This window comes from Streptomyces sp. NPDC021225, assembly GCF_044332865.1.
Lineage (GTDB): Bacteria > Actinomycetota > Actinomycetes > Streptomycetales > Streptomycetaceae > Streptomyces.
Window position 1 is genome coordinate 682,736 of record NZ_JBIRPV010000005.1, and the last position, 57,671, is coordinate 740,406.

The window sequence follows — 57,671 nt, forward strand, 5'->3', positions numbered from 1 at the left end:
CTGGGGGCTCGGCCCCCAGACCCCGATCCGGCCGGGCTGCACCCGACGAAGACGCGGCGGGGGGCGCCCCCGTGCGGATCGCCAGCGCCGCCGGGGCGCGCTCGCACAGCCCGAGGCACGGGCTGCGCTGCCACACCACGCCACCTCCGTCCGGGGCCGCCGGGCCCACCGGGCATGTGGGGGCCACCGGGCTCACCGGGCCCACTGGGCCTGCGGGGGCCACCGGGGCCTCCGGGGCCACCGGGCCCACCGCGCCCGCGGGGCCCACCGCGCCCGCGGGGCCCACCGCGCCCGCGGGGCCCACCGCGCCCGCCGCGCCCACCGGGCTTGCGGGGGCCACCGGACCCTCCGGACCCATCGGGGCCATCGGGGCCATCGGGGCCATCGGGGCCATCGGGGCCACCGGGGCCACCGGGCCCGTGGGGCCCACCGGGCCCTCCGGGGCCACCGGGCTCACCGCGCCCGCGGGGCCCACCGCGCCCACCGCGCCCACCGCGCCCGTGGGGCCCACCGGGCCCACCGGGCCCGCCAGGGCCACCGCGCCTGCCGGCCCCAGGTCGCGCTCCAGACCCGCGCACACCTCCGCCGAGCCGCGGGCCGCGCAGGCCAGGTCCGTGCAGACGTGTACGACGGTGGCCGGGCGGGGGCGGACCGAGAACATCGCGTAGAAGGTCGCCACGCCATAGCCCTCGGCGGGCGGCACGGTCAGCCGACGGCACAGGTAGTCCAGCGCGCCCTCGCTGATCCAGCCCACCCGGTCGTTGACCGCGTGCAGCCCCGGCAACAGCAGGTCGCGCCGCTCGCGCGCCGCCCGCCCGCCGCGCGCCCAGCGCAGATCGCCGTCCGTACGGTCGTCGGCGCCCTCCCAGGCGGACTCGGGCGGGCCGAGCAGCGCGTCGACGGCGGCCCGCTCCTCGTCCGTCGGCTTGCTGTCACCGAAGCGCAGATCCACGCTCAGCTCCTCACATCGGCGGGCACGGGAAGCTTCTCGATCCGGATCGCCGACGCCTTGAACTCGGCCGTCCCGGCGATCGGGCAGTTCGCCTCGATGGTCAGCGAGTTGGTGTCCACCTCGTCGGGGAAGTGCATGGTCATGAACGCGAGCCCGGGCCGCAGCCCCGGGTCGATCCACACCGGCGCCACCACCGCGCCGCGCCGCGAGGCCACGCGCACCCTCTCCTCGGCCGCCACCCCGTAGTGGTCGGCGTCCTCCGGGCACAGCTCGATGTACTCGCCGCGCCGCAGCGGGGAGGCGAAACCGCCGCTCTGCACACCGGTGTTGTACGAGTCGAGGCGCCGCCCCGTGGTCAGCCGGATGGGGTAGCGGTCGTCGGTCAGATCGACCGGCGGGTCGTGCTTGACCGGCCCGAAGGCGGCGCGCGGGCCGCGCCGCGCCGGGTCGGCCTCCCACAGCCGCCCGTGCAGATAGCTGGGCTCGAGCCGCTCCGTGCTGGGGCAGGGCCACTGGATGCCGTGGTGTTCCTCGAGCCGCTCGTACGTCATCCCGAAGTGGTCGGGGGAGACGGCGCGCAGCTCGTTCCACACCTCCTCGGCGTCCGTGAACTTCCAGTCGTGGCCGAACCGCCGCGCCAGCTCGCAGATGATGTCGATGTCCTCGCGGGCCTCGCCCGGCGGCTGGACCGCCTTGCGTACCCGCTGCACCCGCCGCTCGCTGTTGGTGGTCGTGCCGTCCGTCTCGCACCACGCGGCGGTGGCGGGCAGCACGACATCGGCCAGCTCGGCGGTCTTCGTCAGGAAGATGTCCTGGACCACCAGGTGGTCCAGGGCCTTCAGCCGCCGTACGGCCTGTTCGGAGTCGGCCTCGGACTGGGCCGGGTTCTCGCCGACGCAGTAGACGGCGCGCAGCCGGCCGTCCTCCATCGCCTCGAACATCTCGGTGAGGTTGAGCCCGTAGCGCGGCTGGATGACCACGTCCCACGCCGCCTCGAACTTCCCCCGGCTCGCCGGGTTCAGGATGTCCTGGAAGCCGGGCAGCCGGTTGGGGATGGCGCCCATGTCGCCGCCGCCCTGCACGTTGTTCTGCCCGCGCAGCGGCTGAAGTCCGGAGCCGTGGCGGCCGACGTGGCCGGTGAGCAGGGAGAGGTTGATCAGCGCCCGCACGTTGTCCGTGCCGTTGTGGTGTTCGGTGATGCCCAGCGTCCAGCACAGCTGGGCGCGTTCGGCGGTGGCGTAGGCGTGGGCGAGGTCGCGGATCGCGGCCGCCGGCACCCCGGTGACCTTTTCGGCGGCGGTGAGTGTCCACGGCTCGACCTCGGCCGCGTACTCCTCGAAACCACTGGTCGCGCGGTCGATGAAGGCGCGGTTGGCGAGCCCGGAGTGGATGATCTCGCGGCCGACGGCGTGCGCGAGCGGGATGTCCGTGCCGACGTTGAGCCCCAGCCAGCTCTCCGCCCACTCGGCGGTGGAGGTGCGGCGCGGGTCGACGGCGTACATCCGGGCGCCGTTGTGGATGCCCTTGAGCACGTGGTGGAAGAAAATGGGGTGCGCGAACCGGGCGTTGGAGCCCCACATCACGATCAGGTCGGTGTCCTCGGCCTCCGCGTACGAGGATGTGCCGCCCCCGGAGCCGAACACCGCCGACAGGCCCGCGACGCTGGGCGCGTGGCAGGTGCGGTTGCACGAGTCGACGTTGTTGGTGCCGATGACCACGCGCGTGAACTTCTGGGCCACGTAGTTCATCTCGTTGGTCGCGCGGGCGCAGGAGAACATCCCGAACGCGTCGGGCCCGTGCTCCCGGGTGGCGGCCATGAACCCGGCGGCGGCCCGCTCCAGCGCCTCCTCCCAGGTGGCGCGGCGCAGTTCGCCGCTCACGGGGTCCCGCACGAGCGGGTGGGTCAGGCGGGGGTAGCGCCTGGGCTGTCGGTTGCGGTTACGGGCCACGACGGGCTCCTTATGGCGGCTGATACATCGTCGGCAACGCCGGCATCGTCGACAGGATATTGAATACAGTATGCCTGCTGGGGCTGTTAGGGAAGGGCGCGTGACCCGCGCTCTGCGCGCATTACCCCTGACGTAATCGACCGTCCGAAATCCGCCGGGCAGAGTGGCTCTCACCAGGCCACGGGGCGGCGCACCCCGGCCCGAGGTCCTGGCAGACCATTCCCACGGGACCCCGACACCCACGGAGGCCGATCCGTTATGTCTGCTCTTCAGCTCTCCGCCCTGGCCCGCACCTCCGAGCCGCAGACCATGCTGCGCCGCTTCCTCGCCCTCGACGCCGTCGTCACCACCGGCAACGGACTCGCCTACCTCGCCGCCTCGGGCCCGCTCGGCCGGTTCCTCGGCATGGGCCAGGGGCTGCTGCTGGGCCTCGGCGCCTTCCTCACGCTCTTCGGCGCGGGCGTCGGGATCCTCGCCTCGCGCAAGAGCCCGCCGGTGCTGCCGGTCCGTGCCGTCATCGAGGCGAACGTGGTCTGGGCCGTGGTCAGCCTGATCGCGCTCGCCACCTGGCTGGCGCCGACGACGGCGGGCGCGGTGTGGATCCCGCTCCAGGCCGTCACCGTCGGCGGCTTCGCGGTCCTCCAGTACGCGGCGCTGCGCGCGACGCGGGCCTGACTCGGGTCCGGCAACGTGACGAAGAGGCCCCGGCCCGCCCTGATCGGACGGCCGGGGCCGCTGCCCATGGGTCCGCCCGGCTCAGCCGGTGAAGAGCTGGGTGGCCTTGCGGACGAGTTCGTAGACCCCGTAGCCGAACGGCAGGACCACCCAGGCCCAGACGGCGACGGTCAGAGCCGTGCGGTTCCTCATCGGTCCGTTCCCTTCTCGGCGGGGGTGGCTTCCCGGGTGTCCGTCGGCTCTCCGGCGGGCTCGTGGAAGCGCGGATCGACCGGCCGGATCAGCTCGTTGGCCACGAAGCCGACGACGAGCAGGCCGATCATGATGGACATGGAGAGCGAGTAGAGGCCGGGGCCGGTGTGTCCGGCTTCCTTCTGGTGGTCGGCGACCTTGTTGACGATGAACGGGCCGAGGACCCCGGCCAGCGACCACGCCGTCAGCAGCCGTCCGTGGATCGCGCCCACCTGGTAGGTGCCGAACAGGTCCTTGAGATACGCCGGTACGGTCGCGAACCCGCCGCCGTAGAAGGACAGGATCACCAGCGCGCAGATCACGAACAGCGGCTTGGAGGAGTCCCCGAGCTGTGCGATCGCCAGATACATCAGCGCGCCCATCCCCAGGTAGATCCGGTACATGTTCTTGCGGCCGATCAGGTCGGAGGTCGACGACCACAGCAGTCGCCCCGTCATGTTCGCGGCCGACAGCAGTGCCACGAAGCCCGCGGCGGCGGAGGTGGTGACGGAGGCCGAGGTGTCCGCGAAGTAGTCCGTGATCATCGGCGCGGCCTTCTCCAGGACGCCGATACCGGCCGTGACGTTCATGCACAGCACGACCCACAGGCACCAGAACTGCGGGGTGCGGATGGCGTTGCGGGCCGAGACGTGGGCCGTGCTGACCAGGCGGCCCGGCGTGCTCGGCGGCTGCCAGCCGGCCGGCCGCCAGCCGTCCGGCGGCACCCGCACCAGCAGTACGCCGAGCGTCATGAAGGCACCGTAGGTGAGCCCGTGCACGAGGAAGGTGGACGCGATGCCGGAGCTGTCCGTGCCGAACGCCTCCAGCAGCCGGGTCGACCAGGGTGAGGCGATGAGCGCGCCGCCGCCGAAGCCCATGATGGCGATGCCGGTGGCCATCCCTGGTCGGTCGGGGAACCACTTCATCAGCGTCGAGACCGGAGAGATGTATCCGATGCCCAGGCCGATGCCGCCGATGAAGCCGTAGCCGAGCACCACCAGCCAGTACTGGCGGGTGGCGGCGCCCAGCGCGGCGACGAGGAAGCCGGAGGAGAAGCAGACCAGCGACACGAACATTGCCCAGCGCGGGCCGTTGCGCTCGACCAGCGTGCCGCCGAAGGCCGCCGAGAGGCCCAGCATCACTATGCCCAGTTGGAAGGGGAGCGCGCTCGCGGTCCCCGACAGGTCGAGCGAGGACTCCAGCGGCGGCTTGAACACGCTCCAGGCGTACGCCTGGCCGATGGCGAGGTGGACGGAGAGCGCGGCGGGCGGAACCAGCCAGCGGCTCCAGCCCGGTGGTGCGAGGGTGCGGGAGCGGTCGAGGAAGGCGAGGCGGGGAGTGGAGGGCATGGACCGGACTTTAAGTAATTCGGCCACTGCCTGACCAGATGTCAGGCCGTCCTTGCGTGGACAGTATGGGTAAACTGTAGACAATAACCAATCGGGGAGCCTGTCTGCCGAGGGAGCCCGAGAAGCCCGGGGCGACGAATCCGGACGAATCCGAAGGGGGCCCGATGCTGTCCAGAGGACTGCCGCAGGGCGCGGTGCCGAAGCTGGAGCGGCCGGGGCCGCTCCGCGAGCGCGTCTACGAGGCGCTGCTCGAGCTGATCACCACGCGCGCCCTGCGCCCCGGCCAGCACCTGGTCGAAAGCGAACTCGCCGGCCACCTCGGGGTCTCCCGCCAGCCGGTGCGCGAGGCGCTTCAGCGGCTGAACACGGAGGGGTGGGTGGATCTGCGCCCCGCCCAGGGCGCGTTCGTCCACGAGCCCACCGAGGACGAGGCCGACCAACTGCTCACCGTCCGCACCCTCCTGGAGGCGGAGGCCGCCCGGCTGGCCGCCGCGAGCGCCGGCCCGTCCGGGGTCGAGGCCCTGGAGGAGCTGTGCGCCAAGGGCGAGCGCGCGGTGCTCGCGGACGACGTGGACGGCGCGGTCGCGGCCAACGCGGAGTTCCACGCCAAGGTGATGGAGCTCGCCGGAAACGCGGTCCTGGCCGAGCTGGCCGCCCAGGTGGACCGCAGGGTCCGCTGGTACTACACCCCGGTGGCCCGCCAGCGCGGCAAGCAGTCCTGGATCGAACACCGCGAGCTGATCGCGGCCATCTCCGGCGGCGACGAGCGCCGCGCCACGGACGTCATGCGCGCCCACACCGAACACACCCGGCGCACGTACCACGAGCGCGAACGGGGCTGACGGGGCGTCGCGGAGGCGTGCCACGGAGGCGCGTCACCCCATGCGGTCGACCGCCTCCTTGGCCTCCTTGAGGTCCGCCCCGGTGAGCTCCCGGTAGGCCTTGACGGCGTGGATCTTCTTCCCCTCCGCGAGGAGGGCCCGCACCGGTGCCAGCTCCGGCTGAGGTTCCTCGATGCCCAGGTGATCGAGGATCAGGTCGACCTTGCGGGTCAACTGCGCGGTCCTGCGGTTCAGCTTGTCGATCTTGCGCTCGACGGCCGACCCCAACACCGCGATGACCATCACGACCAGGGCTACTGCTGTCAGTGTCATGCTCCGCAACCCTAACGACCATGGTGGCGGGGGGAATCCGGCCGGTGCCGGGTGGCGTGGACGGAGCCGAGGAGGCCCAGGGCCTGGGCGCTGGGGCTGCCCGGTTCGGCGTGGTAGATGATGAGTTGCTGGCCGGGGGCGTCACGTACGTCGAAGGCCTGGTAGGTGAGGGTGAGCGGGCCGACGTCCGGGTGCAGGAAGCGCTTGGGCTCCCGTGTCTTGCCGCGCACGCTGTGCGTGTTCCAGAGGCGGGTGAACTCCGGGCTGTGCTCGGTGAGGGTGGCGACGAGCTCGCGCAGCCGCGGGTCGTCCGCGTCAAAGCCGGTCGCCTCGCGCAGATTGGCCACGGTGGCCTGGGCCGTCCAGTCCCAGTCGGGGTAGAAGCCACGGGCCACGGGGTCCAGGAAGGCCATGCGGACCAGGTTGTCCGCCGCTGCGAACGGGGCGTAAAGGGCATCGGTCAGGGCGTTGGCGGCGAGGATGTCCATCGTGCGGTTGATCACGAACGCCGGGGTGTTCGGATAGCCGTCCATCAGCTGGCGCAACGCCGGGGACACGGTGGCGGCGGTGGCGGAGGGCCGCGTGCCCGGCGCCACCCCGGCCACTCGGTGCAGGTGGGCCCGGGCGTCCGGATCGAGGCGCAGGGCGCGGCCGAGGGCGTCGAGCACCTGGGGCGAGGGATGGCGCTCACGGCCCTGTTCCAGCCGGGTGTAGTAGTCGACGTTCATCCCGGCCAGGACCGCGACCTCCTCACGGCGCAGCCCGGCGACCCTGCGTACTCCGTGGCTCGGCATGCCGACGTCCTCCGGCCGCAGGGCCGCGCGTCGCGTGCGCAGAAATTCTCCCAGGTGGTTGTCAGCCATGCGTCCAGGCTAGGCGGCGGCTCCGCGGGCCGCCTGGGTGTGCCGTACCCAGGGAGTGTCCGTCCTGGTTGAACGCCGCTGACCTGCCCAGACTCGGCGTGACGGAAGTGTTCCACCTAGCGATTTACGGAGAAAACACATGACGGACACCGCCGGGAACACCGCCAAGGTCGTCCTGATCACCGGGGCGAGCAGTGGCATCGGGGAGGCCACCGCCCGCCGCCTGGCCGCCGACGGCCATCACGTCCTGCTGGGCGCGCGGCGCGTGGACCGCCTGGAGGCGCTGGTCCAGGAGATCACCGCCGAGGGCGGCAGCGCGGCCTGCCGCTCGCTGGACGTCACGGACGCCGCCGATATGCGCGGCTTCGTCGCCGCCGCCGGTGAGCGCTGGGGACGCGTGGACGTGATGGTCAACAACGCCGGGGTGATGCCGCTCTCGCCGCTCGAGGCGCTGAAGGTCGATGAGTGGGACCGCATGATCGACGTGAACATCCGCGGTGTGCTGTACGGCATCGCGGCCGCCCTGCCGGTGATGCGGCGGCAGGGCGGCGGGCAGTTCGTGAACGTCGCCTCGGTCGGCGCGTTCGAGGTGTCGCCCACCGCCGCCGTGTACTGCGCGACCAAGTTCGCCGTACGCGCGCTCTCCGAGGGGCTGCGCCAGGAATCGGGCGGCGACATCCGGGTCAGTGTCGTGTCCCCGGGCGTCACCGAGTCCGAACTCGCCGACTCGATCTCCGACGCGGATGCCCGCCAGGCCATGAAGGTCTATCGCGCGGCGGCCATCCCCGCCTCGGCGGTCGCGGATGCCATCGCCTTCGCCATCAGCCGGCCCGCCGAGGTCGACGTGAACGAGATCGTGGTGCGCCCCGCCGCGAGCGCCCAGTAGCCCTCGTAGCTCCCGGGGAAACGCGGGACGGCGGCACGCCCCTGGTGCGGGGCGTGCCGCCGTCCCGAATCCGTCACCGTACGAGGCTCAGACCGCCTCCCGGCTGATCGGCTGCGGGTTGGGCGCGATGTCGCGGACCCGTGGCCGGCCCGGCTGGCGGAGCAGCAGGGCGACCGCGGCCGCCACCATGGAGATGCCTCCGGCCAGCGCGTACGCCCCGTCGTACCCCCAGTCGTCGACCACCATGGAGCCGAGACCGCCGCCGAACAGCCCGCTGACCAGCTTTCCGCTGTACACCAGGCCGTAGTTGGTGGCGTTGTAGTTCTCGCCGAAGTAGTCCGGGGTCAGGGCGGCGAACATCGGGTAGAAGGCGCCGCCGCCGAAGCCGGAGAGGAAGGCGAAGACGAGGAACAGCGCCTCGTTGTGCAGGTTTCCGGCCCAGATCACCCCGAACTGCGCGAGCCCCAGGACCACGATCACGAACACCAGGGTGGGCTTGCGCCCCCAGATGTCCGACAGCCAGCCCACGACCCCGCGCCCCACGCCGTTGATGACGGACATGATGCCCATCGACGAGGCCGCGACCAGCGGGCCGAAGCCCACCTCCTTGGCGTAGTCGACCTGGAAGGAGATGCCGAAGATGGACACCCCGGCCGTCATCACCAGCGACAGCCACATCAGGGGCAGCATGCCCGTCCTGATGGCCTCCTTGGGCGTGTACTGCCGCACCGCGGGCGGGTTCTTCGCCAGGCTCGCCGCGGTTTTGGCGTTGCCGCTGAAGCGGATCGGGTCGATGTGCGCGGGCCACCAGTTCTTGGGCGGGTCCTTGAAGAACCAGGCGCAGACCGCCACCACGAGCAGCACATAGACACCGATGAGGTCGAGCACCTCGTTGTAGTTTCCGGTGTCGAACCAGTAGTTGAAGATGAAGATGAACGGCAGCGCGCCGTACGCGAAGCCGCCGTTGACGAACCCGGTCTTCGCGCCGCGCCGCTCCGGGAACCACTTGCCCACCATGTTGATGCAGGTGGCGTAGACGAGCCCGGAGCCAAGCCCCCCGATGACGCCGAAGCCGCAGATCGCGGCGAAGACGTTGTCGAGGTGGGAGAGGGCGAGAAAGCCCACGAGACATAAGCCCGACCCCGTGAACATCGCCCTGCGGGCGGTGAGTATCCCCCTCTCCCGCAGCCAGCCGGCGGGGAAGGCGATCCCCGCCTGGAAGAACACCCACACGCTCAGGATCCAGAAGGTGTTGCTCTGGCTCCAGCCGTGTGCGTCGGAGAGCGTGTCCTCGGCCGAGCCGTACGCGTACTCGGACACGCTGATGGCCATCATCGCGATCCATGGCAGATAGACCATTAACTTCCGGCTGTGGCCGAGAATGTCGCGGTCCGTCTCGCCGACGCGGTAGACGCGCCCCTTGCCGTCTTGCACTTCCCGGAATGGCACGGTTCCACTCCGCTGTCCCTCTGTGCTCATGACGTCCCCTTGGCTTCGAAGGAACTGGCCAGCGCCCCCTGTCCAAACTCTTCGTGCTCGGGAGAACGGTGCGCTTTTACGTGAGCAACCCCGCCGACCGGGCCCAGCGGTACTTCGCGCCCAGGACGGCCACCGGCTTCTCGGTGGTGTACGGGTAGGCCACCACGCCGTGCTCGAAGAGGTACTGGCTCGCCTGCTCGACCTCGGTGTCGCCCGCGAGGGAGGCCACCACGGGCTTGTGGATGCCGCGCGCCCGGAACTCCTCGACGACCCGCGCGGTCAGCTCGGCGAACACCATCGGCGGGGTGACGATGGTGTGCCAGTAGCCGAGGACGAGCGCGTGGATGCGCGGGTCCTCAAGGCCCAGCCGGATGGTGGCCTCGTAGGTGGCCGGGGGCTCGCCGCCGGTGATGTCGACCGGGTTGCCGGCCGCGCCGAAGGGCGGGATGAAGCGGCGGAAGGCCGCGTCCAGATCCGCCGGGATCTCCATCAGCGACAGCCCGTTGTCGACGATGGCGTCGGACAGCAGCACCCCGGAGCCCCCGGCGCCGGTGATGATGACTACGTTGTCACCTTGTGGCGTGGGCAGCACGGGCAGCGCCCGCGCGTACTCCAGCATCTCGTTCAGGCCCGGCGCGCGGATCACCCCGGCCTGCCGCAGGATGTCGTCGTAGACCGCGTCGTCCCCGGCCAGCGCGCCGGTGTGGGAGCCCGCGGCCTTGGCGCCCGCCGCGGTACGGCCCGCCTTGAGCACCACGACCGGCTTCTTCGGCACGGTGGCGCGCGCGGCCTCGACGAAGGCGCGGCCGTCCTTGAGGTCCTCCAGGTGCATGGCGATGCACCGGGTGTTGGGGTCCTCGCCGAAGTAGGTGAGCAGGTCGTCCTCGTCCACGTCCGACTTGTTGCCGAGGCCGACGATCGCTGAGACGCCGGTGCGGGTGGTGCGGGCGAAGCCGAGGATCGCCATCCCGATGCCGCCGGACTGCGAGGTGAGCGCCACCGGGCCCTTGACGTCGTACGGGGTGCAGAACGTGGCGCACAGGTCCTGCCAGGTGGAGTAGTAGCCGTAGATGTTCGGCCCCAGCAGCCGGGTGCCGTGCTCCTCGGCGATCGCCACGATCCGTTCCTGGAGCTCGTGTTCGCCGGTCTCGGCGAAGCCTGACGGGATGAGGACGGCGTTGGGGATGCCCTTGCGGCCGACCTCCTCCAGCGCCGCGGGGACGAACTTCGCGGGGATCGCGAAGACCGCCACATCCACCTCGCCCGGCACATCCGTCACCGACTTGTACGCCTTGCGGCCCAGGATGTCGTCGGACTTGGGGTTCACCGGGTGGATCTCGCCCGGGAAGCCGCCGTCGATGAGGTTGCGCATCACCGAGTTGCCGATCTTGCCCTGCTCGTTGGAGGCGCCGATCACGGCGACCGAGCGCGGCTGCATCAGCCGCCCCATCGCGGCCAGGATCTCCTCGCGCGAGTAGCGGCGCCGCTCGGCGGGCGGTTCGTCGCTGAGCAGGATCCGTACGTCGGCGGCCAGCACCCCGCTCGCGGAGGCGAACACCGGATTCAGATCCACCTCGGCGATCTCGGGGAAGTCGGCGGCCAGCCGGGAGACCCGGACCACCAGACCGGCCAGCGCCTCCCGGTCCACCGCCGCCCCGCCGCGTACGCCCCGCAGCACCTCGGCGGCCCGGATGGAGTCCAGCATCGACAGCGCGTCGTCCCTGCTCGCCGGGGCCAGCCGGAAGGTGATGTCCTTCAACACCTCCACCAGCACCCCGCCCAGCCCGAACGCGACGACCTTCCCGAAGGTCGGGTCGGTGACCGCGCCGACGATGACCTCCTGGCCGCCGGCCGGCACCATCTGCTGTACCTGCACGCCCTTGATCCGGGCGCCCGGGTCGTACGCGCGGGCGTTGGTCACGATCGCGGTGAACGCGCCGCGCACCTCGGCCGCCGATGTCAGGCCCACCTGGACCCCGCCCGCGTCGGTCTTGTGCAGGATGTCCGGGGAGACGATCTTGAGGGCGACCGGGAAGCCGATCCGGTCGGCGAGCGCCACCGCGTCGTCCGCGCACTCCGCCAGCCCCTCGGCCGGGGTCGGAATGCCGTACGCGTCGGTGATCAGCTTGCCCTCGGGCGCCGTCAGCGCCGAACGCCCCTCGGCGCGCGCGGCGTCGAGCACGGCCCGTACGGCCGCTGTGTCATACGTTGCCTGCGCCACCGTCAGATCACTCCGTTCGCCTTGAGCTGCCGCACTTCCTCGTCGCCGAGGCCCAGCTCCCCGACGTACACCTCTTCGTTGTGCTCGCCCAGCAGCGGGGAGCGCTCGACGTCGACCGGGGAGTCGGAGAGCTTCAGCGGCGAGCCGACGGTGGTGAAGGTGCCGCGCTCGGGGTGGTCGACCTTCACCACCATCTCGTTGGCCGCGAGCGACGCGTCCTCGACGATCTCCCTGGTGGACAGGATCGGCCCGCAGGGGATGTTGTGGGCGTTCAGCGCCTCCAGCACCTCCCACTTGGGCAGGGCGGACGACCACTCCTCGATGAGCTGGAACATCTTGGCCAGCTTGGGCAGCCGCGCCTCGGGCGTCGCCCACTCGGGGTCCTCGGCCAGCTCCGGCCGGCCGATCAGCTCGGTGATCGGCTGCCAGCCGACGGGCTGCACGATGACGTACACATAGTCGTTGGGCCCGCCGGGCGCGCACCTGACCGCCCAGCCGGGCTGTCCGCCGCCGCTCGCGTTGCCCGAGCGCGGCACCTCGTCCCCGAAGCTGTCGTTCGGGTACTCCGCGAGCGCGCCGTGCGCCAGCCGCTGCTGGTCGCGCAGCTTGACCCGGCACAGATTCAGCACCGCGTGCTGCATGGCCACATTGACGCGCTGGCCGCGCCCGGTGCGGGTGCGCTGGTAGAGCGCGGCCAGGATGCCCGCCACACAGTGCACCCCGGTGCCCGAGTCGCCGATCTGCGCGCCGGTCGCCAGCGGCGGCCCGTCGTCGAAGCCGGTCGTGGACATCGACCCGCCCATGGCCTGCGCGACCACCTCGTACGCCTTGAACTTGGTGTACGGGCCGTCGCCGAAGCCCTTGATCGAGGCGTAGACGATCCGCGGGTTGATCTCCTGGATGCGCTCCCAGGTGAACCCCATGCGGTCCACGGCGCCGGGGCCGAAGTTCTCCACCATGACGTCGCTGCGCCGGATGAGCTCGGTGAGGAGCTCCTTGCCGCGCTCGGTCTTGGTGTTGAGGGTGATGCTCCGCTTGTTGCAGTTGAGCATCGTGAAGTAGAGGGAGTCGACGTCCGGGAGGTCGCGCAGCTGCTTGCGCGTGATGTCCCCGGTGACGGACTCCAGCTTGATGACGTCCGCGCCGAGCCAGGCCAGCAGCTGGGTGGCGGAGGGACCGGACTGTACGTGCGTCATGTCGAGGACGCGTACGCCCTCAAGAGCCTGGGTCATCTCTTGGCCCCTTTACTTGTACATCGTCTGGTTCATCGTTCCGGGGGCGTACGCGTCCGGGTCGACCCAGACGTTGATCAGCGACGGCTTGCCGGACTCGCGGGCGCGCCGCAGGGCCGGGGCGATGTCCGCCGGGTCGCGGACCTCCTCGCCGTAGCCGCCGAGCATCCGCGCGAACTGGTCGTACGGCACATCGCCGAGGGTGTTGCCGATCCGCTGGCGCTCCTCGCCGTACTTGGCCTTCTGGCCGTAACGGATCTGGTTCATCGAGGAGTTGTTGCCGACGATGCCGACGAAGGGCAGGTTGAAGCGGACCAGCGTCTCGAAGTCCCAGCCGGTGAGGGAGAACGCGCCGTCCCCGAAGAGCGTCACGACCTCCTTGTCGGGGCGGGCCTGCTTGGCGGCCATCACGAACGGCACGCCGACCCCGAGGGTGCCCAGCGGGCCGGGGTCCATCCAGTGGCCGGGGGACTTGGGCTGCACCACCTGACCGGAGAAGGTGACGATGTCGCCGCCGTCGCCGATGTAGATCGAGTCCTCGGTGAGGAAGTCGTTGATCTCGCTGACCAGCCGGTACGGGTGGATGGGGGAGGCGTCGGACCGCAGCTGCGGCAGCCGCTTCTCGATCGCGGTCTGCTCGGCGGCGCGCAGCTCGTCCAGCCACTCCTTGCGCTTGCCCGCGCCCCCGTTGAGGCGGCCCGAGGCGGCCTGGGTGACGGCGGACAGGACGAGGCCCGCGTCGCCGACGATGCCCAGGTCGATGTCGCGGTTCTTGCCGACGGTGCGGTAGTCGAGGTCGATCTGGACGACCGTCGCGTCGGGGGAGAGCCGCTTGCCGTAGCCCATGCGGAAGTCGAACGGGGTGCCGACGATCACGATCAGGTCCGCGTTGGAGAAGGCGTAGCGGCGGGAGAGCTGGAAGTGGTGCGGGTCGCCGGGCGGCAGGGTGCCGCGCCCCGCGCCGTTCATGTACGCGGGCACGTTCAGCGTCCGCACCAGCTCGATGGCCGCGTCCGTGGCGCGGCAGGTCCACACCTGGCTGCCGAGCAGGATCGCCGGCTTCTCGGCCCGCACCAGCAGGTCGGCCAGGGTCTCGACGGCCTCGGGGTCCCCGGCGCTCCGGGTGGAGGCCCGGTACTTCCCGGCCTCGGGGATCCGCGCCTTCGTCACCGGAACCTTGGCATCCAGCACATCGCGCGGGATTTCCAGGAAGGACGGGCCGGGCGCGCCGTGGTAGCACTCGCGGAAGGCCATGGACACCATGTCGGCGGCGCGGGCGGTGTCGGGGACGGTGGCGGCGAACTTGGTGATCGGCGCCATCATGTCGACGTGCGGGAGGTCCTGGAGGGACCCCATCTTGTGCTGGTTGTGGGCGCCCTGGCCGCCGATGAGCAGCATGGGCGACTCGGCGCGGAAGGCGTTGGCGACGCCGGTGACCGCGTCGGTGGTGCCGGGGCCGGCGGTGACGACGGCGCAGCCGGGCTTGCCGGTGATCCGGGCGTAGCCGTCGGCGGCGTGGGCGGCCACCTGTTCATGGCGTACGTCGATGACGTCGATGCCCTCGTCGACGCAGCCGTCGTAGATGTCGATGATGTGGCCGCCGCAGAGGGTGTAGATGACGTCGACGCCCTCGGCTTTGAGCGCCTTGGCGACCAGGTGCCCGCCGGAGATGAGTTCCTGGCTGTCGTCGGGCATGGCGATTCGCGTCCCTTCGTCGGGGGTGGGGGTACGGCTCGCGGTCGGTCTTGCAGATTGCATACAGTCGACGTTATGCGGTATGAACATTGTTATCCCGCATCGACTGATCGATGTCCAGGGGGCGTTCGGCAAGGGTTTGACCAAGCGCTGCGACTGGGACCAAGGAGCGGGCATGGACCTGTTCGAACATCAGGCACGGGAACTCTTCGAGCACTACGGCGTGTCGGTGCCACGGGCGGAGGTCGCCGACTCGGCGCCCGCGGCCCGCGCCGCGGCCGAGCGGCTGGGCGGCCGAGTCGTCGTCAAAGCCCAGGTGAAGACCGGGGGACGGGGCAAGGCGGGCGGGGTGAAACTCGCCGCCGACCCGGCGGCGGCTGAACTGACCGCACGTCAGATCCTCGGCATGGACATCAAGGGGCACACCGTCCACCGCGTGATGGTCGCCGAACCCGTCGACGTGGAGCGCGAGTTCTACGTCGGCTACGCCCTGGACCGGGCCGGCGGCCACTTTCTGGCGATCGCCTCCGCCGAGGGCGGCATGGAGATCGAGGAAGTGGCGGCCCGCCGCCCCGAGGCGGTGGCCCGGATCGCGGTGGACCCGGCGGAGGGCGTGACCGAGGCGAAGGCCGCCGAGATCGCCGCGGCGGGCGGGCTGCCGGGCGAGGCGGCGGGGATCCTGCGCCGCCTGTGGACCGTGCTGACCGAGCAGGACGCGCTGCTGGTCGAGGTCAACCCGCTCGTGATGACGCGCGGCGGGGCGCTCGTGGCCCTGGACGGCAAGGTGACGCTCGACGACAACGCGACCTTCCGCAGGACGTACACGTACGAGGCGGACACCGGCGGTGTCGACCTGGAGGCGCAGGCGGCGGCCAAGGGCCTGAACTACGTCAAGCTCGACGGCCGGGTCGGCGTCATCGGCAACGGCGCGGGCCTGGTCATGTCCACCCTCGACGTGGTCGCGGGCTGCGGCGCCCGCCCCGCCGACTTCCTGGACATCGGCGGCGGCGCCTCGGCCGAGGTGATGGCGGGCGGCCTCACGGTCGTCCTCGGCGACCCCGACGTACGGTCCGTTCTCGTCAACGTCTTCGGCGGCATCACCGCCTGCGACGCGGTGGCCGAGGGCATCGTCCGCGCCCTGGACACCGTCACCCTCACCAAACCGCTGGTCGTCCGGCTCGACGGCAACAGCGCGGCGCGCGGCCGGGCCATCCTCGCCGAGCGCGCCCATCCGCTCGTACACCAGGTGGACACCATGGACGGCGCCGCGGCGCGGGCCGCCGAACTCGCGGCCGTCGCGGCCTAAGGGGGCTTTGCGTCATGGCAATCTTCCTCACCGAGAACAGCAAGGTCATCGTCCAGGGCATGACCGGCGCGGAGGGCATGAAGCACACCCGCCGGATGCTCGCGGCCGGCACCGACATCGTCGGCGGGGTCAACCCGCGCAAGGCCGGGACACGAGTCGACGTCGACGGCCGTACGGTGCCGGTCTTCGGCTCCGTACGCGAGGCGATGGACGCCACCGGCGCGGATGTCACGGTCCTCTTCGTCCCGCCGCCGTTCGCCAGGGCGGCGGTCACCGAGGCCGCCGACGCCGGGATCCCGCTCGCCGTCGTGATCACCGAGGGCATCCCGGTGCACGACGCGGTCGCCTTCCAGGCCCACGCCCGGGCCCGCGCCACCCGCGTCATCGGCCCGAACTGCCCGGGGCTGATCTCCCCGGGCCGGTCGAACGCGGGCATCATCCCGTCCGACATCACCAAGCCGGGCCGGATCGGGCTGGTGTCCAAGTCCGGAACGCTGACCTACCAGCTGATGTACGAGCTGCGCGACATCGGCTTCTCGACGTGCGTGGGCATCGGCGGCGACCCGGTGATTGGTACCACCCACATCGATGCCCTGGCCGCCTTCGAGGCCGACCCCGACACCGACCTGATCGTGATGATCGGCGAGATAGGCGGCGACGCGGAGGAGCGTGCCGCTCGTTTCATCGCCGAGCGGGTGACCAAGCCGGTGATCGCCTACATAGCGGGCTTCACGGCCCCCGAGGGCAGGACCATGGGCCACGCCGGAGCCATCGTGTCCGGCTCCTCGGGCACCGCCCGCGCCAAGAAAGAGGCGCTGGAGGCGGCCGGCGTACGGGTGGGGGCCACCCCGACGGAGACCGCCGAGCTGGTGTTCGCCCTTCTGGCCGACGCGGGCGAGGCGAGCCGCGCCCGACGAGGGAAGGTGGTGTGAACGGTGACCGCGCCCGTGCCCCGAGAGCGGAGTCCACAGATGGCAGCCACCCTCACCCCGAAACCCGGCACCACCTGGGCCGACGCCTGGCAGCGCTGCCAGGACGCCGCGCCCGAGGCGTTCTGCGACGACCGCGTCCGCAACCTCTGGGACGGCCGCTGGCACACCGACGGCCACCCCCTCCCCGCCACCACCCCGGTCGACGGCACCCCCATCGCCGGCCCGCCACGTCTGGACGCGGCCACCGCCCGCCAGGCCGTACGCGCCGCCCTCGACCAGCACCGCGCCTGGCGCCACGCACCCCTCCCGGAGCGCCGCGCTCGTGTCGCCGCCGCCCTCGACGCGCTCGCCGCCCACCGCGAGTTGCTGGCCCTCCTCCTGGTCTGGGAGATCGGCAAGCCCTGGCGGCTCGCCCAGGCCGACGTGGACCGGGCCATCGACGGCGTCCGCTGGTACGCCGGCGAGATCGACCGCATGCTGGAGGGCCGCTCCCCGCTCCCGGGCCCGGTCTCCAACATCGCCAGCTGGAACTACCCGATGAGCGTCCTGGCCCACGCCATGCTGGTCCAGGCCCTCGCGGGCAACTCCGTGATCGCCAAGACCCCCACCGACGGCGGCCTCGCCTGCCTCACCCTCGCCTCCGCCCTCGCCGCGCGCGAAGGCGTCCCCCTCACCCTGGTCAGCGGCAGCGGCGGTGAGCTGTCCGAGGCCCTGGTCCGCTCGCCCGAGATCGGCTGCGTCTCCTTCGTCGGCGGCCGCGACACCGGCGCCCGCGTCGCCACCGCCGTCGCCGACCTCGGCAAACGCCACATCCTGGAGCAGGAGGGGCTGAACACCTGGGGCATCTGGAACTTCACCGGCTGGGACGAGCTCGGCCCCCACCTCCGGAAGACCTTCGACTACGCCAAGCAGCGCTGCACCGCCTACCCCCGCTTCGTCGTCCAGCGCTCCTCCTTCGACGCCTTCCTCGCCGTCTACCTCCCGGCCGTGCGCGCCATCCGCCTCGGCCACCCCCTCGCCGTCGAGCACCCGGCGGACCCCCTCCCCGAGCTGGACTTCGGCCCCCTGATCAACGCGGCCAAGGCCAAGGAGCTCGGCGACCAGGTGGCCGAGGCCATCGACCGCGGCGCCGTCCCCCTCCACCGCGGCGACCTCGACGACGGCCACTTCCTCCCCGACCAGGACCGCTCCGCCTACCTGGCCCCGGTCACCCTCCTCAACCCGCCCCCGTCCTCCCCCCTCCACCACGCCGAGCCCTTCGGCCCCGTCGACACCCTCGTCCTGGTGGACACCGAGGCCGAGCTGCTGGCCGCCATGAACGCCAGCAACGGCGCCCTCGTCGCCACCCTCTCCTGCGACGACCCCGACACCTACCAGCGCCTGGCCCCCCAGATCCGCGCCTTCAAGACCGGCCACGGCAAGCCCCGCTCCCGCGGCGACCGCGACGAGCTCTTCGGCGGCTTCGGGGCCTCCTGGCGCGGCGCCTTCGTCGGCGGCGACCTCCTCGTCCACGCCGTCACCGAAGGCCCCGACCCCGACCGCGCCCCCGGAAACTTCCCCGACTACCACCTGATGCCCGCCTGACACCGCCCGACCACCCACCGTGACCCTCAACCCGGCCCCGGGCCGCGTCACCGCAGGTCGGCGCGGCCCGGGGCCGGGTCCTTACGCAGGTGAAAGGCACTCCAAAACCTTGGTATCGTTGTCCCTGTCGCCGCGGGCAGCCGCGGAGCACACCTGGTCCGGGTGGCGGAATGGCAGACGCGCTAGCTTGAGGTGCTAGTGCCCTTTATCGGGCGTGGGGGTTCAAGTCCCCCCTCGGACACTCACTCCAAAAGCCTGGTCGGTGGCTGACCAGGCTTTTGTGTGCGTTCAATCTTCCTTTCGTCGCCGTTGTCGTGTACTCCGCACTCCAATGCCACCTCCGGCCCGCGCTCTGTGTCGTGCATCTAGGTCTCAATTGGCTCAGGTGACGGAGAAGCCCTGGAAACCGGTGATCCCGCGGGTGCCGGTCCAGCCGTTGGCAGCCGTCATGAACACCCCGATGTCCTGGGCGTCGGCAACGCCGCCCGGGGTGGCCGTGCCGACCGTGGTCCATGAGACGCCGTCACCGCTGCACTCGCCGGTATAGGCGTTGCCAGAGCGCGTCAGCCGCAGATGCACCGGGGCGGTGAAAGACCCGGCCAGTTCGATCGAGTCGAATGTTCCGTTGCCGTCGGCGTCCCAGGACAGCGCGCATCCGTTGGACGGCGTCACCGCCAGATTGACGTACCCGGCCGAGCCGTCGCCGTTCGCGGAGAGGTCGTTACGGACCATCAACCCGGCGCGGGCCCAGCCGCCGGTGTTGTCCTGCAAGGTGACCTGGACCGTCGCGACCGAGGCGGAACCGAAGGCGGCGACCCGGTGGATCGTGGCGAACTCATTGGTGCCACCCCACAGATCGGCGCCCCCGCCCTCGATGGCGAGCCCGTCCCCGGACTGGCCGAAGACGGCGTCGTTGAAGGAAGCCGTTCGGTAAGGCGCTTGTACCCCGGTGCCCGTCATCAGGCGGACCGCCGCCGAGGCCGTGCCCCGCGAGCCGCCGGTCCGGTAGGACGCGCCCACCGGCACCCGGGAGACCAGCGCGCCGGCGGCCGCGGTGAGGGTGACCCGGAAGCTCGCCGAGAATGTCTCGCCCGGGGCGACGGACGCCGCGGTGGTCGCGCCGACCGGCTCGGCGGTCATCCCCTCCGGCGCGTCGACCGACAGGCTCACGTCCGTCGCGGGGCCGAATCCGTTGCGGTTGGTGAACGACACGGTGACCGTGACCGGGCGGCCTTCGGCCACCGCTCCCCGGTCGGCGGACGCGGTCAGCGCCACCTGGTGGGGATCCGCGGTCAGGGTGTCCCGCACCTTCCGGGCCAGCTTGTGGATGTCGCCCGACGTCCGCACCGGGTAGCTGTCGTGCTGGTGCGCCCAGTGGTCCTCCAGCGCGAACCAGTCGATCTCGGCGGGCTGCCGGCCGGCCGCGAGCGCCGCGGACAACTCGTCGAAGTACGTCTTCCAGCGCAGGTGGTAGAGGCCGCCGAGCAGTCCGGACCACTCCCGGTTGGCGTAGTCGTGCAGGCCCTCGTCGCTGCTCGCCCGGCCGCCCCAGGTGGTGATGATCGACCGCGCGTCGTACTCCAGCTGGTCCTTCTCCGCCCTGGTCGCGCCCCAGGAACGGGCGTCGGCCAGCCACCGTCCGAGCAGGTGCTGGCCGCTGGTGGCCAGCACCTTGTCCATCAGCTTCATCCAGCTGAGCCAGGTCTTGGTGAGCCGGTCGAAGCGGCCGCGGTCCCCGGCCTCGTACGCCGCCTTGATCTGGGGCAGCAGCACCCGGCTGCGGTTGGACAGCACCTGACGGGCCACGTCGGCCAGGTCGTACGTGTAGGCCGAGCTGCCGCGCAGCCCCGGCGCGACTTGGAGCAGTTCGGTGAGTGCCGCGTCGAAGGCGGTGGTGTCGTAGCGGTCGGCCTCCGGGCCCCACGCGGCGGCCTTGTTGGCGCCCAGGCTCGGCCGGGCGCCGAACAGCCCGTCGGGCGCCTCGCTCCACGCGTCCGCGCGGGTCATGCTGTACGCGGTGGCACGGATCGCCTTCCACGCGGCGACGGCGTGCGGGTCCTCGCCGCCGTACCGGGACACGGCGTACGAGGCGAACCAGTCGTCGAGGCCGATGGCGCCGGGCGTCCAGGCCAAATCGGTGAACAGGGCCATGGCGGCGGGGTTGTTGTCGGAACCCTCCGGCATCATCGCGATCCCGGCGAGCGCGCTGTCCGTCTTGTCCCGCCACTTCGGGTACTGGTCCACCCAGTCGGGAGCGTTGGCACCGATCGGCGTGTGACCGCCGAAGTTCCATATGGAGCCGAAGGCGTACGGAGTGCCGTCCCAGTCGCTCTCCCGGTCGGTGACGGTGGTGTAGCGGTCGGACAGGCCGTCGACAACGAGCATCGTGCTCTTGTCGACCGCGCCGAGGATCTCCCGGCTCGGATTGGTCTGCCAGCCCAGGATCGCCCAGACCGCCCCGGCATGCGCCTTCTGGAGAGCCGCCTCGACGGCCTTGGCCGCCTCCCCGACCGGCACGTCACCGGCGTTGCCGCCCTCGTGCAGCAGGTCCATCTTGTACATGGAGCTGTCGCCGTAGCGTTCCCGTTGGTGCCGGTAGAAGGCGGCGGCGACCTGGGCGAAGAGGTCCGTGCGCGGATCGAGCCAGTCGGGGCGTTTGAAGGCGCCCCAGGTGCCTTGGGAGACCAGCGACGCGCCGGGGTTCTTGGCCAGGAAGTCGTCCGGCACGGTGCCGTAGTAGCCGGGCAGCACGGGGGTCATGCCGAGTTCCCGTACTCGGGCGATGATCTTCTTGGCGAGGGCGGCCCGCTGGTCGATGAGGTGCTTGGACACCGGACCGCCGAACCCCGACATGTTCTGCAGCAGCCACCAGGGCTGGTGGGACGGGGCGGGGATCCAGGCCCGCAGCTCGGCGTCCGAGTAGCCGAAGTCCCGGAAGGTGTCGTAGTAGACCGCGTCGGCACCGATGTACACGAGCACCTCGTTGATGCCGTGCAGCGCGAGCACGTCGATCTCGCGCTCCCAGGCCTTCCAGCCCCGGTAGGCGCCGGTGTAGCCCTCGTTGGTGTCGTTGTACGCGAACCGGTGGGCGACGTTCGCCGCTCCCGTGATCTCCGCGCCGGGCGCGGGCAGCAGCCGGGGGAGGTTCAGCTGCTCGCCGTTCCAGGAGATGTCGGCCTTCGCGGCCTCGGCGAGGTACCGGTTGAACCCGGTGAGCAGTACGGCGGGGCTGGTGCCCTCCACCGTGATGCTCCCGGCCCGGCCGGTGACCCGGAAGTGGTCGCCGTCGCCGGCCGCCACCGCGCGCAGCGTGACCTGCTGGTGGTGGGCGGGCACCAGCCGCCGCAGCGCGGCGGCGGCCGGTGCCGTGTCGAACGGCCGGGCGCTCCCGTTCGCGGCGGCCGCCCGGGCGGCCTGCGGCTGCGCCAGCAGCAGCGCGCCGCTCACAGCGGCCGCTCCGGTCAGCACTCGTCTGCGGCTGACGCCTTCGTCGCTGTTCATGAATGTCCTTTCAGGCGACCGTCATCGCGAAGATGTGCAGGGCGGGGACGCCCGACTGCAGGCCGTCGCTGACCTTCGGCAGCACGACGGCGCGCACTTCCTTGTCCTGTAGCTCGACGCCGAACACGTAGAGGCTGACCGGGGTGTCGTCCCGGCCGGTGGAGATGTGGCGGTACGGCACCACCACGGCGGCGGAGCCGCTTGCCCCGTACCAGTCCGGGACGGCGACGGAGAACGCCTGCCGCGTGCCGTCGGCGTAGAGGACGGCTCCCTCGCCCTTGCCCTCACCCCAGGTGCTGGTGCCCAAGAAGGCCAGCCGGGAGCCCGAGCCGGACAGCAGCACGGTCTGCCCGGAGGCGACGACGTTGTCCTTGTTCCCCGGCCGGGTGTCCGGCCAGGTGAAGGCCGTCCCGTCGTAGGTCACCACCGCCCCCGGCGTCAGCCCGACCGAGGCCAGCGCCTGTGCGGACAGGCTGGACCGCGACCCGTCGATGTCGGCGACCGTGAGGGCGTCGTCGGAGGCGATGCCCGCGTTGTCGAAGGCACCGGCGAGCGACAGGTTCGGCAGCCGCACCGACGAGGTGGCACGGGCGCAGTCGGAGCCGTCGCGGTCGACGTCGAAGAGCGCGTGGGCGGTGAACGACACGAGGCCCTCGGCGTCGTCGGCGAGCCGGGTCCGCCAGCTGCGGGTGGCCGTGGCACCGGGCGCCAGGCTGCCCAGAGGGGACGGCCGCCCGGTGCCGTCCACGGCGAGGTAGAGCACCGTGTCACGCAGCGCGATCGGGGCGGTGTTGGTGATGGTGGCGGTCAGCGTCACCGCCGAGCCCGCCTCCGGACTCGTCGGCGACACGGTCAGTGAGATGGGCGGGGCGAGGAAGTCCTCGTCGGGCCGGTACGCGTGGCCGTTCATGGCGCCTCCACCGAGAAGTGATCGAAGACCGCCCGGACGGTGGTGCCCGGGTAGTTGGCATTGACGGCGCTGGCGACGACTCCCGCGTCCCCGGCGCCGCTCGCCGACGGAACGGTGGCGGTGCCGACCTGCTCCCACGCCAGTCCGTTGCCGGTGGCGTAGGCGGTGTAGGTGGTGCCCGAGCGCACCAAGCGCAGCCAGGCGGGGTGGTAGGAGCCGCCACCTCCGGCCCAGGTGTCCAGGTGTCCGTCTCCGTCGCTGTCCGTCATGAATTCGAGGCCGTACCGGGCGGACATGGTCAGCACCGCGTAGCCGCCCTTGCCGGGTGCGGTCAGGTCGCCCGCGATCGCGATCCCCGACTTGGCGCTGGGGTTGTCGCTGCCGGTCAGGTCGGCCGCCCTGACCTGCACCACGCAGGACTCGGCGGCGGCGCCGGGGAGGTAGATGACCCCCTTCTCGTCGGTGCCGCCGGACAGGTCCCGGCCGCCGGCCCAGATGACCAACTGGCCGGGGGCGTACTGGCCGAACTTGGCGTCGTCGGTGGTGGCGAAGGTGGTGTACGGCTCGCGTACCCCGTTGGGCTCGTAGGGGATGCTGACGGTTTTGGCGGAGCGGGCGCAGTCGGAGCTGTTGCCGTCGACGTCGAAGACGAGGTGCGCGGCGAACGACACGTCGCCCGCCACGTCGGCGGGCATCGTGGACTGCCAGCTGCGGGTGACTTTCACGCCGCGCCGCAGGTCGCCGAGGGGGACGGTTTTGGCGGCGGTCGTCGCGCCCGGGGCGATCAGGTGGAGAACGGCGTCGCGGAGCGGGAAGGGACAGTCGTTGGTGAGGTGCGCGGTGGCCGTCACCGCGTCGCCGCCGGCCGGGTCCGCGGGCACCGTGGTCACCGTGAGGGAGGGTCCGAGGGTGTCGAACCGGGTTTCGTCGCGTCCGGTCATCGCGCTCATCCCCGGTCCCAGTCGACGGTGAAGGTGTTCGCGATGTCGCTGGGGAGAGCGGAGGGGACCGTGATGTGGATCTTGCCGTCCTTGCGGGTCCACCGCAGCGGGCCCTGGTGGCCGAGCAGCCGGATCCTGGAGGTGGCGCTGATCGGGATGTCGGCGGGCACGGACAGGGTTCCGCTGGGGGCGCCCAGCGCGATGATGTTGAATTTGCCGGGGGTGACCGTGTAACGGATGCCGAGTGGGCTGCCCTCCTCCTCGGCCCGCACCCACGGCGTCGACCCGTAGATCGCCGGGCCGTTGACGTCCAGCCAGGCGCCGATGTCGCGCAGCCGCTCCCGCATGATGGCGGGGATGGTGCCGTCGGGCTTGGGGCCGATGTTGAGCAGCAAGTTGCCGTTCTTGCTGACCACGTCGGCGAGCAGGCGGATCAGGAACTCGGAGGTCTTGTAGTCCTCGTCCAGCTCGTGCTTGTTGTAGCCCCAGGAGTAGCCCATGGTGATGCAGCACTCCCACTTCTGCGGGTCCATGGTGGGGTTGGTGCGCTGCTCGTAGGTGGCGAAGTCGAAGTGGGTGTCGAACCGGTCGTTGATCACGACGCCCTTGGGCCGCGCCCGGTTCTTGGCCTTGTTGTAGTAGTAGGCCATGGGCTCTTCGCTGCGCCACGGCGGCTCCCCGGTGGGCCGGAACCACTGGCCGTCCGCCCACAGCAGCTCCGGGTCGTACCGGTCGATGATCTCGTAGAGCTGCTTCAGCTCGTAGTCGCCGACGTAGTCCTCAACCGGCTTGTAGCCGACCATCGGGATTTCCTCGTCGGTGTAGAAGTTCTTCATCGGCCGGCCGATGGCCGGGTTGAAGAACTCGCCGAGCGAGTAGTAGAGGCCCGGCCGTACGGTGCCGCGCTTGCGGGCGGCGGTCATCAGCTCGCCGACCAGGTCGCGCTTGGGGCCGTACTTCACCGAGTGCCGGTCGGTGACCTCGCTGGGGAAGAGGGCGAAGCCGTCGTGGTGCTTGCTGGTCAGCGCGAAGTACTGGGCGCCCGCCTGCTCGAAGAGCTTCACCCAGGAGTCCGGGTCGAAGTTTTCGGCCTTGAACCGCGGGATGAAGTCGTCGTAGACGAAGTCCTGGCCGTAGGTGTCCCGGTGGTACTTCCACTCGGCGGTGTCCTTGAAGCTCTGGTACCACAGGTACCACTCGGCGGCGTTGTGCCGTCCGGTGCCGCCGGGCACCGAGTAGACGCCCCAGTGGATGAAGATGCCGAACTTGGCGTCCTTGTACCAGCGCGGCACCGGGTGGGTGTCCAGCGATGCCTTGGTGGGCTCATAGTCGGGGCGCGCCCTGCCGCTGAGGGCGTGAGCGATCCCCGGTGGGCCGAGCAGCACGGCCCCGCCGAGGGCGGTCGCGGTGGTCAGGAGGTCTCTGCGGCTGACTGCCATGAAGGTGCCTCTCACTCGGTGACGGAGAAGGAGTCGAAGACAGCTGTGGTGGTCTGGCCGGGATAGTTGAGGTTGACGGCACTGGCGACCAGGCCGGCGTCGCCGCTGCCGCTCGCCGAGGGCACGGTCTCGGTGCCGACCCGCTGCCAGGCGGTGCCGTCGGCACTGGCGTACGCGGTGTACGTCGTGCCGTCGCGCACCAGCCGCAGCCAGGCGGGGTGGTAGGAGCTGCCGCCGCCGGCCCAGGTGTCCAGGCGGCCGTCGCCGTCGCTGTCGGTCATGAACTCCACGCCGTACTGGGCCGACATGGTCAGCACGGCGTAGCCGCCCTTCTCCGGCGCGGTCAGGTCGCCCGCGACGGCGATCCCGGCCTTGGCGGACGGCCCGCCGCCCGTCTGGCCGACCACCCGGGCGGTGACGCTGCCCGAGCGCGGCGCGGCGCCGGGCAGGTAGACGGCCGCCTTCTCGTCCATCCCACCGGACAGGTCCCGGCCGCCCGCCCAGATGGCGAACTGGTCGCCGCTTCGACCGCTGTTCTGGGCGTACTGGGCGTCCTCGGCGGTGGCGGTCGTCAGGTACGGCGCCCGCACCCCGGACGGGACAGGCACGACGGTGGCGTCCACGCCGTCGGAGTCGTGCCGTGGCCGGCCGCCCTGGCTCCAGGAGGCGTCCACTTTGATCGGGTGGGTGCCCCATGCGGCGTCGGCCGCGGGGGTGACGGTCCAGGTGACGGCGGCGCGCTCGCCCGGGGCGAGGGTGTGGATCCGTGCGCTGTCGGCCGGTTCGGCGGACCAGCCGTGCGGCAGCTTTAGGCGGGTGCTGACACGGGTGACGGCCGTGGGGCCGGTGTTGGTGACGGTCGTCGTCATCGGCGTGGCCTGACCGGCCCGCAGGCTCGGCTGGTAAGGGGTCAGCCGGACGCGGGCCGAGGGGCAGTCGCGGGCCACGCCGAGGGCGGCCAGGTCGACGGCGTCGGCGAACGCCTTCATCCCGGTGTCGTTGGGGTGCAGATGGTCACCGGAGTCGAACGCGGCGGCGTAGCGGGTGGGGTCGGCCGGATCCCGGACCGCCTTGTCGAAGTCGGCGTAGTCGTCGAAGACGCCGCCGGAGCGTACGAACGTGTTGACCTTCTGTCGGTCGGCCTCCTTGGCCTCCGTCCAATAGTCGCCCCAGCCCCGGTACGGGACCACGGTCGCGCCGATCACCCGTAGCCCGCGGGCATGCGCCCGCCGCGCGATCTCCTTCATGCCATCGATCACTTGGTCGCCGGTGGCGCCACCCCAGCTGAGGTCGTTCACGCCCTCGAACAGGACCACCGTCCGAGCGTTCGGCTGGGACAGCACGTCGCGCTCCAGCCGGTCCAGCGCAGACGGGTTGCCGTCGGTCCCGGCGGTGATCCGGTTGCCGCTGATGCCCTCGTTGAGCACCCCGGCGGTGGACGAGCAGGCCGAAAGCCGGGCCGCCAGGTAGTCGGGCCAGCGCCGGTTGGCGTCCGCCGTGGACGACGCCCCGTCGGTGATGGAGTCGCCGAGCGCCACGACGGCGCCCGCCGTGTCACCGCCCCGCACATCGACGCCGGTCAGGAACGGGAAGGCGGAGTCGGTCCGGGTGAAGGCGTCCCCGTCGGCGTCCGAGGCGTGGTCGCCACCGCCGTCGGGCGTCCAGTAGACGGTCTGCAGCCCCATCCAGTGCTGGCTGATGTGGGTGAGCCGGCCCGGGAAGTACAGGCTGACCACCAGGTCGCTACGGGCGGGCACGGCGAGCCGGACCGGGTCACTGGCCGCGTCCCCGCCCGCCGCGATCGTCACCTCCCGCTTCCCACCGAAGCGCAACTCGTACGGGTGCGCCACGGCGGAACCGCTGCCGCGCAGCCCCACGGTGGCATGACCGATCGTCACCGGCTGGTCGGTGAACCCGTTGGTCAGCCGGATCCGCACGCTCGACCCGCCTGCGCTCACGCGCACCGGTATGCGCACCGTCACCTCCGAGGTGCCGGGGTCGTACGAGGCGTGCTGCGCGGTGGCCCACGTACCCGTCCAGGCCGGCTGCCCGGCCTCGGCCGGCGCCGCCACCAGCAGCGCCGCCAGGGTGGCCGCCAAGCCCGCGGCGAAGGCGGCGAATCCGCGGTGTCCGAGCCCTCTGAACACGCCAGGCACGCCAAGCACGGGTCCTCCTCAGGAAGCATGGTGGAGTGCCTTGAGCGCCTTGGCGGCGCCGTTGGCCTTGAGGTTCACGAACGCCGGGGTGATCCCGAGGGGCGCCGCGTAGTCCTTGAGCGTCACGGGGCCGTGGACGACCGTGCCGCGGTTGACATCGCGCCACACTCCTGACGGCAGGAAGACGTCCCGGGCAGCGCCCTCGTCGAGCTTGGGCGCGGCCAGCACGGCCGGACCGAGCATCCACTCGTCGGAGACCGTGTAGGACCGCCCGTCCTCCGGGAAGTCGAAGAACAGCGGCCGCATGATCGGATCGCCGGTCCTGACGGTGTTCCGCACCTGGTCCCAGATGTACGGGGCCAGCCGCTCATGCGTGGCGATGGCCGCGCGGTAGAGCTGGACCGTCTCCCGGTCATAGCCGACCCACTCGCCGGTCGTCGCGTCCCGTACGCCGGTGGGCGAGGTCGAGGCGTACATCAGCGGCATCAGGGAGGCAGCCTGCGCCCAGCGGACCAGGACCGCCTTGGTGGGCGGCGGGTACTGGAGCGAGCCGCCGATCATGTCGGTCTCGACGAACGGGTAACCGACCGTGGATACGGCCAGGTTGGCCGAGACGGAGGCGCGCAGCCCCCCGAAGGTGGTCGGCTTGTCGGCCGTGCGGGTGGCGAAGCCCTTGGCTTGCGCGGCGTTCCACGCGACCCGTAGCCCCGCCCCCTGCTGGTCGAACTCGTCGGCCAGTTCGGTGCCGTACGTCACATAGTCGGCACGGGTCGCTCCCGGGTAGGGCGCGCATCGGTCGTCGAAGAAGGCGGTGTCGAACTTGAATCCTGCCACTCCGGATTCGCGTGTCTGCGCCTTGAGATCCTCGGTGTACCACTGCCGCGCGGCCGGATTCGCCAGGTCGATCAGCCCGGTCCGGCGGCCGTTCCACCAGGTGAACAGGCATGGCTCGGACGGGTCGGACGGGTCCTTCAGCAGATATCCGTGGTCGACGGCGTAGGAGAAGTCGGCGGCGGTCTCGGGCATGTACAGGCCGGTCCACATGCCAAGGTCGAATCCGAGGCGGCCGAGTTCCTTGGACAGGGCGGGCAGATCGGGGAAGCGTTCACCGAAGTCGGCCGCGATCACGCTCTCCTCGACCTGTACCGCGTGCCCGTCGAGCCCCGCGTCGGCCAGCGAACGGGCCCAGTCGATGACGTTGTCCTGGGTCTGCTCCGTGTAGAGCTGGGCCCAGGAGTTCCACAGCGGGGTCGCGTACTGCTCGTAGGGAGTGTCGGAGCGCTCGGGTTTGCCGACCAGCTCGATGTGGTCGCGATACACCTCGGCCGGGGTGTCCTCGACGAACACGGTGGAGGCGGCGGGCCGCTCTCCGGTCACGGTGAACTCCCCGAGCCCGTTGCCGCCGGAGTTGATGCGCACGTCCATCGGCTCACCGGTGTCCACCCGCAGCCCGGTGGCGCTCGCGGTGTACCAGAAGGGGGTCACCACCTGGTACGACGCCGGGCTGAACCCGGTGTCCACCAGTTGCCCGGAGTCCAGCGGCCACGGCTGGACCGTCTGGTCGCTGTTCTCGCCGTGCCCGTACCAGTGCCCGGCGCTCTTCAAGTCGTACGCCGTGCTGAGCGCGTCCGCGGTCGCCCCGGACAGCGACCACGTCACGTCGTACCGGTCGGACCGCAGGGTGATCCTCAGGTCGACGGTGACGCCCGGCAGATCGGTGGCGGCGGTGACGCGCAGGGTGTCGCCGTCGCGGGCGCTGCCGGTGACCTCCCGGACGAGGTACCAGTCAGCGCCGATCCGGAACCGGAACGCCCCCGCCGCCGTGGCCAGGACGGTCCGGCCCGCCCGTACCGTGGTGAGGGTCAGCCGGTCCGTCGCCACGCGCAGTTCGTAGCCCGGCGTCGCGAGGGTGATCGGCCCGGTCGCGGCGGCTGCCGGGGCCGCGCCGAGCAGCGGGGCGGCCAGGGTCAGCGCCGCCGAGCAGCAGCGGAGGGTCCGTCTCACGCCGGGCATCAGGCACCGCCGCCGCAGGTCAGTTGGGCGTCGGCCCAGTCGGCGTGGTCGGTGGAGACGTCGCCGTCGCCGTCGACCAGCAGGTCCAGCCAGCGGGCACCGGTCACGTCCACGTCGATCGCGGCGCCGCCGCCGGAGCCGTACAGCACCGGACCGGTGAAGAGGGAGCGGCCGTCGGCGATCACCTGGAAGGAGACGCTGCCGTTGTCGCCGACCTCGTCGTCCACCCCGGCGGTGGCGGTGAACCGGGTACAGCCGCCGCCGAGGTAGACCCGGATCTGGCTGTTCGCGTGCACGCCGAGGCCCTTGGCGTACGTGGTGCCGCCGATCGCGATCGGCCGCCCGTCGCCCGCCGCTGACTCGCCGTTGGAGGCGTCCTTCTCGACCGGGCCCCAGCCGTTGACCGCCTTGACCAGGGTCAGGTCGCTCACGTAGGCGTCGGCGGACAGTCCCGGCGGCGGCACCTGCACCGCCCGCCGGCCGGTGACGGTGCCTGGATGGCCGGTCTGCGTCAGCTCCGCGGTCGCGGACAGGACGGCGTAGTGAACCGGGTCGCCGGGCGGGGTGACGGTATAGGCCGCGGTCACCGTGTCGCCGGGCCGGACCCGGTCGAAGCGGGTGGTGTCGTCGGTGGTCGCGGTCCAGCCGTCCGGCACGGTCAGCGCCAGCTTGACGTTCCGGGCGGTCGGCGCGCCCTTCGGCACGGTGAGCGTGACGGGGACCTCGGTGGCCGTGCCGGGCTTAAGGAACGGCTCGGCGCCGACGGTGACCCGGGCGCCCGACGCCGGCATGGCGTAGGTCCTGGCGTCGTACGAGGGCGCGTCCACCGTACGGACCTTGATCCCGCCCGCCGACGCGCCGAGGTCGACGAGGGTCACGGAGCCGGGGCCCGAAGCCTTGTCGGTGGACCAGACGGCCAGGGCGATGGTGTTGCCGCCCTGCTCGCGCAGGATGCCCTTGGGGATGACGAAGCGCGTCTGGGGCCCGGTGTCGGCCAGGTAGCGGCCGATCAGCCAGCCGTTGACGAAGATCTGGGCGCGGTAGTCGGTACTTCCACCCTTGGGTTCGGCGAGATCCAACGCGATCGCGTTGTCCTGGCCCCGAGGCAGGTCGAGCCCGGCGGTGGTGCGGTACCACCGCACACCGGGCCCGGTCTTCCCGGTCTGCCCGGACAGGGTGGTGCGGCTCCAGCCGTTGCCGGGGTAACCCGGCAGCGACCAGCCGGCCCGCTCTCCGTACAGCCCGCCGTTGTTGTACGGGCCCCGTGCGGTGTCGACCGGGTTCTCGCCGCCCCGGCCGCCCTGGATCTTCCAGGTGAGGGTGGTGGCCCCGCCGATCACCTCGGCGCCGAGCAGACCGCGCGGTTCCTTGGAGTAGTCGTGGCCCCATTCCTCGTTGTGGCCCGCGTTCTCGACGAGCACGGAGAGGACGTTGTCGCCTTCCGCCTCGAGCGTCCCCGCCGGGATGTCGAAGGTGTGCGCGCCGTCGCCGGAGCTGCCGAGATAGCTGCCGTTGAGCCACACCGCGTACTGGCCGGTCGGCCCGGTGTTGGCGTTCAGCGCGATCGCGGTCGCCTTCCCCGTGGTCGTGAACCGGCCGCGGTACCAGACGTCGCCGTGGTGGTAGCCGTACTCGTCCATCGCGAGGACGGGCAGCGATCCGTCCAGTTCGGCGTTGTTGGCGCTGAGCCTGGCGGCGGCGGTCCAGGTGGAGTCGTCGAAGCCCGGGGCGGACTCCGGCGCTTCCTCCTTGTACTTCCACGTCGTCAGCTCGGGCAGCTCGATGGGGCGAGGAGCCTGGGTGACGGCCGCCGCGCGGCCGTTCCACGTCACCTTGGTGGCGTCGGCGATGACCTCGATCTTCGAGGCGTCGGTGGAGTCACCGGTCAGCTTCAGCGTGCCGTCGTCCAGTTCGGCCGTGCGGACGAGGGACGGGCCACGCACGAGGACCGGGCCCGCGGCGGTGTCCTGCCGCCACCAGTGGGCGGTCTCCGCGGTGTCGGCGATCAGCAGTTCCAGGCCGTTCACCAGTACTCGGGCCAGCCCGTCGTGGGTGTAGTCCAGCCGCAGATCGCCACGTTCGGCATCCCAGGCGGTGGTGACATCGCCGTCGAGCACGGTGACCTTCGGCCGCTTCGCGTACCGCAGGACGGTCTCACCGGCCTCGCCCTCGCGTCCGTACAGCAGCGCCACGTCATGGTCGCCGACGCGGGCGTGCGTCATGATCTCCGAGGTGGAGTAGACGAGCCGCTGATCGCCCAGGTCGTAGCCCGCGACGAGGAGTTTGGCGTCCCGGCCATCGACCGTGATCGTGCCCTGCTGCGGCACGCGCGGATAGTCGCCGTCCGCGCCGGACAGGGACAGAGTGGTCGCATCCTTGTCCTTCACCCGGGTGTCGGCGTGCCGGACGGTGAAGAACTGAGTGCCGTCGTCGGGGTTGACCCGCCGGTCGACGCGCAGTGCCTCATCGGAAGGAGTGGGCGCCTCTGCCTTGTCGGTCCGCGCCAGCGAGCGGACCGAGTTGACGAAGTACCCGAGGCGCTTGAACTCCTGGTACTTGTCGGTCAGCTGACGGGACTCGTTGATCGGAGCGCCGTAGTCGTACGACGTGTACACCGCGTTGGGGTCGGCGAGCCAGCCCCAGTTGGTGCCTCCGTACGTCATGTAGAAGGACTGGCCAGTCACCCCGGCGGCGATGTTCATCTTGCTGAAGACCCGAGTGAAGTCGGTGCCGGTGAGCCGCGCGCAGTCCTTGTATCCGGTGCCGCCCCAGGGGTCGAAGGCGCCGCCCTGTGCCTCCGGGATGATCAGCGGGGACTCGGGTTTCCAGTCGTTCACATAGGAGTAGTCGGGCAGGTTCTTCCAGGCGTCGGGGTTCGAGCAGTCGAAGCCCTGCGGGTAGGCGTCGAAGCCGTAGATGTCGGGGGCGCCCTTGCCGCTCACCCAGTTCTTGTTGGCGCCGCCGTCGTTGACGAAGGTGGGCACGTCGACGCCGTCGTCCTTCGCCCAGTCGATGAGCGTCTGCATGTAGTCGGCGTCGTGGCGGCCGCCCTGGTACTCGTTCTCGACCTGGTAGAGGATCACCGTGCCGGTGCCGCGGGTGAGCTGGTGGCGGGCGATGATCCGGTTGATCCGGCTCATCCACTCGCGCGCGTCGTCGAGATAGCCGGTCTCGGAGGTGCGGTTGACGCCTTTTCTGGTCTTCCGCCAGGCCGGGAAGCCGCCGCCGGAGACCTCGGCGTTGATGTACGGGCCGGGGCGGGCGATCACATACAGACCCGCGCGCTCGGCCTCGTCCAGCAGCCGTTCCACATCACGGATGCCGGTGAAGTCGTATGAGCCCGGCTTGGCCGAGTGGTAACCCCAGTCGAAGTACAGCGAGACCGCGTTGAATCCGCCCGCCTTGATCTTCTGGAGTACGTCACGCCACGCGTCGGGGCTGGGCAGCCGGAAGTAGTGGAACTCGGCGCCCCAGATGTACAGGGGCTCGCCGTCGACCTTCACGGAGTACTGGTCGTAGGTGACCGTGTGCTCCTGCGCCCGAGGCTCCGCCTGGGCCGGTGTCGCAGCGCCCGGACCGGTCAGGGGAATGACGGACAGAAGCGCGGCGAGCAACAGGGAGCGCCATCGCCCTCTCATGACGTCAGCCCCTTCACCACGGCCGCCCGCGCGGTCTCGATGTCGGTGACGTCCTTCGTACGGCCGTCGAGGTTCCGGGTCGCCGTGGCGAGGGCCTCGGACAGGGCGTCGCTGTCGGCGGCGCCGGCCTCCTTCTTCCTCAGCTCGGCGATGAGCTCGTAGTCCTCGATGCCCTCCTTCAACTGCTCCCAGCGGATGCTGGACATCGGCCCGTCCTTGCCGGGGTAGACCAGGTATTCGTCGCCCTGGGTGAAGATGTGCACCGGCTGATCGAAGGGGTCACGGGTCCAGCTGTTGTACGACCAGCGCAGAAACCCATCGAGATTCCGCTGGGCGGAGATCCACGGCAGCATGCGTGCCTCGACGGCGGGAGAGTACGACAGGGTGTTCGGATGAGCCGGTGAGCCGTACACATAGAAGGTGGTGATCTTTCCGGCCGCGCGCCGCTCCGCCACCTTCTCCTTCGTCATCGCGTCGATACCGCCCCAGTCGACGGACAGGTTCGACGCGACGCCCTCCGTGCTGATCGACCCGGCGACGGAGATACGGTCGTCGAAGGCCGGTGCGACCTCGTGGACGAAGTCCTTGACGACCGTCATGGTGCTGATCGGGCGCTCGTCGAAGGACAGCCAGGTGTCCTCCAGCCAGCCCTTCGCCTTCAGATGCTTCTCGAACGCGGGCAGGAACGCCCCCCACGCCTCCCGCCAGCGGTCCCCGCCCAGATCGACGTTCTCGTAGACGGTCCTGCCGGTACGGGTGTCGGTGTAGGTGAGGTGCTCCCTGTCCTGGAACGCCAGCATGGAGAAGGCGCCGATGTCGGGCCCGAGCCCGGCGCGTCTGGCGGTCCGGACGTACTTGTCCCAGCGGGCGAAGTCGAACGAGAACGCTTTCCCGTCCCAGGTCCAGCCGACCATGCTGGAGTACGGCGTGGCCGTCTGCGACTCCCGGGTGCCCAGCGACCACTGATGGTGCCAGGGGTTGTCGACGATGGTGGTGTTGATGACCTTCTGACCGCGGGAAGCCAGGTCGCGGCTGTAGGCCCCGATCAGCTTCCAGTGCTTGTCGGACCAGAGCTGCACGCCGTGTGCCTGGGCGATGGTCTCCGGCTGGGCCCAAACATCGAGGAAGAAGCCGTAGTCATCGGGGTCGGGCGCGCTCGCGTCCGCGACCTCGATGGTCAGCGGGTAACGGGCCTGGGTGCGGCCGTCGGCGTCGACCTTCACCGTGCCCCGGTAGGTGCCGGGCGTGGCCTTCTCGGGGATGTGGAAGGTGAACCACACCGGCTGCGCCGCGTACGCGGGCACGTCCACGGAGGACCGCTCTTCGAGAGGGTCGCCGACCACATCGGGGTTGCGGTCGCCGGAGACCTCCTTGCCGGAGCTGACCTGGTCGATGGTGGCGGACCAGTCGATCTCGCTCTTGGAGCGCTGCACGGGGACGTACTTCACGAACCGGATCTGGGTGTCGTCCCCGGACAGCTTCGCCCCGCCGGGCCCGCTGAGATCACCGACCACGGCCTTGACGTTGTCGAGATCCTGGCCGGACGCGATCGCCAGCTGCGCCGAGATCTGCTCGTTGCGCACGGCGGAGAGGGCCAGCTCCTTGGTGTCCTTGCCCTGGATGGCTGTCATCGGATAGCGCGGGACCCGCTCCTCCGCGGAGCTGGCGAAGGATCCCGTGGGCACCCAGGTGACGGTGTTCTTGGTGCCCATGGCGTCGGCGACCTTGACGGTGAGCCAGGTGGTGGTGGCCTTGGAATCGAGGTCGGTATCGGTGTTCGTGCCGGTGACGGCGATCGCGGTGGTGGTCGCCGCCACCACGACACCCGCGACGAAGGCGGCGACGAGCGAGGACGTACGTGCCATGAGTCTGTGCTCCCTCTTTCGCGGAGGTGCGCGGTGGCGTCGTCAGGAGGTGACGGAGAATCCGCTGAAGACGGCCTCGATGTTCTCGCCGGGGTAACTGACGTTGGCCGCGCTGGCGACCATCCCGGCGTCACCGGTGCCGGCGGCCGACGGCACCTCGGCGGTGCCCAACCGTGACCAGGTCTCGCCGTCCTTACTGGCATACGCGGTGTAGGCGGTGCCGTCCCGGGTCAGCTTCAGATACGCCGGGTGGTAGGTGGAGCCACCGCCCGCCCAGGTGTCGAGCGCGCCGTCGCCATCGCTGTCGGTCATGAACTCCAGCCCGTACCGCTCGGTCATGACCAGCACCGCGTAACCGCCCTTGCCGGGTGCGGTCAGATCGTTGGCGAGGGCGATCCCCGCCTTGCCGAAGGGTGAGGCGCTGTCCTGGGAGACCAGCTCGGTCCGCACCGTGGCCTTCTCTCCGGCTGCGTCGTCGAGGTAGATGACGCCCTTCTCGTCCTTCCAGCCGGACAGGTCCTGACCGCCGGCCCAGATGGCGAACTGGTCCCCGCCCTGGGCGTATCGGGCGTCATCGGTGGTGGCGGTCGTCAGATACGGGGCCGCCACACTGCCCGGGGCCGCCTTGACCTCCGCCCGCACGGTGTCGGAGACCTTCTGGGCACGGTCGTACGTCACCTTCCCGGTGAGGTCGTGACCGCCCCATTTCGCGTCGGCGGCCGGGGTCACCGTCCAGGTGGTCGTGAGCGTTCCCCCGGCCCTGAGGGACTTCGCGGTGGTGGGGCCGGCCGCCGTGGCGGTCCAGCCGTCGGGGAGGTCCAGCACCGCTTGGACGTTTCTGATGGCCCGGGTGGACCAGTTGGTCGCCTCGGTGGTCACCTCGAAGGGGGTGCCGGAGCCGGTGGACGGGGCGTCCGGACTGATCAGGACGGAGGCGGCCGGGACGTCGTGGCGCTTCAGCGCCTTGATGGCCTTGGCGGCGCCCTTGGCCTTGAGGTCGACGAATGCCGGGGTGACGCCGAGCGGCGCCGCGTACCCCTTGAGGGTCTTGGGGCCGCGGATCACCGTGCCCTGGTTGACGTCGTACCAGGTGCCGGGCGGCAGATGGACGGTCCGGGTGGCGCCGGTGCTCAGCTTGGGCGCGGCCAGCACGGCCGGGCCGAGCATCCACTCGTCGGTGACGGTGTAACTCGCCTTGTCCTTCGGGAAGTCGAAGAACAGGGGCCGCATGATCGGGTCGCCGGTCTTCAGGGTGGACTGGACCTGGTCCCAGATGTACGGGGCGAGCTTCTTGTGCGTCTCGATCGCCTGCCGGTAGAGGTCGACCGTCTCCTGGTCGTAGTCCACCTTCTGCCCGGTGGTGGTGTCATTGGTGTCCACCGGTGACGTCGAGGAGTACATCAGCGGCATCAGCGAGGCGGACTGCGCCCAGCGCACCAGGACGTTCTTGGACGGGGCGGGCTGACCGCCGGAGCCGCCGATCATGTCGGACTCGACGAACGGGTAGCCGATGGTGGAGATCGCAAGGTTCTGGGTGGCGGAGGCGCGCAGGGACTCCCAGCCGGTGCCCTTGTCGACCTGGCGGGTGACGAAGCCGGCCTTGTGCGCCGTCTCGTTCCAGTGCACCCGGATGCCCGCGCCCTGGAGGTCGAACTCGTCGGCGAGCTGTGTGCCGAGCTTCTGGTAGTCGGTGGCCTGGTGGCCTTCGCGCGGCGCGCACTTCTCGTCGAAGAACCGGGTGTCGAACTTCAGCCCGTCGATGTCGTAGTCGCTCATGAGCTTTTTGACATTGCCCACGTACCAGGCCCTGGCGTCGGGGTTCGCCAGGTCGATGATTCCGGCCTGACCGTTCCACCAGGTCACTTCGCAGGGCTTGCTGGTGTCCTTGGCGTCCATGAGGAGATAGCCGTTGTCGACCGCGTGCTGGTAGTTGTCCGAGTCCAGGTTGATCCACAGGGTGACCCAGAGGCCGAAGTCGAACCCCATGTCGTGGATCTTCTTGGACATGCCCTTGGGGTCGGGGAAGGTCTTGGGGTCCCAGGTCAGATTGCCGTAGTTCGACTCCCACTTGTCGTCGAGCTGGATGGTGTGCCCGTCAAGGCCGTTGTCGTGGAGGTCGGTGGCATAGTCGAGCAGTTTCTCCTGGTCGACCTTTGTGTAGAACTGTGCCCAGGAATTCCACAGCGGCTTGGCGTACTGCTCGTACGTGGCATCGCTCTTGGCCGGCTTGCCGACGATGCCGATGTAGTCGCGGTAGACCTCCAGCGGGGTCGACTCGACGAACACGGTGGCCTTGTAGGTGTCGGGCGACTCGACGGTGAAGCGGCCGAGGCCGTCCTTGTCCTTATTGAGTGTCACGTCCATGACATCCCCGGTGTCGACCCGGAGACCGGTCGCGGTGGAGGTGTACCAGAACGGGTCGATCATGTTGTACGAGGCCGGGCCGAAGGTTGCGTGTTCGACCTCGCCTGTGTCGAGCGGCCAGGGCTGATCGACACCGGGGCCGCCCTGCGGGGTCTCGGCCTCGCCGTGGCCGTACCAGTGGCCCGCCGATGACAGGTCGTAGGCGAGGCCGAGTTGGTCGGGGCTGCCGCCCTCGACGTCCCAGTCCAACTGATAGCGGTCGGATGTAGGGGTCAGCCGCGCTTTGACGGTGGCGCCGTCGAGCGTGGTGTCGGCGGTGAGGACGAGGTCACCGTCCTCCCATGCCCAGTCGGTGACTTCGGTCGCGCGCTGCCACTGGCCGCCGGAGCGGAATCGCAGGCCTCCCGTCTCGCCACCCGCGGTGCTGAGCACGGCTTCTCCGGCGCGCTCGGTGGTGATGGCGAGTTCGCCGGTGGCGATGTCGATGATGTAGCCGGGGGTCTTCTCGGTGGCCGGCACGGACACGGTGAGGGCATCCGCGCTGCGGGTCACGTTCGGCTGGGCGGAGGTGTCTGCCCGGGCCGGTGTGGTGAGGGGTTCGGTCACGGACGGTATGAGCGCCAGGGCCAGCGTGGCGGCCAGGAGCATGCCGAATCCGCCGGTTTCGCGCGGTCTACGGGGGTGGGTGCGCACTCACGTCCTCCTGCGGGGCGGCATGGTGTCGTTGAGTAGCACTGCAAGATCATGCTTATTTGCGTTCATATTCTTGCTATAAATGTCAGCTGTCAACACTCATCGCCGTGATTTCTTGACCCCAACTATCGGGCCCATCGCCCCTGGTGACGGTGGATTTCCCAGGCCCGCGCCCTGGCCCGTGAGGCCGCGGGCCTGGGGAAGACGGCGGTAAATTCTGTGTGAACCACGCCCGATTCGCCCGGTTGCGCTTCCCGTGCGCGGGTCGGGCGCGAAGGCGCCCGCCGCCTCGCGCATCTTCAGGGTCGCCCCCTGGATGATCCCGTGCGCATCATGGATGTGAATGCTTGATTCTGGCAGTTTCGATCAGAATCAAGCAGCACTCCAGCGCACGGCTGTTGTTCTCAACAAGGGCGACGCTCAGGCCCGGACGATCTCCACGCCCGCAGCCGCGAACGGGTCGGTCAGTGCGGGGCCCGCCGCCTTGTCGGTCACCAGCACATGGACGTCCTCCACCGGGCAGATCCGGGCGAAGGCCCTCCGACCCAGCTTGGAGGAGTCCGCGACGACGACCACCTGTTCGGCGCGCAGTGCCAGCGCCCGGTTGATGTCGGCCTCGCCCTCATCCTGGGCCGTCGCACCGTATCTGACGTCGATCGCGTCGACGCCGATGAAGACGTGGTCGAGGGCGATCCGCGTGAGCACCTCGGTGGCGAGCGGCCCGGTGAGCTCGTACGAGGCAGGGCGGGCCACGCCGCCGGTGACGACGAGTTTCACATGGCGGCGTACAACCAGTTCGTTGGCGATGTTCAGCGCGTTGGTGACCACCGTCAGCGAGGGCCCGGCGCCCTCTGTGCCCAGTTCCGGGCGGGCGGCCAGCGCGCGGGCGACCGCGGTGGTCGTGGTGCCGCCGTTCAGACCCACCACGGCGCCCGCCTTCACCAGGCCCGCAGCGGCGTCGGCGATCCGCTCCTTCTCCGGAGCTTTGCGCGCCGCTTTGTAACGGAGCGGCAGATCGTACGCGATCGCGTTGATCACGGCGCCGCCATGGGTGCGGGTGACCATCTGCTGACGCGCCAGCTCGTCCAGATCACGCCGGATCGTGGCGGCGGAGACCCGCAGTACGTCAGCGGCGGCCTCGACCTCGATCCGACCGTCGCGCGTCAGTATCTCCAGCAACGCGCTCCATCTGACCTGCGGTGTCCCCATGCGTCATCCCCCTGTTCCGTGGTGTGCGGGCCCAAGACTTTATCTCGCCAGAACAAGCGTTTTCGTCCACGATCATTTCAGCCGTGAGGAACGGCCACCGCCACTCCATGCCCCTGATCCCCACCGCCGCACGCGTCCGCTCGGCCCGCGCTGATGGCCGTGGCGGAGGCTGCCCGGCTCTGCCCATGACCGTGGCTACGGCAGAAGCAGCTCCCCGCGCAAGACGGGCGTGTACGTATGGCGCGTGTCCCCCCTCGGACACTTAATCCAAAGCCTGGTCAGCGCGCTGACCAGGCTTTTTGCGTGAAGCCCCTGGGCTTCTCCCGATCTCATGTGTGGAGATCGGGAGCGTTCAGGCTTGCGCTCGCGGACAGACCCTAGTCACCTGGGCAGGCGAACTCATTATCCGGCCCCCATGTCTTCCTTTCGTCGCCGTTGTCGCGCGCTCCGCACTCCAACGCCACCTCCGGCCCGCGCTTTGTGTCGTGCAGGATGAGTAGCCGCTTGGCCGTGGGGACTTTGCCGTCCCGTCCGAACGCCAGCGTCCCCGACGCGCCCCGTACCCCGGCCGCGCCGCCGGCTCCGTTCACCAGGGCGGCCTGCACCGTGCCACGGCCGAATGCCGCCGTCCCCGCGTCCTGACGCGCCTCGTTGAGTGCTGTGGCCAGCACTCGCAGGGCGTCGGAGGCCAGTGGCGTGCGGCCGTCGTTGCTCCAGGGGTCGCGATTGCCGTACGTGGCGACGTACTGACGATGGAAGTTCTCGCCCATGACGTTGGGCGGGTACGACTTGGGCAGGGCGTGCGCCGCGTAGTAGAGCCGCAGCCGGGGGTAGCGCTCGCTGGGGCGCTGTTCGTCGACGACGGCATTGGTGAGGTCGTTTCCGCCGAGCGCGGTCAGCTGCCCATTGCACTCCGTGCCACTGTTGAATTCATCGAGGAACGCGCCGAATTCATTCGCCCGCGCGGTCCAGTACACCACCGTGCGCGGTTCGTCCTTGAGTCGACGGCAGACCTTCTCGGCCATTTCGGAGAACTTCTGAACCCATTCGACGCCGTCTTCCTGCGCGGGGTGGTGGCTCATGCGGTCGCCGCCCGCGGTGTACCAGATGCGGTGGGTGTCCCTGAACTCTTCGGTGAACCGCTCGCTGAGATTGGCGCTGTAGTTGTCGGTCGGGTCCGCGATCACGACGGCCCGCTCGGCGGGTGCGCACTTTCCCGGGGCGGTCTGCACGATGTTGCCTCGGCGGGCGAAGTCGGCGGCGATGCGCGCCTCTCGGCGGTTGTCCGGTGCGACCTGCCGGTACATCGGGTGCCGCTGCATTTCCTCGGCGGTCGCGACGGTTCCGATCACCGGCAGCCCGCCCTCGCCCAGGATGTCCCGGGCCCGCAGGGTGTCCTTGCGGCTCTGGCCGAGGCCGACCACTCCCATGATCTGCTCGTCGCCCTTTTCTCTCTTCAGTTCTCTCACGATCCCGGCGGCGACGGCGGGCGCCTTGGTGAACCGTGGGCCCGCATCTTCGACCCGGACTCGCAGCCATACCTTGTTGCCCTCGTCCCGGGACGCCTCACGGTTGAGTTCTTCCTGGGCCAGGGCGATCCCTCGCAGTTCGGGAATAGCTCCGCTGTACATCGCCTCCTTCCATGAGTTGACGGTGACAGGCACGCCCAGATAGACGACGGTCCTCACCATCGCGCCGGGCCGCGCGGCGGCCCCGTCGGCTTCCTCGTTCTGCCGCTCGATCATGGCGCGGACCGCTCTGTAGAGCTCCTTCGGGGACTTTCCGGACGGGATACGGCCGGTGCCGGACGGCGCGGCGGACTCAGTCGCGGCAGTGCGCGTCAGGCAGTCGGTTTTGTCTCCCTCCGGCAGCAGCCAGGTCAGGCCGTATGTGGCGAGGAGTGCCAGCGTGGTGGCCCCCGCCACCGACGCGAGGGCGGCCTCGAGCCGCGGGGCGAGGTCGGAGTGGGTCTTCTCGAGGTAGATCTCCGGGAAGCGGCTGAGCCAGCGCGCGGCGTCCGCGTCGTCGGCAGACGGCTCCACTCCCACCCGTACGACACGGGCCCTGCCCACCCCTGCGGCCACCCTCCAGGAGTTGAGCGTGACGGCGGCCTCGGCGTAGCTCTCCGTCGAACCCCCGTCGGGCGGCACCGCGGCCACCAGGAGCACTCCCGTGCATCCGGTCTGCTCGACCGCGTCGGGGAATTGCGCCAGCAGCTGGCCCACGTGCGGCTCGGCGGGTTCGACCTGCGGGAAGACGAGGACGAAGCGGTGCTTGCGGCGACGACCCCACGGGGACAGCAGCGGGTGGCGGCAGGCTGCCTGCAGATCGGCGAGCAGTGCCCGCAGCAGCACGGCCACGGTCTGGTCGAGTCCGGAGGAGCCGTCCGCGCCGGCGAGGCGCCGGGCATCGGCGAAGAAGTCCGCACCCCTCTCGGGGAGTTCCGCCCACAGGCGGTACCAGCTGCCCTTACGCGTCATCCGACGCCCGTTCCGCCATCCGTACCACCAGCGTGGAAGCAGGCCCAGGAGCGGGCGGCGCAGCCAGTACCAGGCGGTGGCGGGGATGCTCGGCGGGGGCTCTTCGCCGCCGCTGACGGCCTCCAGGGCTCGGAGGATCCTGGAGTCCTTGCAGCGCGCCTCGTAACACTTGTTCCGTAACTCCTCGGCCTGCACCAGGGGCTGGCCCTCGGTGAGTTGCGCCTCGACGATGCTGCACATGAGGCGGTACTGCGGCAGCCGCAGCCTGCCGAAGCCGCTGGGCCGGTTGCGGAGGAGTTCCTCCTCGATCTTCTGGAAGGTGTCGCCCACACCCTCGCGCCGAGGGCCGGAGGGCGCCCCCGCCACCTGCGCGTACGGGATCCTGGCCCGCCCCCCGGCGCTGAAGCGCCCGCACAGCCCGTCCGCGATGCGCTCCGCCTCCGTGCCGTCGCTCAGCTGCGTGAGCAGAACCTGAGGGGCCGGGCCGCGTCTCTTGGGTGGCTGCTTGATGAGCTGTTCGAGCGCCTCGACAAACGAGTTGACCTTGGGAAGCGGCGGTACGGAAGAGAACATGGCATTACCCCCCGGATGGCCCGTCACGCGGTGCGAACCATCGAAACCATGTGCACTGACTGTGCACTCCAGGAAAGATCGGGCATTTGGTGCCCAGAACTATCATCCTCGTCCACTGCGGAGAGCGCCACCACGATTGCGGAATGTGACCATCGTTGGTCGCCCGGCAGTGCGTGGTAGCGTCTGTATACGCTATGTATGCGAGCTTCTGGGGGTTGCGGTGGCGTCCGGTCGGGAGACGGCGTACGCGTATCTGAAGGACACGGTTCTTACCGATCCCAGGATGCAGGGGGCGTTCCTGTCCGAGCAGGAGATCGCCGACCGGATCGGAGTCTCCCGCACCCCCATCCGGGAAGCGCTGCTCCTGCTCGCCGCCGAGGACCTGGTCGAACTCGTGCCCAAGCGGGGCGCCCGGGTGTCGCCGCTGACGGGGCGGGAGATCAGGGAGCTGATGGAGCTGCGGGGCATCGTGGAGCGATATGCCGCGCAGCAGCTCGTCGCCACCGGACAGGCGCCGGTGCAGGAGATGCGGTCGCTGCTGGAGCGGCAGGATGAACTCACCGGCCCCGACCAGACCCGGGAGTTCATCGCGGTGGACCACCAGTTCCACGCGGCGCTGGTGTCGGCCGTGGGGAACACGTTGCTGGACCGGCACTACGAAGGGTTGCGCAGTCGCCAGGTCCGGGCCGGGGTGGTGGCCGTGTTCAACCGGCAAGGGCGACAGGAGGCGGTGCTGAACGAGCACCGGGCCATCGTGGACGCCCTTGCCGCCGGTGACGCCGGGCAGGCGTGCGCCGCGATCGACCATCACCTCCAGTCGACGCTCAAGGTGCTGCTCGAGGGCTCCTAGTCGGTGGTGACGGTGGTTCGGGGTACGTGACCACGAGCATCGTGACGCCGTTCTCGGAGGTCCACGGGCCGTGCGGCATACCGGGCGGGCGGCAGGCGTACATGCCCGCGGTGAAGGTCTCGCCGAGCGTCAGGTCGTGCATCGCCCCGTCGACGAGATAGACCTCCTCCCAGAAGTCATGGCGTGTCACACCCTGCGCCGAGCTGTCGGTGCCGGGTGCCCAGTGGACCAGAACGGTCCGGCCGCCGCCGTCGGGGTCGTCGGCCAGCACGCGTTCCCGTACGCCAGGACCGGCCCCCGTGGGAGTGGTCCACGGCCCGGCGGGCAGGTGGAATTCCAGCTCCGGCTTGCTCACTGCCATACCTCCGGTCGCCTGTTGACCAGCACCGACGTCGTCTTCCGTACCGCCGTGACCTCGTCGATGTCGAGGTCGGCGACCAGCAGTCCCGGTTCGGCGTCCAGGGCGTGCCGCACGGTTCCGTCGGGGCCGACGATCCGGCTGTGCCCGATGCCGGTCGGCGCGCCTCCCGGGGCGGTGCCGGGGTCGGCCTGGTCGACGGCGGCCAGCCAGAGGGTGGCGTCCAGGGCTCGTGCCCGCACCAGCAGCTCCCACTGGTCGAGCTTGCCGGGCCCGGCTCCCCAGGAGGCGGCCAGCAGGGTCGCGGCCGCCCCGGCGTCGGCGTGTGCCCGGAACAGCTCCGGGAAGCGGACGTCGTAGCAGGTGGCCACGCCCAGCCGTACGCCGTCCACATCCATGACGGTGGTCCGCGAGCCCGCGGCGACGCTTTCGGACTCACGGTAGCCGAAGGCGTCGTAGAGGTGGATCTTGTCGTACGACGTCTCGACGCCGGGGCCGGTGGCCAGCAGGGTGTTGGTCACCTTGCCGCCGTCTGCCGGGGTGAACATGCCGGCCACGATGACGGTGCCGGTGGCCCTGGCGATCTCCCGTACTCCGTCCGCCCACGGTCCGTTCAGGGGTTCGGCGAGCGGTGCCAGTGGGGTGCCGAAGCAGGCCATCGAGGCCTCGGGGAAGACGACGACACGGGCTCCGGCGTCCGCGGCGCGCTGTGCCCATTCCTCGATGAGCCGCAGGTTCTTCCCGGGATCCGGGCCGGTGGTGAGCTGGCTCAGGGCGATTCGCATGCTTTCTCCTCAGTGGGTCGGACGGCTGTGGGTCAGACGGCGTCGGCCGTGGCCTGCGCGGCCGGTGTGGCGAGCCGGGCGTCCTCGTCGACGGCGGCTTCGGGATCGCGGCCCAGGAACACCCCCGCGAGGGAGACGGCCGCGGCGACGGCGATGTAGAGGGCCAGCGGCAGCCAACTGCCGTAGGCGCTCAGCAGGGTGGTGAACAGCAGCGGGGCGACGGCGCCGCCGATGATGCCGGCCAGGGTGTACGCCAGCGATGAGCCGGTGTAGCGCAGCCGGGGCGAGAACTGCTCGGCGATGAAGGCGGCCTGCGGCCCGTACAGGAAGGAGTGGATCACGAGGCCCACCACGACACCGAGCGCCAGCGGGACCCAGCTGCCGCCGCCGATCATCGGGAAGAACAGGAACGGCCACACACCGGCGGCCACCGCGGCACAGCCGTACAGCACGCGACGGTTGATCCGGTCGGAGACGGCACCGGCCAGTGGCATCAGGAAGACCTGCAGCGAGGAGCCGATGAGGACGGCCGCGAGGGCGGAACCGCGCGACATGCCCAGTTCTCCGGTGGCGTACGTCAGGACGAAGACGGTGAACATGGCGTACAGCACGTCGGGGCCGACGCGGCAGAGGATCGCGGCGAGCAGGGCGCGGGGCTGGGTGGTGAAGACCTCGCGGATCGGCGCCTCGGGCCGGGACTGCTCGGCCTCCATCGCCTTGAAGACCGGGGTCTCCTCCAGCTTCGCCCTGACCCACAGGCCGAAGGCGACGAGGGCGCCGGAGAGCAGGAAGGCCACGCGCCAGCCCCATGCCTCGAACTGCGCCTCGGTCAGCAGCGCGCCGAGGGCGGCCAGGACGCCGTTGGCCAGGAGGTTGCCCGCGGGCGGGCCCACCTGCGCGGCGGAGGCGTAGAAGCCGCGGCGGCGCGGGTCTCCGAACTCGCTGGACAGCAGCACCGCGCCGCCCCACTCGCCGCCGACGCCCACGCCCTGCGCGAACCGCAGCACGACCAGGGCGATCGGGGCGGCGACCCCGATCGTGGAGTACGTGGGCAGGACGCCGATCAGGAAGGTGGCCGCGCCGATCAGGACCAGTGTGGCGATCAGCACCTTTTTGCGGCCGATCACATCGCCGAGGCGGCCGAAGACGATCCCGCCCAGCGGGCGCGAGACGTAGCCGACCGCGTATGTGGAGAAGGCCAGCAGCGTGCCGGTGAGCGGGTCCTCCGAAGGGAAGAAGAGATCGCCGAAGACCAGGGCCGCCGCGGCGGAGTAGACGGCGAAGTCGTACCACTCCAGGGCTGTGCCGGTCAGGCTCGCGACAAAGGCCCGCCGGACGCCGGAGCGCCTCTCGGACGCTCTCGGATCGTCCTTGGTGGTGTCGTGCATGGTTCCCATCCTTGTTCGGAGACATCGACCTTCCGGCATACTTCTTGTATACAGGTCGTATGCGCAAGCCCTGCGCAAGAAGTTAACCGCGGAGAAATCCCCAACCGCGGACCGTCACCCGAACTCCGGGAGCCCCCTCATGGCCCAGCTGACCTTCGAACTGCCGGACGGATCGACACGCGAGGTCGACATCGTCCACGTCCTCAACGCCGGGTACGCCGGGCGCAGCCAGGACGACGTCGCCGCGCACATCGCCGAACTCGCCGAGCTCGGCGTGCCCACCCCCACCGTGACCCCCACGCTCTACCCCGTCGCCCCCTACCTCGCCCAGCAGATCGACCGCGTCGCGGTCCAGCACCGGCGCACCTCCGGCGAGGCCGAGTGGGCGCTCGTCGTGGCCGGCGACGGCGAGCTGCTGCTCACGGCCGCCTGCGACCACACCGACCGCGACCTCGAGGTGCACGGCGTGGCCTGGAGCAAGAACGCCGGCCCCGACGTCCTCGCCCGCCGCGCCTGGCGGCTCGCCGACATCGAAGGCCGCCTGGACGAGCTGACCCTGCGCGCCTGGGTCACCCACGACGGCACCGAGACCCAGATCCAGCACGGCACCCTCGCCGAACTCCTCACCCCCGCCTACTGGGTCGACGTCCTGCGCTCCCGCGACGCCCTCAACCCGGGCACCGTCCTCATCTCCGGCACCATCCCCATGGCCCCGGGTGTCGACCAGTTCGCCGACGCCTGGCGCGTGGAACTGGGCGACCCCGCCACCGGCGACACCATCCGCCTCGCCTACGCCGTGCACCCCATGCCGGAACCCATCGGCTGACGAGCCGTCGGCGCCCCCGAAGCCCGCCGCCACCTCGCCCACACGCTGCGCGGCCGCACCCAGGCAGATGCACGGAGGCTCGTGCTGCCTGGCGGGCGGTCGGCACACGCCAGGCGAAGGGTGTCACACATCGCGTGGCCTCCCGGTCCTTGCTACGGAAGCCCCCGAGCCGGTGCCATGGCGAGAAAGGTGGATCATGAGGGTTGATTGGCGGAGATCGGCCACTTGGACGCCTGTGGCCTCAGTGGGGCGACTCGGTGAGAGGTCGTGGCCATGAGAGGCGTCGGAGCAATGACCAGCGATGAGGAGACGCGGCCCGTGCCCTTGGGCCGGCCGCCCGGGGACGCGACCCCGGCGGGCTTGCGAGCCCTTCCCCGTCCCGTGGCCGTGGTGGTGGGCGCCGGCGGAGTGCTCGGAGCGGCGCATGTCGGTGTGGGGTACGCGCTGGAGCAGCGCGGATTCGTCCCGGACATGATCATCGGAACCTCGGTGGGCGCGCTCAACGGGGCAATCGCGGCCGCGCACCCCGACCGGGCCGCGCCGTGGCTGGACCATGTGTGGAGCACGTTGCGTCGTCGTGAGGTGTATCCGCTCGGCTACTGGTTCTCATTCTCACGGGCCAGCGTCTTCACGGACCGAGGCCTGCGCCGGCTGATCGCCCAGGCTGGGCTGCCATCGCGGATCGAGCAGCTGACGGTTCCGTTCACCGCGGTGGCCATGGACCTGGGCACCGGTGCCGCGGCGCTGCTCGACCACGGAGACCTCGAGTCCGCGCTGCTGGCCAGCGCGGCCATTCCCGGGATGCTGCCCCCGGTGGATCGTGAGGGCCGGACGCTCGTCGACGGTGGGGTGGTCGCCTATGTCCCGGTCATGGCGGCCCGGCGGGCTGGGGCGGCCAGCGTGGTGGTGGTGTCGACCGGGCCGGAGAGCTCGCCGTTGAGCCGCGCCCTTCCGCCCCGACGTGCCAGTGCGATCGCGGCCAGGGCAGGGCTGCTGCTCTTGCGCCATCAGATCGAGCGTGACCTGCACGAGGTGTCCAAGCAGATCCCGACCGTCGTGCTGCCGACCGGCATCGAGGCCTGGCCGGCCCCGTGGGACTTCGGCCAATCCCAGCGGCTGATCAACACCGCGTTCCTCGCCGCGGGGCGCTTTCTCGACGGGCTGCGCATCAGTGGGCCGGGCCTGTATCGGGCCGACGGCCTTTCCGCGACATCGGCCGGTTCGGGCCCGGCATCGACTTCCGCCGTACTGGGGGGCGAACTGTGAGCACCATTGCATTCCTCAACATCGCCATGCACGGGCGCGTCAACCCGACGCTGCCGGTCGTGGCCGAGCTTGTCCGGCGTGGCCACACCGTCACGTACTACACCTCGCCCGCGTTCCGTGAGGAGATCGAGGCCACGGGCGCGACGGTGTGCCTCTACCCCGGGGGCGAGCAGCCGCTTCCCGAGCGGCCGACGCCGCTCACGCTGATAGAGGGGCTTGCGGGCACCGCCGTCCGCCTGCTGCCCGCTGTGCTCACCGATCTGCGCCGTGTCCAGCCCGACCTGGTCGTCCACGACAACGCTTGTCTGTGGGGCGCGGTCGCCGCCCGCGAACTCGCGGTGCCGGCGGCGGCGTCGCACACCACGTTCGCGTTCAACCGGCATGTGCCCAGTCCCACCCGCGGCTCGTGGGAGCTGCTGGCCGCGGCGGCGGCGCGGCCCCGCAGCATCCAGGGCTACCTGCGGTCGCGCTGGGGGCTGCACCGCCGATTCGACACGCGTGGCTTGCCACTGTTCGACGTGGGAAACATCCGCCAACCGCTCAATCTGGTCTATACCTCGCGGGCGTTCCAGCCCGCCGTCGAGGACTTCGACGACTCCTATCGGTTCGTCGGCCCCAGCGTCGGCGCCCGCCCCGCCGATCCGTCGTTCCCGGCCGATCAGCTGCGGGACCCGGTGCTGTACGCCTCGCTGGGCACGGTGTTCAACGCCGACCCGCAGCTGCTGCGCACCTTCGCCACCGCGCTCGCCCCGCTGGGCGGCACCGTGATCGTCTCCACCGGGCACACCGATCCCGCCGCGCTGGGTCCGTTGCCGGCCAACGTGCTCGCCCGCCGCTCCGTGCCGCAGCCCGAGGTACTGGCCCGCGCGGCGATGTTCGTCACCCATGGCGGGATGAACAGCGCCAACGAGGCCTTGTACGCCGGGGTTCCCTCGCTGGTGATCCCGCAGGGCGCCGACCAGCCGATCGTGGCCCGGCGCGTCGCCGAGCTCGGCGCCGGCCTGTCGATGCGTACGGAGGACGTCACCGAGGCCTCCGTGCGTGCCCTCGCGCGGCGCCTGCTCGACGACCCCCGATTCCAGGCAGCCGCGACAACCATGCAGGTGGCCCAGCGCGAGGCGGGGGGATATCGGCGCGCCGCGGACGAACTCGAGCGGTACCTGAGTGCGGTCGGCTCGGTCAGTCGGTCGGCTCCTCGCGATCCGTCACAGCGAGGCTGAGTGATGTCATCCGCCGTTTTCGTTCTGCTGGTGCTCGCCGGGCTGTCGGAGGCCGCCGGACGCATCCTGCCTCTGGTATCGCGCCGGCCCGGCATGTCGCGGGCTTTTGTGGCCGGGTTGCTGCTGCCCGGGGGCCTCGTCGAGGCTGCCGTGTTCGCGCTGTGGCCGCTGACCGCGTGGACCCTGGCCAGGCTGGTGCTGTCCGCTCCGCCACAAGGCGGGTTGGCGTGGACACCCGACCTGGTCGCCCCGCTGCTGCTCGCCGCCGTCCTCGCGTTCCCGCTGCTCGGGCCCCTGCTCCACCTGTTGCTCTTCATGGGGGTCGGCGCCGGTCTGGCCGGTGCGCTCGCCGCGGCGACCGGGGTGGGCTGGTGGTCCGCCGCCGGTTGCGTGGCCGTCTCCGGGGTCGGGCTCGGTGTCGCGGTAGAGGCCGTCCGGCGTCTGGTCGTGAGGATCAGTGCGACCGAGGCGCCGGAGCCGATCGCATGAACGATTTCTTGCTCTGGGCCTGCTTGCTCGGGCCCGCTCTGCTCGCCGAAGCCCTGCTGGCGCGCTACGAGGTGCTGGCCTACAGCGCCGGCTGGCGGGCCCCTACCACCGAACTCCCGAAGGGAGTGCCCTATGCCCGCGGTGCGGCCCCTGACCGCCTCCCGGACGCCTACCTGGTCTACCTGGACGGCATCGGAAAACGCCGCGTCCGTGACACCCGGGACGGCGGCCAGCTGGTCAAGGCCCTGATCGCCGGAGCGCCGGAGCTGCGGGTACTGGGTCAGGTGCAGCCCTACTCGCCGCTGGCCGACCCGCTCGCCGACCGACCGGTGTGGGCGTGGCTGCGCCGCCACATCGGGCTGCTGCTGTTCCTGCACAATGTCATGCAGATCTTTGTCGCCGCCGACCACCGGTACCGCCCCCTGTACAACCGGGCCGTCGGCTCCCAGATCGCTACGCAGCTCCGGCTTGCCGGCTACCAGCCCGACAGCGGTATCCCCATCGTGCTGCTCAGCTACAGCGGCGGCGCCCAGGTCGCCACCGGTGCGGTGGAGGAACTGCACAACCAGCTGCGCTCCCCGCTTCTGCTGATCACGCTCGGTGGGTTCCACAACGGCGCCAACGACCTCACCCATGCCGAGCATGTGCATCGGCTCACCAGCGCGAGCGACTGGATCGAGCGGGTCGGCACCTGGATCTTCCCTCAGCGCTGGCCGCTGTTCCGCCGCAGCGGATGGAACCGGGCCGGCCGCGCCGGGAAGATCACCGTGCATCGGCTCGACCCGGCCACTCACCTCGGGACGCACAGCTACATCAGCCCGGAGGCGCGGCTGCCCGATGGCCGCAGCTACCTCGACCACACCGCCGACACCGTGATCGCGCTCATCCGTGCCCGTTGCCGTGCGCCCCGCGGCGACGGCCGACGTTGAGGCTGGGCCTCGCGCGCGGCAGGTCAGGTACCGCTTTCCGACGGGAGAGCGGCGGCACGGTCGACGTCGAGTCCGGCGACCAGGCCGCGCAGGACGGGACCGTACTCCGGGTGGGCGAGGGCGAAAGCCATCTGGGCGACCAGGTAGTCGGCCGGGTTGCCGGTGTCGTACCAGCGGCCCTTGATGACCTGCCCGTACACCGCGCGGGTGGAGGCGTAGGCGTTGACGGCGTCGGTCAGGTAGACCTCGCCGGTCTTGCGCTCGTACCAGCGGCGGGTCTGCTCGCGCAGTTCGTCGATGATGCCCGGGGTGACGACGTAGCCGCCGATGGCCGCGTACGCCGACGGGGCGGCATCGGGTTTGGGCTTTTCGACCAGGCCGGTGATGCGCAGTTGGCCATCTCCGAGGTCTTCCTTGACGATGGGCACGCCATAGCGCTGGGAGTCGGTGGGGTCCATCGGCATGAGGGCCAGCACCGGGCAGCCGGTCTGCTCATACGCGCGGATCAGCTGCTGGGCGCGGGGGATCTCGGCCACGAAGACGTCGTCGGGCCACAGCACCAGCACCGGCTCGTCGCCGAAGGCACGGGCAGCGTTCAGCACCGGGGTGCCGTTGCCGTACGGGCCGTACTGGTCGAGGTAGGTGATGTGGCCCCGGCGGGCCAGCTCCGCGACCTCCTCCACCTCGTCCGCGTGGGCCGTCTTGCCGTCTCTGCGGAGTTGTTCGACGAGGGCGGGGTTCGGGCGGAAGTGGTCCTGGATGAGGCTCTTGCCGCCGGACACGACGATGGTGATGTCGGTGATGCCGGAGTCCACCAGCTCGCGCACGGTGTGCTCGATGACCGGCTTGTCACCGACCGGGAGCATCTCCTTCGGGATCGCCTTCGTCAGGGGCAGCAGACGGGAGCCGAGTCCGGCGGCGGGGATCACGGCCCTGCGAATCGTCGGGGACATCAGTCATCTTTCCATCGAGCGGCACACCGTACCGGCCGGCACGGCACACGCCGACGCTACCTCCGCCGACCGCCCGGCTCGCAGGCATGTGCGGGTCAGCTCCTCGCCGCCGCTCCGCCCCCGCGCCGCATGCCAGGTGAAGGCCTTTACCCGGATGGCTCGGGGGCGCGTCATCGGCGCGCCTGGATGAGTGCGTGGGTGCCGCTGGTGCGCCAGCGCTGGTCGTGCGCGGCGACGAGCGACGCCTCTGTGCGCTCGTCGAGTCCGACGATCACGTCGGACTTCAGCGTGCGCAGGGCCGCCACGGGGCCGGGGAAGTACGCGGTGCGCTCGGCGAACGGCGTGGTCGGGGGCCACAGCTGATCACCGACGAGGCGCCGGTAGTTCAGGTCGCCCTTCATGATGGTCACGGTGGCGTCCGCGAACTCCTGGCGCAGGTCCTCGGGCATATCCGCATACGGCAGCGGTGCGCAGAAGAACGCGTGGGTTCGAACGGTGAGCCGGCCGCGCCCGATCCACTCCCACAGCCGCTTGCCGACCACGCCGGCGACGCCGTCGGCCCGCTTGAGGTGGAGCAGGCAGTCGATCACATCGGCGGCCATGGCGTCGGAGACGTAGTACGGGTACGGCTTGACATGGAGGGTGACGAGTTCGGCGTGGTGGTGTCGCAGCAGGTGGTCGACGAGGAGCAGGTCGGGGACGAGCTCGCGGCCCGCGTTGTCCGCGACCAGGCAGACCGTGTTCGGGCCTCCGGCGGGCAGCAGCGACCACAGCGATGCTGAGTCGTCCGCGATGAGCGGACTTTCGGCGCCGGCCGCGGCCCGGCCACCGGGGGTCATGCTGAAGCCGAGGTCGGCGCGGTTGCCCCACAGCGATCCGTACAGGAGCGCCTGCGCCTGCTCGCCGACGGGCCGCAGCGCGAGGCGGTCCAGCGCCGTCAGCTCGGCCGCCGCCTCTTCGGTGTGCAGCTCGGCCTGCTTGAAGGGCCGGAACGGGTCGATGCCCTGCCATGGGCCCGCCGCGAAGTAGCCCACCGCTTCGAGGAGTTTCCGGTAGAAGTAGCTCTCCGCCCACAGGAACGGAACGTCGAACCAGGAGCGGCCGAAGTAGCCACGCCCCCATTCCGCCCACTGGTCGCGGTCCGGCGCACCAGGGCCGAGCGGGCCGATCACGCCCTCGGCGGACTCGGTGAGCAGGGCGTCGAGCGCCCGGTGCTGCCCGGGGCCGTACGGAAAGGCGCCGCGCACCCTCTCGATGAGCGCCGGGTGGCGCTCGGCCAGCACGCTCCGGGCGAAGCTCCCGGGCTCGTTGCTCAGGATGACGGGTGCGTCCACGGTCTTGGACATGGCTTGGTGACCCTCCGGGAATGGCGCTGCTCGGTCGCTGTCCACTGTCAGTGTGACGACGCCGGGCGCGCTGTCGGCGGGGACACGGCCTTTACCGCCGTCTCGACCTCCGCTCCGGGGGGACGGTGATGATGGGGGTGTAGCCGCGCTCGTGGGCGGGTTCGCCGATCGGCTCGCCGTCCACGGCCACCCAGGCGTGTGCGCCGAACGGGTCGGTACGCACCCCCGTGCACCAGGTCGGCCATACCCCGCGGGCCCGGCACAGCAGGGTGGTGGCCAGTGAGCGGCGCAGACAGCTTCGGGTGGCGGCGCAGCGGGCGCTGACCGTGACCACGGCGTGCCGGGCGGCGGCGGTCTGTTCGGGAGTGGCGGGGGACGCGCCGCGGCGCAGCAGGCGGAGCACGGCGCGGATGTGGCGGGGCCGGGCGCGGGCCAGTGGGCCGGCGGCCGCGGCGCACAGCGCGGTCAGTACGCGGTGCGCCGGGGTGATCCTTCCCGGCGCGGGCGTCGGGTCGGGCGCCGGGGCATCGGTCAGCAGGCCGCGCTCGCGCAGGGTGGCCAGGAGCTGCTCGACGTCCCCGGCGGCGCGGTCGGCGGCCGCGGGGTATCTGCCGGCCAGCGCTGCGGCCGCCTGCCGCGGTGTTTCGCCGTCGAGGAGGTGGCGCAGGATGAGCGCGCCGGTGGTGTTCAGCTGCCAGTAGCGCCCGGACCGCTCATCGAGCAGCACCATGCCGCCCTCGGTGGTCGCGCAGGTCACCTGCGGCCGCAACACGATGGGTGTCAACGAGCACCTCCGTTTGGTTGAACGGGCCATGGGCGCGGTCGCTCGGCCACCGAGCGCAGCCAGATCTCACCGGCCACGGTGTGCGTCACCAGGGCCAGTTCGGGCACCGAAGCGTGTGTACGCAGGGCGCGGCGCAGCCGCTCCGGGTCGATCAGACCGGCCTTGGCCAGCAGCGAACCGTCCAGGAGGGCCAGGATCTCGCCGCGTCGGCGGCGCAGCGCGCGGTAGAAGTCGGTGCCGTAGCGGCCCTTCGAGGTGCGGCGCAGGATCTCGCGCGGCACGATGCCGTCCATCGCCTCGGTCAGCAGCGGCTTGAAGCGGCCCGGGACACTCGCCTCCAGCGGGCGGACGGACAGCGCGGCGGCCACGACCGCGTCGTCGGTGTAGGGGATCGCGTAACGGGGGCCGGGGAGAGCCTGGTTCATCTGACGGATCGCGTTGCCGCCCTCACGCACCTGCGAGAGCACGGCGTGCAGAGACCGCTGCGGGGCCAGTGGCCCGGGGCAGCGGGCAGCGGCCTCTTCGAGTGCCGCCGCGGCGGCGCGTACCGCCCCGGGGGTGGCCCACCCGGGCATACGGGGCGGCGGCTGCCAGCCCAGTTGGCTCGCCGACGGGGCCGGTTGCGACGCGGTCAGATCGCGGGCCGCCCGGTGCAGCCACCGCTGGTAGCCGCCCCGGTCGCAGACCGCGCGCAGCGCCTCCGTACGGCCCACCCGCCAGTCGAAGCGCAGGCGCCGCAGACGCCGCGACACCAGCAGCGGATGCGACCGCACCAGGTCGGTCAGGTGCGCGGGCGACGGGGTGAACAGCTCGTCTCCACCACCTCCGCACAGATGCAGCCGGGAACCGTGCGCCCCCACGCGCTCCAGGACATCGCTCTGCTTCGCCACATCCCGCGCCCACGCCACCGGCTCCTCGGTCGCCAGGCGCATCCCGTCCACCCCGGCGAACCAGTCCGGCGTCTCGCGCTGCGCCACCACCAGATGGGTGGCCCCCGGCAGCGCCGCGACCGCCCGCCGCGCCCAGACGACGTCGTCGTTCTGCGCGTCCACGCCCTCCCAGCGCAGCGTCACCAACTCGGCCTCGCCTTGGGCGGCCGCGAGAAAACACAGGCTGGTCGAGTCAAGGCCGCCCGACAGATCCGCACTGACGGTCCGGCCACCGGCCGTGCAGGTGGCCACCGCCTCGGTCAGCGCGGCGCGCACCCCCTCGGCCGCCGCGCGCAACCCGAGCTCCGGCGCGGGCGGACGCCACCACCGCACGGTGCGCTGAGCCCCGTCCCGCTCCCACACCAGCGCCTCGTCGGGCCGCACCGCCCGCACGTGGCGCCATATGGTGCGCCCGCCCAGCGCCGTCCACGAGATGGGCGGGTCCATGAGGCGCGCGGTCAGCATCTCGTGGTCCGGGGCCGCGTCGAGCAGCCCGGCCGGCACATCGGCGCCCGGCGCCGCAACCGGCACACCCCCTACGCGGGCGGTGAACAGCCGGCACGCGGCCGAGGCGGTGCCGCGCGCCCACACCCGGCCCCCGACCGAGGCCAACACGTGGTAGCTGCCCGCCACCCGCCCGACCGCGCCCTCCACCTCCCGTACGTCCCGAAGCCGCGCCACCCTCGCCCGCAGCGCCTCCGGGGTCAGCGGGCACCGGCCCAACACCGCCACCCGCGCGTCCCCCGCCTCGGCCGTCACCGCCTCCGCGCCGCGCCACCGGCCCAGCAGCCACGGCCGCCCCGACGCATGGCGCAGACAATCCAGGTCCCGCACCCCGAGCCGATCCGCCAGGGCGGCCGCCGCCTCCGTGTCCGGCAGGATCAGCCACCACGTGTCCTTGAGCACCCGCACCGCCTCAACTCGCCACCATCCGTCCAGCCGGCGGGGACGGGCCCGGCCCGCCCCCGCCGACCACCTGTCAGCCCGGATACCAGTTGTACGGGTAGAAGCCGCCGTCGTACTGGAAACCGAAGATGCCGCCCGCCGTGACCTCGGTGAAGTCACCGGCTTCCGTGACCTCCGGTGACTCGTAGACCTCAGTTGTTTCTTCCACAGGACTCACCCCCTCCCCGGCCGAAGCTCCTCGCCGAGAGCGGGCCACCCGGCCGCCCGCGGCCCCGCTCGCCCGCGTTCTGCTCCGGTCCCACGGCGAATAAGCGGTATAAGCCGCCAAACAACCCGTACGGATGGAGCGGAGGCACCGGGCGGCAATCGGGCGGCGCGCCGCCACGCCACCAACACCCCGCGCAATCCCGTTACTTGAGCTGCCGTCGACCGCCTTCCGAGCCGGTCCTCGGCGCACCGTGGGACGATTGCCGAAGCGAGTGACCGCCAGGAGAGCTATGAGGATGTGCCGCACACCGATGACCGCAGACACCGGCACCCTCCAGCCCGTGGCCGACGGCGTGTACGGCTGGATCCAGCCGGACGGCTCGTGGTGGGTCAACAACGCGGGCGTCGTGGCCACGGACGACGGGGTCGTGCTCGTCGACACCTGCGCCACCGAACGCCGTGTCCGGAACCTCCTCCGCGCGGTCGACGAGGTCACCGGCGGCGCGCCGGTGCGGTATGCGGTCAACACCCATCTGCACGGCGACCACACCCACGGCAACAGCCTGCTGCCCGAGTCGACGGTGATCGTCGCGCATGAGGCGACCCGCGCGGGGATTCTGGCCGACACCGTGATCGACGGCTGTCCGCCCGCCTGGGATCCGCTGCCGGACTGGGGCGGGGTGACCCGGCGGCCGCCCGGATTGACCTTTCGTACGGCGCTGACGCTGCACGTGGGGGAGCGGCGCGTCGAACTGCATCACCCCGGATATGCCGCGCACACCCCGGGGGACGCCGTCGCGTGGCTTCCCGAAGAGCGTGTTCTGTTCGCCGGGGATCTGCTCTTCCACCAGGTCAATCCGCTGGTGTTCATGGGATCCGTGGAGGGCGCCCTGCGCTCGCTCGACTGGATCGCCGCGTTCGAGCCCGAGCATGTCGTACCCGGGCACGGCCCGCTGATCGACGCGAACACCCTGCCCGAGGTGCTGGACACCCACCGGCGCTACTACCGGTTGGTGCTGGAGGCGGCCGAGGCGGGGTTGCGGGACGGGCTGACGCCGCTGGAGGCGGCGCGCGCCTGCTCGCTCGGCGAGTTCGCCGAGCTGCCCGACGCCGAGCGCATCGTCCTCAACCTGCACCGCGCGTACGCGGACCGCACCGGCAGCGACCCCAACCCCTTCGGATGGTTCGCCGACGCGATCGCCTACAACGGAGGGCCGCTGCCGACCCGCGTCTGAGCCGAGGTTCGGCAGTGAGTTTGTGGTGAGTACGAGACAGCGACACGCCGACGCTACGGCGTGTCGCTGTCTCGTACTCACCACACATGACGGCTACACGTTCGGGACTTTCAGCTTGTCCCAGCTCTTGCGGCCCGGGATGCCGTCCGCGTCGTCCCCGGAGTACCCCAGCTTGCGCTGCCACGCCGCGTACGACTTGCGGTCCGCCTCGGTCCACTCCGGGCCCGGCCCCTCCTCGTAGCGCCCGCAGCCCTCGGCGACCAGGCGCTTGCCCATCGCCGTGATGATCCTGCTCTCGCGGCCGTTCTGGAAGAACGCCGAGCCGGGGAACGGCTCGTACGTCGCGGGCGGCTTGGGCTGCTGCGGGGCGGGGCCGTCCGGCTTGGCGCCCAGGCGCTTGGCGATCCGGGAGCGCATGGTGTCCATCGAGAAGCCGCGCGGGTCCACCTTGCCCGGCTGCCACTCCAGATGGCCGATCACCGAGCGCTGGGTCCAGCCGTGGGCGCGGCAGATGGCCGCGGACACCTTCTCGATGGCCAGCTTCTGCGCCTCCGGCCAGGGGTCGTCGCCATCGCCGAGGTTGATGCACTCGAAGCCGTAGAAGTGGCGGTTGCCGTCGGTGTCGGCCTCGTTGTCGCGGGGCAGCGCTCTCTCGTCGATGACGGCGTTGAGCACGTCGCGGTCGCCGAGGCCCGCGTGGTTGGCGCGGCCGTTGCCGACCAGGTGGACCGCGCCCGACTTGTCGATGACGCCGTGGCACAGCGGCCCCGGCAGGGCCGAGTGGCCGTCGTAGCACAGCGCCACCGAGGAGGCCGTGCCCTTGGTGACGGTGTGGTGGATCATCACCCCGTTCACCGGGCCCCACGGGCCCTTGGAGTTGCGGTTGTGGGTGCGCCAGCTGCGGACTTCG

42 protein-coding genes and 1 tRNA gene (2 of these 43 running past the window's edge) are annotated in these 57,671 nt (G+C 70.9%); 14 read left to right on the forward strand and 29 right to left on the reverse strand.

What is annotated here, in order from left to right:
- Together ACH4S9_RS25170 and ACH4S9_RS25175 are read right to left on the reverse strand one after the other, a co-directional pair.
- Positions 1-952 carry the start of an NADH-ubiquinone oxidoreductase-F iron-sulfur binding region domain-containing protein gene (locus ACH4S9_RS25170; RefSeq protein WP_398373908.1) on the reverse strand. It extends 1,433 nt beyond the left edge of the window, so the window shows 952 of its 2,385 coding nt (coding positions 1-952); its start codon is at positions 950-952; its stop codon lies beyond the left edge, outside the window.
- A 2-nt stretch (positions 953-954) separates the two neighbouring features.
- Positions 955-2,901, reverse strand: coding sequence for a molybdopterin oxidoreductase family protein (locus ACH4S9_RS25175; RefSeq protein ID WP_398373910.1), 1,947 nt, complete (start codon positions 2,899-2,901; stop codon positions 955-957).
- A 258-nt stretch (positions 2,902-3,159) separates the two neighbouring features.
- Between ACH4S9_RS25175 and ACH4S9_RS25180 the strand changes: the two genes are divergently transcribed.
- Positions 3,160-3,576, forward strand: a complete 417-nt coding sequence (locus ACH4S9_RS25180) for a hypothetical protein (protein WP_398373911.1) — start codon at positions 3,160-3,162, stop codon at positions 3,574-3,576.
- 188 nt (positions 3,577-3,764) lie between these two features.
- On the opposite strand, the gene ACH4S9_RS25185 is transcribed toward ACH4S9_RS25180, so the two are convergent.
- Positions 3,765-5,156 (reverse strand): OFA family MFS transporter, encoded by a 1,392-nt coding sequence (locus ACH4S9_RS25185; protein WP_398373912.1) that lies wholly within the window; start codon positions 5,154-5,156, stop codon positions 3,765-3,767.
- 164 nt (positions 5,157-5,320) lie between these two features.
- Here ACH4S9_RS25185 and ACH4S9_RS25190 point away from each other — a divergent pair, with 164 nt between their 5' ends.
- On the forward strand, positions 5,321-5,998 hold the full coding sequence (locus tag ACH4S9_RS25190; protein WP_311728401.1) for a GntR family transcriptional regulator: 678 nt from the start codon (positions 5,321-5,323) through the stop codon (positions 5,996-5,998).
- Positions 5,999-6,031: 33 nt separating this feature from the next.
- Here ACH4S9_RS25190 and ACH4S9_RS25195 read toward each other — a convergent pair whose 3' ends face one another.
- Both ACH4S9_RS25195 and ACH4S9_RS25200 read right to left on the reverse strand, forming a co-directional pair.
- Positions 6,032-6,310, reverse strand: a complete 279-nt coding sequence (locus ACH4S9_RS25195) for a ribosomal protein L7/L12 (RefSeq protein ID WP_398373913.1) — start codon at positions 6,308-6,310, stop codon at positions 6,032-6,034.
- A gap of 11 nt (positions 6,311-6,321) precedes the next feature.
- Positions 6,322-7,173, reverse strand: coding sequence for a helix-turn-helix transcriptional regulator (locus ACH4S9_RS25200; protein WP_358844431.1), 852 nt, complete (start codon positions 7,171-7,173; stop codon positions 6,322-6,324).
- Positions 7,174-7,312: 139 nt separating this feature from the next.
- Between ACH4S9_RS25200 and ACH4S9_RS25205 the strand changes: the two genes are divergently transcribed.
- Positions 7,313-8,059, forward strand: coding sequence for an SDR family oxidoreductase (locus tag ACH4S9_RS25205; protein WP_398373914.1), 747 nt, complete (start codon positions 7,313-7,315; stop codon positions 8,057-8,059).
- Between the two features lie 87 nt (positions 8,060-8,146).
- On the opposite strand, the gene ACH4S9_RS25210 is transcribed toward ACH4S9_RS25205, so the two are convergent.
- The 4 genes from ACH4S9_RS25210 to ACH4S9_RS25225 form a co-directional block, all read right to left on the reverse strand.
- Positions 8,147-9,538, reverse strand: coding sequence for an OFA family MFS transporter (locus tag ACH4S9_RS25210; protein WP_398373915.1), 1,392 nt, complete (start codon positions 9,536-9,538; stop codon positions 8,147-8,149).
- Between the two features lie 76 nt (positions 9,539-9,614).
- Positions 9,615-11,759, reverse strand: coding sequence for an acetate--CoA ligase family protein (locus ACH4S9_RS25215; protein WP_398373916.1), 2,145 nt, complete (start codon positions 11,757-11,759; stop codon positions 9,615-9,617).
- Between the two features lie 2 nt (positions 11,760-11,761).
- Positions 11,762-12,991 carry a formyl-CoA transferase gene (gene frc, locus ACH4S9_RS25220; protein WP_398373917.1) on the reverse strand — a complete coding sequence of 410 codons (1,230 nt, stop codon included), beginning with the start codon at positions 12,989-12,991 and terminating at the stop codon, positions 11,762-11,764.
- Positions 12,992-13,003: 12 nt separating this feature from the next.
- Positions 13,004-14,686, reverse strand: coding sequence for a thiamine pyrophosphate-binding protein (locus ACH4S9_RS25225; RefSeq protein WP_311728462.1), 1,683 nt, complete (start codon positions 14,684-14,686; stop codon positions 13,004-13,006).
- A gap of 175 nt (positions 14,687-14,861) precedes the next feature.
- Here ACH4S9_RS25225 and sucC point away from each other — a divergent pair, with 175 nt between their 5' ends.
- From sucC to ACH4S9_RS25245, 4 genes are all read left to right on the forward strand, one after another.
- Entirely contained in the window at positions 14,862-15,992 is a 1,131-nt protein-coding gene (sucC, locus tag ACH4S9_RS25230; protein WP_398374015.1) for an ADP-forming succinate--CoA ligase subunit beta, read from the forward strand.
- Between the two features lie 14 nt (positions 15,993-16,006).
- Positions 16,007-16,924 (forward strand): succinate--CoA ligase subunit alpha, encoded by a 918-nt coding sequence (gene sucD, locus ACH4S9_RS25235; protein ID WP_398373918.1) that lies wholly within the window; start codon positions 16,007-16,009, stop codon positions 16,922-16,924.
- Between the two features lie 39 nt (positions 16,925-16,963).
- Positions 16,964-18,508 carry an aldehyde dehydrogenase family protein gene (locus ACH4S9_RS25240; RefSeq protein ID WP_398373919.1) on the forward strand — a complete coding sequence of 515 codons (1,545 nt, stop codon included), beginning with the start codon at positions 16,964-16,966 and terminating at the stop codon, positions 18,506-18,508.
- Between the two features lie 156 nt (positions 18,509-18,664).
- A tRNA-Leu gene (locus tag ACH4S9_RS25245) sits at positions 18,665-18,749 on the forward strand.
- Positions 18,750-18,889: 140 nt separating this feature from the next.
- Here ACH4S9_RS25245 and ACH4S9_RS25250 read toward each other — a convergent pair.
- From ACH4S9_RS25250 to ACH4S9_RS25300, 11 genes are all read right to left on the reverse strand, one after another.
- The gene (locus tag ACH4S9_RS25250; protein WP_398373920.1) at positions 18,890-22,009 is read right to left on the reverse strand and encodes an alpha-N-acetylglucosaminidase TIM-barrel domain-containing protein; all 3,120 of its coding nucleotides are present in this window, start codon (positions 22,007-22,009) and stop codon (positions 18,890-18,892) included.
- Positions 22,010-22,019: 10 nt separating this feature from the next.
- Entirely contained in the window at positions 22,020-22,919 is a 900-nt protein-coding gene (locus tag ACH4S9_RS25255) for a CARDB domain-containing protein (protein WP_398373921.1), read from the reverse strand.
- Complete coding sequence (locus ACH4S9_RS25260; RefSeq protein WP_385348135.1) at positions 22,916-23,860, reverse strand: hypothetical protein; 945 nt, start codon at positions 23,858-23,860, stop codon at positions 22,916-22,918. The genes ACH4S9_RS25255 and ACH4S9_RS25260 overlap by 4 nt, the downstream gene beginning before the upstream one ends.
- Positions 23,861-23,865: 5 nt before the next feature.
- Positions 23,866-25,299: an alpha-L-fucosidase gene (locus ACH4S9_RS25265; protein WP_398373922.1), complete on the reverse strand. Its 1,434-nt coding sequence runs from the start codon at positions 25,297-25,299 to the stop codon at positions 23,866-23,868.
- An 11-nt stretch (positions 25,300-25,310) separates the two neighbouring features.
- Positions 25,311-27,464, reverse strand: coding sequence for a GDSL-type esterase/lipase family protein (locus ACH4S9_RS25270; RefSeq protein WP_398373923.1), 2,154 nt, complete (start codon positions 27,462-27,464; stop codon positions 25,311-25,313).
- A 9-nt stretch (positions 27,465-27,473) separates the two neighbouring features.
- Complete coding sequence (locus ACH4S9_RS25275; protein WP_398373924.1) at positions 27,474-29,468, reverse strand: glycoside hydrolase family 31 protein; 1,995 nt, start codon at positions 29,466-29,468, stop codon at positions 27,474-27,476.
- Positions 29,468-33,106 (reverse strand): beta-galactosidase, encoded by a 3,639-nt coding sequence (locus tag ACH4S9_RS25280; RefSeq protein ID WP_398373925.1) that lies wholly within the window; start codon positions 33,104-33,106, stop codon positions 29,468-29,470. Before ACH4S9_RS25280 ends, ACH4S9_RS25275 begins: the two co-directional genes overlap by 1 nt.
- Positions 33,103-34,971 (reverse strand): glycoside hydrolase domain-containing protein, encoded by a 1,869-nt coding sequence (locus ACH4S9_RS25285; RefSeq protein ID WP_398373926.1) that lies wholly within the window; start codon positions 34,969-34,971, stop codon positions 33,103-33,105. Before ACH4S9_RS25285 ends, ACH4S9_RS25280 begins: the two co-directional genes overlap by 4 nt.
- Before the next feature lie 42 nt (positions 34,972-35,013).
- Positions 35,014-38,028, reverse strand: coding sequence for a TIM-barrel domain-containing protein (locus tag ACH4S9_RS25290; protein WP_398373927.1), 3,015 nt, complete (start codon positions 38,026-38,028; stop codon positions 35,014-35,016).
- A 420-nt stretch (positions 38,029-38,448) separates the two neighbouring features.
- Positions 38,449-39,237 carry a DeoR/GlpR family DNA-binding transcription regulator gene (locus ACH4S9_RS25295; protein WP_385348154.1) on the reverse strand — a complete coding sequence of 263 codons (789 nt, stop codon included), beginning with the start codon at positions 39,235-39,237 and terminating at the stop codon, positions 38,449-38,451.
- Between the two features lie 377 nt (positions 39,238-39,614).
- Complete coding sequence (locus ACH4S9_RS25300; RefSeq protein WP_398373928.1) at positions 39,615-42,290, reverse strand: ABC transporter substrate-binding protein; 2,676 nt, start codon at positions 42,288-42,290, stop codon at positions 39,615-39,617.
- Between the two features lie 220 nt (positions 42,291-42,510).
- Here ACH4S9_RS25300 and ACH4S9_RS25305 point away from each other — a divergent pair, with 220 nt between their 5' ends.
- Positions 42,511-43,140 (forward strand): GntR family transcriptional regulator, encoded by a 630-nt coding sequence (locus ACH4S9_RS25305; protein ID WP_311728411.1) that lies wholly within the window; start codon positions 42,511-42,513, stop codon positions 43,138-43,140.
- Here ACH4S9_RS25305 and ACH4S9_RS25310 read toward each other — a convergent pair.
- Genes ACH4S9_RS25310 through ACH4S9_RS25320 form a run of 3 tightly spaced genes read right to left on the reverse strand, consistent with a single transcriptional unit; the run spans position 43,115 to position 45,671 of the window.
- Positions 43,115-43,495: a cupin domain-containing protein gene (locus ACH4S9_RS25310; RefSeq protein WP_398374016.1), complete on the reverse strand. Its 381-nt coding sequence runs from the start codon at positions 43,493-43,495 to the stop codon at positions 43,115-43,117. The two genes, ACH4S9_RS25305 and ACH4S9_RS25310, sit on opposite strands and share 26 nt — an antisense overlap.
- Positions 43,492-44,283: a carbon-nitrogen hydrolase family protein gene (locus ACH4S9_RS25315; RefSeq protein WP_311728413.1), complete on the reverse strand. Its 792-nt coding sequence runs from the start codon at positions 44,281-44,283 to the stop codon at positions 43,492-43,494. Before ACH4S9_RS25315 ends, ACH4S9_RS25310 begins: the two co-directional genes overlap by 4 nt.
- Positions 44,284-44,315: 32 nt before the next feature.
- Positions 44,316-45,671 (reverse strand): MFS transporter, encoded by a 1,356-nt coding sequence (locus ACH4S9_RS25320; protein WP_398373929.1) that lies wholly within the window; start codon positions 45,669-45,671, stop codon positions 44,316-44,318.
- A gap of 139 nt (positions 45,672-45,810) precedes the next feature.
- Between ACH4S9_RS25320 and ACH4S9_RS25325 the strand changes: the two genes are divergently transcribed.
- From ACH4S9_RS25325 to ACH4S9_RS25345, 5 genes are all read left to right on the forward strand, one after another.
- Positions 45,811-46,497: a DUF2848 domain-containing protein gene (locus ACH4S9_RS25325; RefSeq protein ID WP_352129008.1), complete on the forward strand. Its 687-nt coding sequence runs from the start codon at positions 45,811-45,813 to the stop codon at positions 46,495-46,497.
- A gap of 291 nt (positions 46,498-46,788) precedes the next feature.
- Positions 46,789-47,763 carry a patatin-like phospholipase family protein gene (locus ACH4S9_RS25330; RefSeq protein ID WP_398373930.1) on the forward strand — a complete coding sequence of 325 codons (975 nt, stop codon included), beginning with the start codon at positions 46,789-46,791 and terminating at the stop codon, positions 47,761-47,763.
- Positions 47,760-48,983, forward strand: coding sequence for a macrolide family glycosyltransferase (locus ACH4S9_RS25335; protein WP_398373931.1), 1,224 nt, complete (start codon positions 47,760-47,762; stop codon positions 48,981-48,983). Before ACH4S9_RS25330 ends, ACH4S9_RS25335 begins: the two co-directional genes overlap by 4 nt.
- Before the next feature lie 3 nt (positions 48,984-48,986).
- On the forward strand, positions 48,987-49,472 hold the full coding sequence (locus ACH4S9_RS25340; protein WP_311728419.1) for a hypothetical protein: 486 nt from the start codon (positions 48,987-48,989) through the stop codon (positions 49,470-49,472).
- Positions 49,469-50,401: a hypothetical protein gene (locus ACH4S9_RS25345; RefSeq protein WP_385348173.1), complete on the forward strand. Its 933-nt coding sequence runs from the start codon at positions 49,469-49,471 to the stop codon at positions 50,399-50,401. Before ACH4S9_RS25340 ends, ACH4S9_RS25345 begins: the two co-directional genes overlap by 4 nt.
- A gap of 23 nt (positions 50,402-50,424) precedes the next feature.
- Here ACH4S9_RS25345 and ACH4S9_RS25350 read toward each other — a convergent pair whose 3' ends face one another.
- From ACH4S9_RS25350 to ACH4S9_RS25370, 5 genes are all read right to left on the reverse strand, one after another.
- On the reverse strand, positions 50,425-51,354 hold the full coding sequence (locus tag ACH4S9_RS25350; protein WP_398373932.1) for a UTP--glucose-1-phosphate uridylyltransferase: 930 nt from the start codon (positions 51,352-51,354) through the stop codon (positions 50,425-50,427).
- A gap of 170 nt (positions 51,355-51,524) precedes the next feature.
- Positions 51,525-52,700, reverse strand: a complete 1,176-nt coding sequence (locus tag ACH4S9_RS25355; protein ID WP_398373933.1) for a damage-control phosphatase ARMT1 family protein — start codon at positions 52,698-52,700, stop codon at positions 51,525-51,527.
- Positions 52,701-52,791: 91 nt separating this feature from the next.
- A complete protein-coding gene (locus tag ACH4S9_RS25360) occupies positions 52,792-53,484 on the reverse strand; it encodes a lasso peptide biosynthesis PqqD family chaperone (protein WP_398373934.1) in 693 nt (230 codons plus the stop codon).
- A complete protein-coding gene (locus ACH4S9_RS25365; RefSeq protein ID WP_398373935.1) occupies positions 53,481-55,319 on the reverse strand; it encodes an asparagine synthase-related protein in 1,839 nt (612 codons plus the stop codon). The genes ACH4S9_RS25360 and ACH4S9_RS25365 overlap by 4 nt, the downstream gene beginning before the upstream one ends.
- Before the next feature lie 73 nt (positions 55,320-55,392).
- The gene (locus ACH4S9_RS25370) at positions 55,393-55,527 is read right to left on the reverse strand and encodes a lasso RiPP family leader peptide-containing protein (protein ID WP_311728424.1); all 135 of its coding nucleotides are present in this window, start codon (positions 55,525-55,527) and stop codon (positions 55,393-55,395) included.
- Between the two features lie 310 nt (positions 55,528-55,837).
- Here ACH4S9_RS25370 and ACH4S9_RS25375 point away from each other — a divergent pair, with 310 nt between their 5' ends.
- Positions 55,838-56,761, forward strand: coding sequence for an MBL fold metallo-hydrolase (locus ACH4S9_RS25375; protein ID WP_398373936.1), 924 nt, complete (start codon positions 55,838-55,840; stop codon positions 56,759-56,761).
- 93 nt (positions 56,762-56,854) lie between these two features.
- On the opposite strand, the gene ACH4S9_RS25380 is transcribed toward ACH4S9_RS25375, so the two are convergent.
- Positions 56,855-57,671: the 3' portion of a peptidoglycan-binding protein gene (locus tag ACH4S9_RS25380; protein WP_311728426.1), read on the reverse strand. 65 nt of this gene lie beyond the right edge of the window; 817 of the gene's 882 nt are visible here — the last part of the coding sequence; its start codon lies beyond the right edge, outside the window — the gene reads right to left on this strand; it ends in the stop codon at positions 56,855-56,857.

Coding starts and splice junctions, on each gene's coding strand:
- ACH4S9_RS25340 (WP_311728419.1), top strand. CDS start 48,987: ATGTCATCCGCCGTTTTCGTTCTGCTGGTGCTCGCCGGGCTGTCGGAG.
- ACH4S9_RS25375 (WP_398373936.1), top strand. CDS start 55,838: ATGACCGCAGACACCGGCACCCTCCAGCCCGTGGCCGACGGCGTGTAC.
- ACH4S9_RS25255 (WP_398373921.1), bottom strand. CDS start 22,919: ATGAACGGCCACGCGTACCGGCCCGACGAGGACTTCCTCGCCCCGCCC.
- ACH4S9_RS25355 (WP_398373933.1), bottom strand. CDS start 52,700: ATGTCCAAGACCGTGGACGCACCCGTCATCCTGAGCAACGAGCCCGGG.
- ACH4S9_RS25250 (WP_398373920.1), bottom strand. CDS start 22,009: ATGAACAGCGACGAAGGCGTCAGCCGCAGACGAGTGCTGACCGGAGCG.
- ACH4S9_RS25345 (WP_385348173.1), top strand. CDS start 49,469: ATGAACGATTTCTTGCTCTGGGCCTGCTTGCTCGGGCCCGCTCTGCTC.
- sucD (WP_398373918.1), top strand. CDS start 16,007: ATGGCAATCTTCCTCACCGAGAACAGCAAGGTCATCGTCCAGGGCATG.
- ACH4S9_RS25300 (WP_398373928.1), bottom strand. CDS start 42,290: ATGTTCTCTTCCGTACCGCCGCTTCCCAAGGTCAACTCGTTTGTCGAG.
- ACH4S9_RS25180 (WP_398373911.1), top strand. CDS start 3,160: ATGTCTGCTCTTCAGCTCTCCGCCCTGGCCCGCACCTCCGAGCCGCAG.
- ACH4S9_RS25350 (WP_398373932.1), bottom strand. CDS start 51,354: ATGTCCCCGACGATTCGCAGGGCCGTGATCCCCGCCGCCGGACTCGGC.
- sucC (WP_398374015.1), top strand. CDS start 14,862: ATGGACCTGTTCGAACATCAGGCACGGGAACTCTTCGAGCACTACGGC.
- ACH4S9_RS25285 (WP_398373926.1), bottom strand. CDS start 34,971: ATGGCACGTACGTCCTCGCTCGTCGCCGCCTTCGTCGCGGGTGTCGTG.
- ACH4S9_RS25295 (WP_385348154.1), bottom strand. CDS start 39,237: ATGGGGACACCGCAGGTCAGATGGAGCGCGTTGCTGGAGATACTGACG.
- ACH4S9_RS25205 (WP_398373914.1), top strand. CDS start 7,313: ATGACGGACACCGCCGGGAACACCGCCAAGGTCGTCCTGATCACCGGG.
- ACH4S9_RS25225 (WP_311728462.1), bottom strand. CDS start 14,686: ATGCCCGACGACAGCCAGGAACTCATCTCCGGCGGGCACCTGGTCGCC.
- ACH4S9_RS25185 (WP_398373912.1), bottom strand. CDS start 5,156: ATGCCCTCCACTCCCCGCCTCGCCTTCCTCGACCGCTCCCGCACCCTC.
- ACH4S9_RS25325 (WP_352129008.1), top strand. CDS start 45,811: ATGGCCCAGCTGACCTTCGAACTGCCGGACGGATCGACACGCGAGGTC.
- ACH4S9_RS25240 (WP_398373919.1), top strand. CDS start 16,964: ATGGCAGCCACCCTCACCCCGAAACCCGGCACCACCTGGGCCGACGCC.
- ACH4S9_RS25330 (WP_398373930.1), top strand. CDS start 46,789: ATGACCAGCGATGAGGAGACGCGGCCCGTGCCCTTGGGCCGGCCGCCC.
- ACH4S9_RS25200 (WP_358844431.1), bottom strand. CDS start 7,173: ATGGCTGACAACCACCTGGGAGAATTTCTGCGCACGCGACGCGCGGCC.
- ACH4S9_RS25320 (WP_398373929.1), bottom strand. CDS start 45,671: ATGCACGACACCACCAAGGACGATCCGAGAGCGTCCGAGAGGCGCTCC.
- ACH4S9_RS25275 (WP_398373924.1), bottom strand. CDS start 29,468: ATGCCCGGCGTGAGACGGACCCTCCGCTGCTGCTCGGCGGCGCTGACC.
- ACH4S9_RS25280 (WP_398373925.1), bottom strand. CDS start 33,106: ATGAGAGGGCGATGGCGCTCCCTGTTGCTCGCCGCGCTTCTGTCCGTC.
- ACH4S9_RS25315 (WP_311728413.1), bottom strand. CDS start 44,283: ATGCGAATCGCCCTGAGCCAGCTCACCACCGGCCCGGATCCCGGGAAG.
- ACH4S9_RS25260 (WP_385348135.1), bottom strand. CDS start 23,860: ATGACCGGACGCGACGAAACCCGGTTCGACACCCTCGGACCCTCCCTC.
- frc (WP_398373917.1), bottom strand. CDS start 12,991: ATGACCCAGGCTCTTGAGGGCGTACGCGTCCTCGACATGACGCACGTA.
- ACH4S9_RS25190 (WP_311728401.1), top strand. CDS start 5,321: ATGCTGTCCAGAGGACTGCCGCAGGGCGCGGTGCCGAAGCTGGAGCGG.
- ACH4S9_RS25210 (WP_398373915.1), bottom strand. CDS start 9,538: ATGAGCACAGAGGGACAGCGGAGTGGAACCGTGCCATTCCGGGAAGTG.
- ACH4S9_RS25195 (WP_398373913.1), bottom strand. CDS start 6,310: ATGACACTGACAGCAGTAGCCCTGGTCGTGATGGTCATCGCGGTGTTG.
- ACH4S9_RS25265 (WP_398373922.1), bottom strand. CDS start 25,299: ATGGCAGTCAGCCGCAGAGACCTCCTGACCACCGCGACCGCCCTCGGC.